The 57,671-nt window shown below is 48.2% G+C and carries 47 protein-coding genes (1 of these 47 running past the window's edge); 10 read left to right on the forward strand and 37 right to left on the reverse strand.

Annotation, left to right across the window (positions count from 1 at the left end; genetic code table 11):
* The first annotated feature begins 154 nt into the window (after positions 1-154).
* A complete protein-coding gene (locus DW826_RS06345; protein ID WP_117552323.1) occupies positions 155-991 on the forward strand; it encodes a radical SAM protein in 837 nt (278 codons plus the stop codon).
* Positions 992-1,169: 178 nt separating this feature from the next.
* On the opposite strand, the gene DW826_RS06350 is transcribed toward DW826_RS06345, so the two are convergent.
* The 34 genes from DW826_RS06350 to DW826_RS06515 all read right to left on the reverse strand — a co-directional run bounded on the left by DW826_RS06350 (position 1,170) and on the right by DW826_RS06515 (position 45,920).
* Positions 1,170-1,586: a hypothetical protein gene (locus DW826_RS06350; RefSeq protein WP_242992148.1), complete on the reverse strand. Its 417-nt coding sequence runs from the start codon at positions 1,584-1,586 to the stop codon at positions 1,170-1,172.
* A 372-nt stretch (positions 1,587-1,958) separates the two neighbouring features.
* Positions 1,959-2,783, reverse strand: coding sequence for an Abi family protein (locus DW826_RS06355; RefSeq protein ID WP_117552325.1), 825 nt, complete (start codon positions 2,781-2,783; stop codon positions 1,959-1,961).
* Positions 2,784-2,815: 32 nt separating this feature from the next.
* Positions 2,816-6,421 (reverse strand): transcription-repair coupling factor, encoded by a 3,606-nt coding sequence (gene mfd / locus DW826_RS06360; RefSeq protein ID WP_117552326.1) that lies wholly within the window; start codon positions 6,419-6,421, stop codon positions 2,816-2,818.
* 132 nt (positions 6,422-6,553) lie between these two features.
* Positions 6,554-7,129 carry an aminoacyl-tRNA hydrolase gene (gene pth, locus DW826_RS06365; protein ID WP_117515102.1) on the reverse strand — a complete coding sequence of 192 codons (576 nt, stop codon included), beginning with the start codon at positions 7,127-7,129 and terminating at the stop codon, positions 6,554-6,556.
* Positions 7,130-7,692: 563 nt separating this feature from the next.
* Positions 7,693-8,598: a phosphatidylglycerol lysyltransferase domain-containing protein gene (locus tag DW826_RS06370; protein ID WP_117552327.1), complete on the reverse strand. Its 906-nt coding sequence runs from the start codon at positions 8,596-8,598 to the stop codon at positions 7,693-7,695.
* Entirely contained in the window at positions 8,595-11,576 is a 2,982-nt protein-coding gene (locus DW826_RS06375) for an MFS transporter (RefSeq protein WP_181968005.1), read from the reverse strand. Before DW826_RS06375 ends, DW826_RS06370 begins: the two co-directional genes overlap by 4 nt.
* Before the next feature lie 2 nt (positions 11,577-11,578).
* Positions 11,579-12,484 carry a phosphatidylglycerol lysyltransferase domain-containing protein gene (locus DW826_RS06380; RefSeq protein WP_117552329.1) on the reverse strand — a complete coding sequence of 302 codons (906 nt, stop codon included), beginning with the start codon at positions 12,482-12,484 and terminating at the stop codon, positions 11,579-11,581.
* 13 nt (positions 12,485-12,497) lie between these two features.
* Entirely contained in the window at positions 12,498-14,189 is a 1,692-nt protein-coding gene (locus DW826_RS06385) for a HAMP domain-containing protein (protein WP_117552330.1), read from the reverse strand.
* A gap of 21 nt (positions 14,190-14,210) precedes the next feature.
* A complete protein-coding gene (locus DW826_RS06390; protein ID WP_015552464.1) occupies positions 14,211-14,597 on the reverse strand; it encodes a DUF4280 domain-containing protein in 387 nt (128 codons plus the stop codon).
* 3 nt (positions 14,598-14,600) lie between these two features.
* Entirely contained in the window at positions 14,601-15,134 is a 534-nt protein-coding gene (locus DW826_RS06395) for a hypothetical protein (RefSeq protein WP_117552331.1), read from the reverse strand.
* Positions 15,135-15,150: 16 nt separating this feature from the next.
* The gene (locus tag DW826_RS06400) at positions 15,151-17,004 is read right to left on the reverse strand and encodes a hypothetical protein (protein WP_117552332.1); all 1,854 of its coding nucleotides are present in this window, start codon (positions 17,002-17,004) and stop codon (positions 15,151-15,153) included.
* The gene (locus DW826_RS18595; protein WP_117552333.1) at positions 16,991-19,144 is read right to left on the reverse strand and encodes an AAA family ATPase; all 2,154 of its coding nucleotides are present in this window, start codon (positions 19,142-19,144) and stop codon (positions 16,991-16,993) included. The genes DW826_RS06400 and DW826_RS18595 overlap by 14 nt, the downstream gene beginning before the upstream one ends.
* A gap of 27 nt (positions 19,145-19,171) precedes the next feature.
* Entirely contained in the window at positions 19,172-19,930 is a 759-nt protein-coding gene (locus tag DW826_RS06410) for a hypothetical protein (protein ID WP_147327129.1), read from the reverse strand.
* Entirely contained in the window at positions 19,927-20,502 is a 576-nt protein-coding gene (locus DW826_RS06415; protein ID WP_015552459.1) for a DUF4255 domain-containing protein, read from the reverse strand. The genes DW826_RS06410 and DW826_RS06415 overlap by 4 nt, the downstream gene beginning before the upstream one ends.
* A gap of 37 nt (positions 20,503-20,539) precedes the next feature.
* Positions 20,540-22,507 carry a hypothetical protein gene (locus DW826_RS06420; RefSeq protein WP_117552335.1) on the reverse strand — a complete coding sequence of 656 codons (1,968 nt, stop codon included), beginning with the start codon at positions 22,505-22,507 and terminating at the stop codon, positions 20,540-20,542.
* A 5-nt stretch (positions 22,508-22,512) separates the two neighbouring features.
* A complete protein-coding gene (locus DW826_RS06425; RefSeq protein ID WP_117552336.1) occupies positions 22,513-23,409 on the reverse strand; it encodes a hypothetical protein in 897 nt (298 codons plus the stop codon).
* A 36-nt stretch (positions 23,410-23,445) separates the two neighbouring features.
* Positions 23,446-25,185, reverse strand: coding sequence for a hypothetical protein (locus tag DW826_RS06430; protein WP_117552337.1), 1,740 nt, complete (start codon positions 25,183-25,185; stop codon positions 23,446-23,448).
* Positions 25,186-25,203: 18 nt separating this feature from the next.
* Positions 25,204-26,322, reverse strand: coding sequence for a phage tail protein (locus DW826_RS06435; protein WP_181968006.1), 1,119 nt, complete (start codon positions 26,320-26,322; stop codon positions 25,204-25,206).
* 22 nt (positions 26,323-26,344) lie between these two features.
* Positions 26,345-28,180, reverse strand: coding sequence for a baseplate J/gp47 family protein (locus DW826_RS06440; protein WP_117552339.1), 1,836 nt, complete (start codon positions 28,178-28,180; stop codon positions 26,345-26,347).
* The gene (locus DW826_RS06445; RefSeq protein WP_117552340.1) at positions 28,177-29,832 is read right to left on the reverse strand and encodes a baseplate J/gp47 family protein; all 1,656 of its coding nucleotides are present in this window, start codon (positions 29,830-29,832) and stop codon (positions 28,177-28,179) included. The genes DW826_RS06440 and DW826_RS06445 overlap by 4 nt, the downstream gene beginning before the upstream one ends.
* Entirely contained in the window at positions 29,825-31,171 is a 1,347-nt protein-coding gene (locus DW826_RS06450) for a hypothetical protein (RefSeq protein ID WP_117552341.1), read from the reverse strand. The genes DW826_RS06445 and DW826_RS06450 overlap by 8 nt, the downstream gene beginning before the upstream one ends.
* 26 nt (positions 31,172-31,197) lie before the next feature.
* Complete coding sequence (locus DW826_RS06455) at positions 31,198-31,608, reverse strand: GPW/gp25 family protein (protein WP_117552342.1); 411 nt, start codon at positions 31,606-31,608, stop codon at positions 31,198-31,200.
* 18 nt (positions 31,609-31,626) lie between these two features.
* Positions 31,627-32,412 (reverse strand): phage baseplate assembly protein V, encoded by a 786-nt coding sequence (locus tag DW826_RS06460; protein ID WP_117552343.1) that lies wholly within the window; start codon positions 32,410-32,412, stop codon positions 31,627-31,629.
* A 21-nt stretch (positions 32,413-32,433) separates the two neighbouring features.
* A complete protein-coding gene (locus tag DW826_RS06465; RefSeq protein WP_015552451.1) occupies positions 32,434-33,522 on the reverse strand; it encodes a phage late control D family protein in 1,089 nt (362 codons plus the stop codon).
* A 46-nt stretch (positions 33,523-33,568) separates the two neighbouring features.
* Positions 33,569-34,204, reverse strand: coding sequence for a hypothetical protein (locus DW826_RS06470; RefSeq protein WP_015552450.1), 636 nt, complete (start codon positions 34,202-34,204; stop codon positions 33,569-33,571).
* A gap of 93 nt (positions 34,205-34,297) precedes the next feature.
* Positions 34,298-37,816 carry a hypothetical protein gene (locus DW826_RS06475; RefSeq protein WP_117552344.1) on the reverse strand — a complete coding sequence of 1,173 codons (3,519 nt, stop codon included), beginning with the start codon at positions 37,814-37,816 and terminating at the stop codon, positions 34,298-34,300.
* 134 nt (positions 37,817-37,950) lie between these two features.
* Positions 37,951-38,430: a phage tail protein gene (locus tag DW826_RS06480; RefSeq protein ID WP_015552449.1), complete on the reverse strand. Its 480-nt coding sequence runs from the start codon at positions 38,428-38,430 to the stop codon at positions 37,951-37,953.
* 75 nt (positions 38,431-38,505) lie between these two features.
* On the reverse strand, positions 38,506-38,742 hold the full coding sequence (locus DW826_RS18950; protein ID WP_347472299.1) for a DUF6760 family protein: 237 nt from the start codon (positions 38,740-38,742) through the stop codon (positions 38,506-38,508).
* A complete protein-coding gene (locus DW826_RS06490; RefSeq protein ID WP_117552346.1) occupies positions 38,682-39,053 on the reverse strand; it encodes a phage tail assembly protein in 372 nt (123 codons plus the stop codon). The genes DW826_RS18950 and DW826_RS06490 overlap by 61 nt, the downstream gene beginning before the upstream one ends.
* Positions 39,054-39,193: 140 nt before the next feature.
* Positions 39,194-39,619 carry a phage tail protein gene (locus DW826_RS06495; protein WP_015552447.1) on the reverse strand — a complete coding sequence of 142 codons (426 nt, stop codon included), beginning with the start codon at positions 39,617-39,619 and terminating at the stop codon, positions 39,194-39,196.
* A gap of 19 nt (positions 39,620-39,638) precedes the next feature.
* Positions 39,639-41,378, reverse strand: a complete 1,740-nt coding sequence (locus tag DW826_RS06500; RefSeq protein ID WP_117552347.1) for a phage tail sheath C-terminal domain-containing protein — start codon at positions 41,376-41,378, stop codon at positions 39,639-39,641.
* A gap of 82 nt (positions 41,379-41,460) precedes the next feature.
* A complete protein-coding gene (locus tag DW826_RS06505) occupies positions 41,461-42,261 on the reverse strand; it encodes a hypothetical protein (protein WP_117552348.1) in 801 nt (266 codons plus the stop codon).
* Between the two features lie 22 nt (positions 42,262-42,283).
* The gene (locus DW826_RS18600; protein ID WP_181968007.1) at positions 42,284-44,164 is read right to left on the reverse strand and encodes an AAA family ATPase; all 1,881 of its coding nucleotides are present in this window, start codon (positions 44,162-44,164) and stop codon (positions 42,284-42,286) included.
* Positions 44,139-45,920: a BTAD domain-containing putative transcriptional regulator gene (locus tag DW826_RS06515; protein ID WP_181968008.1), complete on the reverse strand. Its 1,782-nt coding sequence runs from the start codon at positions 45,918-45,920 to the stop codon at positions 44,139-44,141. The genes DW826_RS18600 and DW826_RS06515 overlap by 26 nt, the downstream gene beginning before the upstream one ends.
* Before the next feature lie 374 nt (positions 45,921-46,294).
* On the opposite strand from DW826_RS06515, the gene DW826_RS06520 reads away from it, so the two are divergent.
* The 4 genes from DW826_RS06520 (at position 46,295) to DW826_RS06530 (ending at position 48,625) form a co-directional block, all read left to right on the forward strand.
* The gene (locus tag DW826_RS06520; protein ID WP_181968009.1) at positions 46,295-47,095 is read left to right on the forward strand and encodes a LytTR family DNA-binding domain-containing protein; all 801 of its coding nucleotides are present in this window, start codon (positions 46,295-46,297) and stop codon (positions 47,093-47,095) included.
* A 17-nt stretch (positions 47,096-47,112) separates the two neighbouring features.
* Complete coding sequence (locus tag DW826_RS18215) at positions 47,113-47,259, forward strand: hypothetical protein (protein ID WP_166462196.1); 147 nt, start codon at positions 47,113-47,115, stop codon at positions 47,257-47,259.
* A 118-nt stretch (positions 47,260-47,377) separates the two neighbouring features.
* Entirely contained in the window at positions 47,378-47,785 is a 408-nt protein-coding gene (locus tag DW826_RS06525) for a GGDEF domain-containing protein (RefSeq protein WP_181968010.1), read from the forward strand.
* A 33-nt stretch (positions 47,786-47,818) separates the two neighbouring features.
* Positions 47,819-48,625: an EAL domain-containing protein gene (locus DW826_RS06530; RefSeq protein WP_117552353.1), complete on the forward strand. Its 807-nt coding sequence runs from the start codon at positions 47,819-47,821 to the stop codon at positions 48,623-48,625.
* Positions 48,626-48,673: 48 nt separating this feature from the next.
* On the opposite strand, the gene DW826_RS06535 is transcribed toward DW826_RS06530, so the two are convergent.
* Positions 48,674-49,951, reverse strand: a complete 1,278-nt coding sequence (locus tag DW826_RS06535) for an L-serine ammonia-lyase, iron-sulfur-dependent, subunit alpha (RefSeq protein WP_117552354.1) — start codon at positions 49,949-49,951, stop codon at positions 48,674-48,676.
* 138 nt (positions 49,952-50,089) lie between these two features.
* Between DW826_RS06535 and DW826_RS06540 the strand changes: the two genes are divergently transcribed.
* Positions 50,090-51,022 (forward strand): LysR family transcriptional regulator, encoded by a 933-nt coding sequence (locus DW826_RS06540; protein WP_117552355.1) that lies wholly within the window; start codon positions 50,090-50,092, stop codon positions 51,020-51,022.
* Here DW826_RS06540 and DW826_RS06545 read toward each other — a convergent pair.
* Positions 51,019-52,032: a uroporphyrinogen decarboxylase family protein gene (locus tag DW826_RS06545; protein WP_242990637.1), complete on the reverse strand. Its 1,014-nt coding sequence runs from the start codon at positions 52,030-52,032 to the stop codon at positions 51,019-51,021. The two genes, DW826_RS06540 and DW826_RS06545, sit on opposite strands and share 4 nt — an antisense overlap.
* A 309-nt stretch (positions 52,033-52,341) precedes the next feature.
* On the opposite strand from DW826_RS06545, the gene DW826_RS06550 reads away from it, so the two are divergent.
* From DW826_RS06550 to DW826_RS06565, 4 genes are all read left to right on the forward strand, one after another.
* Positions 52,342-53,370 (forward strand): tripartite tricarboxylate transporter substrate binding protein, encoded by a 1,029-nt coding sequence (locus tag DW826_RS06550; RefSeq protein WP_117552356.1) that lies wholly within the window; start codon positions 52,342-52,344, stop codon positions 53,368-53,370.
* Between the two features lie 36 nt (positions 53,371-53,406).
* The gene (locus DW826_RS06555) at positions 53,407-53,877 is read left to right on the forward strand and encodes a tripartite tricarboxylate transporter TctB family protein (RefSeq protein WP_117552357.1); all 471 of its coding nucleotides are present in this window, start codon (positions 53,407-53,409) and stop codon (positions 53,875-53,877) included.
* 17 nt (positions 53,878-53,894) lie between these two features.
* Positions 53,895-55,409, forward strand: a complete 1,515-nt coding sequence (locus DW826_RS06560) for a tripartite tricarboxylate transporter permease (RefSeq protein WP_117552358.1) — start codon at positions 53,895-53,897, stop codon at positions 55,407-55,409.
* A gap of 177 nt (positions 55,410-55,586) precedes the next feature.
* Entirely contained in the window at positions 55,587-56,906 is a 1,320-nt protein-coding gene (locus DW826_RS06565; protein ID WP_117552359.1) for an ATP-binding protein, read from the forward strand.
* A gap of 152 nt (positions 56,907-57,058) precedes the next feature.
* Here the strand turns inward: DW826_RS06565 and DW826_RS06570 are convergent, their stop codons facing one another.
* Positions 57,059-57,671, reverse strand: partial view of a [FeFe] hydrogenase, group A gene (locus tag DW826_RS06570; RefSeq protein WP_117552360.1) — the final stretch only. It continues 1,121 nt past the right edge of the window; only the last 613 of its 1,734 coding nucleotides appear in the window; its start codon lies off the right edge, out of view — the gene reads right to left on this strand; the stop codon is at positions 57,059-57,061.

The raw sequence follows: 57,671 nt of genomic DNA on the forward strand, positions 1-57,671 counted from the left end.
TTTAAACGTTTTATTTGAAATAGCACAATAGGTTAAATTATGAAGTTTTTTTCTGGCTTGGCATTGAGATTTTAGTGTTTGCGCTTTTGCACCCACTACTCATTTTACCTTTATTTTTATCCCCGGCAGATTCCGGGAGAAGGGAAACTTTTATATGGAAACAACAGGCTACATTCACTCCATCGACAGTTTTGGTTCCGTAGACGGACCCGGAGTCCGCTTTGTGACTTTTCTTCAGGGCTGCCATATGCGGTGCCGGTATTGTCATAATCCGGATACATGGAAATTAGCGAACGCTGCTGCCGTTTCTGAGCAACAGATCTCCGAAAACGCAGCTCATGCGAATACTGTCCAAAATACAGCTTCTGACAGCGCAGCGCCTTCTTCCGTCTGTAATTATAAAGAAATGACCCCCTCTGCCCTGATCAGACAGTCGCTCCGCTACAAGCGCTACTGGGGCAAAGAGGGCGGCATCACGGTCAGTGGAGGCGAACCGCTCTTACAGATCGATTTCATGAATGAGCTTTTCCGCCTTGCAAAAGAAAACGGCGTCGGCACAGTGCTTGACACCGCAGGACAGCCGTTTACAAGAGAAGATCCATTTTTCTCAAAGCTCACCGATCTCATGGAAAATACCGATCTTGTCATGCTGGACTTAAAACACATCGATCCGGAAAAGCACCGCGCTCTCACCGGCCATACCAACGAAAATATTCTGGCCTTCGCCAGATACCTGAATGAGATCGGCAAACCCATGTGGATCCGCCATGTCCTCGTTCCAGGCGTGACCGATGACAATGAGAATCTTCACGGAATCCGTGCGTTTTTAGATACGCTGTCCAATGTAAAAAAAGTGGAAGTTCTTCCGTACCATACACTCGGCATCTACAAATGGGAGTCCCTTGGAATCCCCTACACCTTAAAAGATGTGGATCCGCCGACTGCAGACACGGTGAAGCGGGCAGAAGAAATTCTGGGGTGTTCGAAATAAGTTTTCTGCATACAGACTCTCTGATCTATACCTGCACTTTTCTCTAAAACTTCAGAAATCACAATTTGTTTCTCAAATCACTGTGATTTTCATATTCCTTTTTCTCGCTGTTCATATAAGTAAAACACGTACTGTCTAAAATTGAGCTCTATCCAACTCCAGTCAGTACGTGTTTCTCTTATTTTTTCTGATTATAAATTTTCTTCAAATCCTCAATCGCGAGAACCGGATCCATCGTATGAAACATCATATAATTTCGTTTCATAACTTCGACCGGTGCTTGTTTGTATATCTTTTTGCTATCCTCACCGCTGTAGTAATGCCAATAACGATAAATGTAGCCAATCCAATACAGGACATCTTTTGAAAATACTTCTCCGCCAACCGACACTTTATTGCCAGCATTATCCACAACTTCCTCCAAGAGATATTCTTCCCCTGCCCATTGCATACGATTATATTTTGAGTCAAGCGCTCTTGACACATCTGAATTCATAAACACACGAATGAATTTTATACTATCATACTTCTGATTCGCTGATAGCTCAAATAATCTCCCCTGTATATCACATAATTTTAACGCTATTTCATCCAAATTTGTACCTCTTTTTACCGCAAAACACATTTTCTAAAAAGAAAAGCGGAGCAAACATCGTATCCACAATGCCGCTCCGCAAAAGTTAAACTTTTTCCATGTATCTATATTTTATGCTGTCTTGAACCAATTGTCAACCACTAATTTGAGAAAATTAAATGTACTACTAATCATTGAATTTGATAGATAATACTCCTGATGTTTATTAACTCGTCCCATTAATTTCTGAAGCTCGTCCTCTGCTACTTTCCGTATTCCATCACTCTCAACCATTGTTTTATGTAGATAGAACGTAACTATTCAGTACCTTCATAGTTACGTGCAAAAATCCATTCCAGATCAGCTTCGCTGATGGGATTTTTGCCTTCCAGCCTATGTTTTCTTACGGTCAGCGCAGCAAGTGCGCAGACCTATTGAACAGTTACGATAGAACAATATTACTATTTGCTGAATCCTTGCATTACTCATGCGATTTTTACGAAAATTCATATTCATGCCTTGAATGGTCATAAGTTTGGCGGTAATCGATGCATTGGTTACATTCGTCGAAGTTCTAGCTTTTAAATCATTAAGAATACAGTTATTGTGTGCAGATGCATTTCTAATCTTTTTACATGTTAACAAATTATAGTAATTATCCATCATGTCCCTATCCGCAAATCTTTTTGCACAAAACCCATAGAAATCAACAAATCTTCCCAACGTTATGATTTCTACAAACGCCCATACAGGATAAGCATCATCATACTTTTCAATAATACCACTACAATAAATGCTCCTTCTGCATCTCTCGATTTCACCGTCATATATCTTTTTCTGTCTTTCCGTCAAAGAATTAATATACTCCTGTACGATTTGATAGCCATCCTCATCATACTCATCCAGTTTTCTCAAAAGCTGGAGTTTTGCATGATGCTCGATATCAAGTGCCCTATGAACGATTTGATATCGAAGCCTCATGTCTATAATTGCCATATCTACCAGATACGCAAATTCAAGATTTATATATTTTCCTTTATTCTTCCCATCTGGATGTTTGTTATAGTTTTTTCTGTACGCTGTGAGCTTAAAATAATTATTATTTTGTTCTAAATATTTCTTAGCATCACTCTCATCCATAATGTTAAACAGAATACCTTTATCCTTCAAGTGTTCAATTTGCTCATCCAAAGATAACTTAGGTTTCTTTATCGTCATTCTTTAGTCTTCATCCCCCATTTTTCATATGCTCATTTCTTGCTCTCAGCCAGTTCCCCAAGCTTCCCCAGCAATTCCTTCGCCTTCTCCATCATCGGCTCGCAATCCTTATGCTTCTTTCCTTTATCCTGATAGAACAGCACCGGCTTCTCTCCCTGGGCAAAGCGTAACGCAGTCTTATACTCGGCAATAAGCGCCGGGATCCCGGTGACATCGAGCTTTGCCTTTGGGTAGAGTTCGATGCGGATCTCCTGGGTGTTGATGTCCACCTCGGTCACATACGCCCGGTGCGCCATCGCCTTTAACTCCGCAACCCGGAGCAGATTGTCCACAGATTTCGGAATATCGCCGAAGCGGTCGATCAGCTCATCCTGCATATCCATATACTCGTCGTCCGTCTCGATGGCGGAAATTCTCTTGTATACATCAAGTTTCAGATACTCATTCTTGATATATCCGTCCGGAATAAATGCGTCGATATCGCAATCCACCACGGTCTCAAAGGTCTCTTCCTCTTCCTGTCCGCCCTTTAAGGCAATAACAGCCTCGTTGAGCATCTTGCAGTAAAGGTCATATCCGACTGCCTCCATGTGTCCATGCTGTTCCGCTCCGAGGATATTTCCCGCGCCGCGAATCTCAAGGTCACGCATCGCGATCTTGATCCCGGAACCCAGCTCTGTGAATTCCCGGATCGCCTGAAGACGTTTTTCCGCGTCCTCCTTTAACATCTTATCCCGTTTATACATCAGGAACGCATAGGAGGTCCGGTTGGACCGTCCGATCCGCCCCCGGATCTGGTAGAGCTGGGAAAGCCCCAGACGATCCGCGTCCTGAATGATCATCGTGTTGGCATTCGGGATATCCAGCCCCGTCTCGATGATCGTTGTAGACACGAGCACATCAATATCTCCGTTGATGAAATCCAGCATGATCTTCTCCAGCTGATGCTCATTCATCTGACCATGGGCAAAGGCCACATTTGCGTCGGGCACGAGAGACGCCACATGGTTTGCCACCTCGTCGATGTTGTTGACACGGTTGTATACATAGTACACCTGCCCGCCGCGCCCTAATTCTCTGTGGATCGCCTCACGGATCATCTCGTCGTTGTACTCCATGACATAGGTCTGGATCGGAACACGGTCCACCGGCGGTTCCTCTAGAACACTCATGTCACGGATCCCGATAAGGCTCATATGCAGAGTCCGCGGGATCGGCGTCGCTGTCAGGGTCAGAACGTCCACGTTCTGCTTCATCTGCTTGATCTTCTCTTTGTGGGTCACACCGAACCGCTGCTCCTCATCGACGATCAGAAGTCCAAGGTTCTTAAACTGTACATCCTTTGACAGGACTCTGTGTGTGCCGACAATAATATCCACATACCCCTTTTTCAGTCCTTCTACTGTCTTCTTCATCTCTCCCGGTGTCCGGAAGCGCGACATCATGTCCACCCGCACCGGAAAATCCTTCATTCTCTGGACAAAGGTATTGTAGATCTGCTGCGCGAGGATCGTTGTCGGAACCAGATAGACCACCTGCTTTTCTTCCTGTACGGCTTTAAAGGCTGCCCGGAGCGCGATCTCCGTCTTTCCGTAGCCCACATCTCCACAGATCAGGCGGTCCATGATCTTCTTGCTCTCCATGTCCCGCTTCGTATCATCGATGGCGGTAAGCTGGTCGTCCGTCTCATCATAGGGGAACATCTCCTCGAATTCCTTCTGCCACACCGTATCCGGTCCGTACTGAAATCCCTCCGCGTCCTGACGCGCCGCATAGAGCTCCACAAGCTCCTTTGCGATCTCCCGGACTGCCGTGCGGACCTTTGTCTTCGTCTTCGTCCACTCAGTCCCGCCAAGCTTATTTAACTTCGGGACCTTTGCGTCAGCCCCGGCATACTTCTGGATTCCCTCCAGACGGGTCGCCGGAAGATAGAGGTTTCCGCCGTCACCGTACTCGACCTTGATATAGTCCTTGATGACATGATCCTGCTCGATCTTCTCGATTCCCTTGTAGATGCCGAGACCATGGCTCTCATGCACCACGTAGTCGCCGACAGAAAGTTCGGAGAAGCTGCTGATCTTCTTTCCCTCGTAATTGTACTTTTTCCGCTTCTTCTTCCGTTTTTCCACGCCAAACATATCGCCCTCGGTGATGACGACAAATTTGATCAGCGGGTATTCAAAGCCCTTATGGAGCTTTCCGTAAGTGACCAGGATCTCCCCCGGAGCCACCGGGCGCCCCGCATCCTCCGGGCAGAAGGCACGGAGATCATACTCTCTTAAATCCCCCGCAAGGCGACTCGCCCTGGTTCTTGACGCGGAAAGGAGAACAACGCGGTAACCGTCCTTTTTCCATTTTGTGAGATCCTTGATCAGGATCTCGAAGCTGTTCTGATAGGAGTTTAAGTTCTTTCCGGTCAGGCTGTATTTCGCCTTTACAGTCATTCCCGGAAGACGCTGGTCGAGACCTGTCATGAAGATCGAGTGAGGCGTATGGCACTCCGCCAGCACTGTCTTTGAAGCGAATAAGAGGTCCGCCTGCCCCGGCAGAATATAGCCCTGCTCCAGACGGTGGGACATGCTCTCGCGGAACTCCGTCTCAACGGTCTCGGCTTTTTCCTTCATGCGCTGGGGCTCGTCTAAAATCAACGCGAGACCAGATGCCGGTTTCTTTTCGGCTGTTTTTCCGGCTGCCCCAGAAGACACCAAAGTGACCTTAGCGCCCACTTCTTTCATATAGTCAAGAAATGAAACCGTATCCTGACAGAAATACCGAATATACGCGTCCAGCGTCTGGACATCAAAGCCCTCCTTTAAGGATTCCACAAGCTCCCCGACAGCCCGCCGGATCCGCTGGGCCTCCTCCGGCTTTTTCTGGTCCCGGAACGCTTTTTCCTGCTTTTTCTCGTCGGCTTCCAGACGCAAAATTCCCTCTTCGATATGTTCCTTCGTGAGGATCAGCTCCGCCGCCGGATAGATCGTAACTTCGTCCATCTGCTGGATCGACCGCTGGCTCTCGGCATCAAAGGAACGGATGGAATCCACCTCGTCGCCCCAGAGCTCGATCCGGACCGGAACCTCCTCCGTCAGTGGGAACACATCTAAAATTCCTCCACGGACAGAAAACTGTCCCATGCCATCCACCTGTCCCATGCGCTCATAGCCCATGCCGGTGAGAAGATGCTTGATCTCCTCCATATCAAGCGTCTGCCCCACCATGATATTCAGGCAGCTTTCTTTGATCATGGAAAGCGGCAGAAGATGGTCCATCAGACCATCCACCGTTGTCACAACAACTCCGCCTTCATCTTCCAACAAATGCTTAAAAACCTGCATTCTCTGTCTTGTCAGAAGATTTCCGTGGATATCCGAGCTGTAAAACAGAAGATCCCTTGCCGGATACAGCCAGGTATTCGGCTCAAAATAGCTGAAATCATCGAAGATCTCCTTCGCGCGGGTATCGTCATAGGTCACAACGAGCCGCCACGGATTGTCCTTTGAGAGTTCATGCATCACATGGACTTTCTGGGAATCCGTCACGCCGCTGATCTGGACTGGGCCTTTCCCCTGGTCCAGATCCTGCTTCATATCAGTATACTCCGCCAGATCTACGAGCGGATTTGCAAAAACTTCAGCCATGGTTCCTCCTGTTTTTTGTTAGCTCTGAATATTTCGAATTGCAGATTTTTTTGAAATAATTTTAATTATCAAGTAAATATCTTGCAGTGTCATACTCAACAATGATCCATGCAGGATTTTACCTGTAGAATACTATTTCTCTTCCTTTTTGCGGTTATGGTCATTCATCGCCTGCGCGATCCCCACGTTCACGATCTCGCACACCGCGTCCGCCGCTTCCTTCACCGCGTCATCCATCGTCGCCTGTTCTTCCTTTGAGAAATGCCCCAGCACATAATCAGCAAGATCCATCCGGGACGGCTTCTCGCCGACTCCGACCTTCACCCGCGGAAATTCCTGTGTTCCAAGATGCGCAATAATACTCTTGATTCCGTTATGTCCGCCCGCGCTTCCCTTGGCGCGGATTCTTAACTGTCCCGGTGCAAGGCTGATATCGTCGTACACGATCAGGATATCCTCCGGATCTACCTTATAATAATCTGCCGCTGCGCGGATGCTCTCCCCGCTGGAATTCATATATGTCTGCGGCTTCATGAGAATGACCTTCTCCCCGCCGATAACGCCTTTCCCACAGAGCGCCTTGTGCTTCTTCTCTGAGATATCCGCCCCGATCTTCTCCGCCAGAGCGTCCATCACCATAAAGCCCGCATTATGTCTTGTATTTTCATATTCCTTTCCCGGGTTTCCGAGACCTGCAATTATTAACATTTTTATCTCCCTTTCGAATTTCCGCTGGCCGCCATGTATTCCTTTCCGCGGTCAATGCGGAATCTGATTTTTTAAACCGCAACGCATTTAAGGGGCCTTTTTCCAAAGTCCCCTGATTTCTACATTTTATCAGTTTTGAACGTCCGATGCAAGGGGCAGTTATGACAAGAATCTGCCGCCAGCAGCTCCGTCATGACACCCATTCAGTCCATGATCACAGCCGTTAGCGGCAGATTCTTTTATATCCTATACTCGTTTTTCATACTCCGGCAGATACCCCCTGATGTACCGTCCGAAACGTGCGGAATTTGCGCTTTTGCGCTCCTTCCTTATGTATTCCGCGTCATGGAATGCATCTACCAATACCTTACTATATTTTAACCGTTAATTCAATACTTTTTTGCTGAATACATATCCAGAGTTTATTTGTTACTGTACACGGGTAGGAATTTTCTGAACTGAAAGTTCCGTACAATACAGTGGTGGTAGTGGATTTTGCCGATTCGGAATGCGAAGCATCGGCAAAATCAGTTACTGTTTGCGCAAAGCGTGAACAGTAACGTTTATTCTTTCTCCAGGATCGTATATTTCCGCTCCATCCGGACCGGGTGCATACTCTCCTTGGTCCGTCTCAGATTCTCTAGTCCCATATCGTCTTCCCGGTTCACAAAGCCGGTCTTCGGATAGGAATGAAGCAGAAACTCTTTCTCCAGATAGTTATATAATCCGCGGAGCTCCGTGTTTGCTTTTTCCACATGGGTCACCGTCATGTCCATCTTCCGGCATTCCGTTCCCATAGAAAAGGCTTCCAGAATCCCGCCTACCCGGACACCTGCGATCGTGATATCTGCCTCCCTGCAGAGCCGGATCGCTTCCCGGATTCCGGTCTCCTCACTCTCCAGACGATTTAACGCATCATCACTCTCCTTTTTCGATGACCAGCGGTCGAGGAACTCCAGAATCTCGGGTTCGTCTTCCGGGCCCAGAAGAACAAACTCCGTCTTCTCCCCGTAATCCCGCAGAAATCTTGAGATCCTGTTTTTCATTTTCGAATATTTCCGCCCGGGAAGCAGACGCATCTCATCCCCGGAATAAATATAGTCAAAACTGTCCCTGTCCTCCACGACCTCATAGCGGGATGGATCGGGATCGATTGCCGCAAGTGCTTCCTCATCCACCAGATACATATGCATCTTAACGCCGATTTCTGTAAAATGATCCTGAAGCCGGCGAAAATTCTCCCGCATATACTCGATTTTACAGACTGGAAGCATCGTCGCCTGATCATCATAGTCGATCTTCTGAAGCCAGAGGATACCCCGCTCATCCGCAAAATATTTTGTCTCATAATATGGACGCCACAGCAGATGATATGCCAGATGTGACTCTGCACAGCCGGTAGGTCTCAGGGAAAAGTATGATTTTAATTCGATCAGCCTCTCCCCTGTAAGTGTTTCAAATTTTATCATGATCCGGAAACCTCCCCAGAGCCAACCTTTTCACCAAAGATAACGAAGATCACTGCCGCCGCAAGGATCACGGCTCCGGCGATCGTAAGTCCCCATGTGACTCCATTTACATAAATAATACCAAAGATGAACGATCCGAATACCTGAGACATATTCTCGAACAGGCTGTAGACACCCATTGCCTTATCATATCCATAACGCTGTACTTCCTTCATATCCGTATAGTAAGTGGACTGCGCCGGAAGTCCATAGCTGTCCGAAACTCCCAGAAGGATCAGCAGAACGATCAATGTCGGAATTCCCGGCCATACCGCATAGAGCAGGAAGGCACCGGCATATAAGACTGCCGCAAGGGCCAGAGATCCTTTCTGACCGATTCTGTGTGTCAACTGCTTCGTCAGGAAATTGCCGAGGCAGATAATACAGATTCCATTGATCAGGTAAGAGTATCCGATATTCGTCTCTGACATGCCAAGTTCCTCTCCAAGGAGCGGATAGAGATACGCTAGGAAATATCCACCCGCAACGACCGGGATCACGATTCCGATAAAGTAGAGAAGTACATGAGGTGACAAAAGGAACTTAGCTGTGGACATACTTCCCTGAAGGTTTTCCGCTGATGCTGCCGTTTCCGTCTCCAGAATACCGGAGATTTTCTTCTCCCCGCTGCCATCAAAAATATACAGCGCACTGAATAAAAGGGACAGAATGCTCATGATTCCAACGATCATGAGAGCAGACCGGTAATTCATCCAGTTGATCAGAAACGCGCCGAATACAACGCCGCAGTTCACTCCACTCAAGGATGCCGCCGTATATCCGGTAAATCCCTCGCTCTTTTCCTCCGGATCTTTCTCCGCGATCATGACCTGAATGATCAGAAGAAGGAATCCCCATCCTGCTCCCATCACACCATTTCCGATAATAAATGAGGTGATCGTCGGAACCACCGCACGCATGCAGAGTCCGGCAACAAATAGAATACTTCCAAACAGAGCCGTTTTTCTTCTTCCGATGCTGCGAAGGACCGCGGAACCTCCGAAGGATGTCAATGCACCAAACAATACCTCAGCCGACAATGCGATCGAGACAAGAAACGCCGGCGACAATCCGAATACAGACTCCGTCTCCGCCTGTTTCATAATATAGATCGGCAGGAATGCCTTCGGAATATTGGTGACGAAAAAGATCAGAAATACCTGAATCCGCAGCATGGAGGCTGGAATACAGGTCTTATCGCCGCCTGCCGCCAGAGCCGCTCTCCTCTTTTCCTGCCCCTGTCCAAAGATCAGAAGTTCCGACACAATGAGGATCATGGTAACCGCCAGAACCGCCGCACTCGTCATGACCTCCCGGACCATTTTCCAGTTGTCCTGCTGGAAGTTATACAGATCTGTTCCGACTTCCATGATTCCCACAGCCTCACCGTTAGAGTTCAGGATCGGGGAATTTGTAAATATGAAACTTCCTTCGCTGCTGGAAAGTCCCATATATGTCATCTGTTCGTTCGTCTCAAGAATATGCTGCTCGTCCGATCCCTCAAACGGCCAGTCATACGGGTAAATTGCTCCGACGTAATCCTCAATGGAGTATGTGGATGTGATCATTCCATCCTGGATCCGGTAGATCACGCAGTAGAGATCATTGATCTGCATGTTCCCGGAGGCAAAGATCGACCGTGCGATGGAACGGATCGTCTGATAGTCCTCGCCCTCATAATCCTGAATCGAATGGATCCTTTCAAGTTTATCTCCCGGGATCAGCTGGGCAGCAAGACCGGAAACACTGGTCGTTCTTCCTGTAATTTCCTCCGTCATACGGGCCGTCCAGTCTTTCAGAACGATCATGGTAAAGAGTGCTGTGAGGATTGCTGTTCCCGCCAGCATTCCCGCCACAATATGTATAAACTGGTCTTTACTCCTGAATACACGGTAAATGCCATAGATGAACAGGACCGCACAGCCCAGAACGCAGATCGCAGCGCCAGCCCATACAGCGCAGACCTGCATCTTTAAAGCTCCTGTCAGTGGGAACTCCGTCAGATATTCTGCTTCTGCTCCCAGATCTCCGACAATCACACCGTACGTATCCGTGGTTGCCAGACGATCTCCCATATCAAAATTATAATAGATCGGACTTTCTCTTAGTTCATCCTCACTCAGTTCCTGTGGAGCTGCACTTCCTGTTGTATTCATGACAAGAACCGCATCCGTCTCATTCTCCACCCGGTAAATTCCTCTGGTACCGATGTCCGCGAAATATAATTTTCCATCCAGGGAGTAATCTATATACCATGGAATCTGGAGATTACTATCGTCCGCTGAATAAACTTTCCGGAATGAGCCGTTCTCCTGTTCCTCATAGATTTCTCCTGATTTTGTCAGATACGCACAAAAACCGGTTGCCGGGTTGATGGCAAAGTCCACAAGATACTGTTCTGCCTCTTCATATGGAAAATGGCGCAGCTCACCGTCCTGACTCATAATGGAAAATCCATCTCCGGTAAACTGGAACCAGACGATTTTTCCATCCAGTCCATCGATCCTGTTGATCATATTCTTGTAGACGCGCTCGTTTTCGTCGTACCGGATATCAGACACGACCTGAACCATCTTCCCGTTTCTGTCGTACTTTAAGATCCGTTCCTGCTCCATCTTCCGGCTTCCGGTACGCCGGACATCCAGAAGATAGATGCTGCCATCCTCTCCAGAATACATCTGCTTCGCATCATAAAATCCATTCTGGCTTCTCGTTCCATTTAAAACAAACTCGATCTGCCGGTCCTGATTGATCCGGTAGATCCTGTTTCCTGACTTGTCCGCCACCAAAAGGGATTGATCTTCACAAGCGATCACACGGTATACAGTATCCGCCATCACTGGGTGAAACGGATTGATCTCCAGCAGTTTCCGATTCCACCACACTACAGTCATCAGAACCAGCAGGAGAAGGATTCCGGCTTTCCATCTTTTTTTCATATTCATCCCATCCTTTCCACCGACACCTGATATCTCGTTTTCAGATAATATGGTGCCAGTCTCCTCTTGTAGTTTCTGAGTCCTTCCACTCCCATATCCTCAGTATAATTGATATACCTCACATGTTCCGGAAGCTCTTTCAGCAATTCTGTCTGCAGGTACTCATCTAACCCCCGGTAACCCCGGCAGTTCTTTTTAAACAGGAATACAAAGGTATCCCCCTGTATGATCCCCGCCGCGTAACCGATGTCCTCTCCGTTCGAGCTCACAATGATCCCATGCGTACCTTTCGGATCTGATGCCTCCAGAAAATTTGCTATCGTATCTTTCAGGCATCCATTTGTACAGGATGGACACTGATGATAACGGCAGAATGCCCGGTTCACGATATCCCTGCAGGACGAAACATCCAGGATCTCTGTATGCCGGACAGATGGCTGATAATTTCTGATAAAATATCGTTTATTGTAGCGCTCTCCCGGCTTTTCAAAGGCCTGTTCCAGTTCCTCCCGCCGATAGATATAATCGCTGTAGGCTTCATTCGATGAAATCCTGACCCGGTATCCGGAAAGTCCGCGATACCAGAATATCTCTTCCTCCCTGACATCCCGAAACAGGAGTTCCTCTCCGTTTTTCCGGTTCTCCCCATACAGCTTGTCTATCAGTCTCTGAAACGATTCTCCACTATACATTCCCAGAGGCATATAGAGATAGGATTTCTTCTCTATCCGGTCATAGATTCTGATACAGAGATAATCCTCTTCGATTCGGTATTCCGCTGCACAGACATCCTGCCACGCCAGAATACTTTCCACGGATATCGTGGACGGAAAAATCCCGCCCATTCTTCTGGCCCGTTTTTCATATTCTTTTTTTACGGAATTTGTAAACACACAATATCCCGACATTCTCTTTCTTCCATCAGAAATCCTCGATATACACGTTGATCTCCGATGTATCCTCCTTCATATAATACTTGTTGCAAAGATACAGGTATTCCCTCGCCGCGTAATCACCCTGGGAAACCTTTAATACCTCAACAAAACATCTTCTCGCCTCATAAAAGCGTTTTGCCATAAAATGCTTCACACCGTCCTCGAAGCTCTGTTTTGTATATTCCTTGATCTCCCGCAAAGCCTCATCGTCCCCATCATAAACATCATAGATCTTCTCCAGGGAATCCGTTGCGCTGACATGGATCATTCCGAGGATCCTCGCGTGATATCGGCTGTCAAAATTCGGGATCCAGCCGACTGCCGTTCCTGTCACAAGAATTCTTGCCTTATATTTTCCGGCAACCTTTCTCAGATAATCGACCATGGAGATCTGTTCCGACAACGTAACCTCTGAAAGTCTCCGGTCATGTCCGACGATTCCTACCATCTGGCTCCCAATGGAGATGGCAAACGCCAGCTCTATGTCCGAAAATTCAGGCATGCGTCCTGCCTTTTTTTCTTCATTTAGTTTCTGGCAGATACTGATGGCACTGTCCAGGGCATTCTTGCCGACTTTTGTATAGATTGCGCTGAGTCCTCCGTTAAAGTAGGAATCTACTACGCCGTCCTTTTCCATAATAACCGGCACACTGAGCTGATACACACGGTTCAAAAAACCAAACAGTTTCCCGGCGTCCATCTGTCTCGTTTTTTCTTCAAAATTGTTGATCTGCATCCGCAGAACCTCAAGGGGAACCGTGCGGTTATCCCCAAGATTGATCTCTTTAATGCTCTTTTTCCCCAAAATCTCAAAGATTGCTGACGGAACAAACTTATAATAACCATCATTCAGATCCATGATCTCCTGAATATGGGATCCGATGTTAAAGGACATTCTGTTGAATACTTCCGATATCTCCCCAATCTCATCCCGGCTCTTAATTGGTACCTGTACACCGAGTTCCCCGTCTGCCATCTTTTCTACACCGTTTTTCAGGATACGCACCGGTGAGATAATACTGCTGTTCACGAGTACGAGGAGTACCAGAAAACATCCCGTTATCAGCAGTGCCATCATAACCAGCAGATTCTTGAGGCTGTACTTTAAGAAGGTCTGGATCTCATCCATCGTAAAGTCCACGCCAACGACAGCTACCGGTGTTCCCGTATGATCTTTTACCGGCACATATGCCGATGCCAGATATCCTAACTGAGTCATGGTCGGCTCCAGATCGCTGTTTGGCTCTCCGGTGGCCATCGCTTCCTTTGCCAGCTTAAAGTTCTCATTCCAGTCACCCCGGTCTCCAAGCTTTGCCAGATAATTTGTCTCGTTTGCCGCCGCCGCATCAAACAGATAAACCGTTGAATCCTCGGACACCGGCTTCACTACATAGAGATACAGCACTCCGGACTGTTCCTTGATATTGTCCAGAATTGCTTCCAGCCGGTCATATTCTTCATCTCTTTCCCGTGTAATGCTGTATCGAACCAGCTCGTCTCCGTCCAGATAAGATGCCGCAAGCTTTGCGATCGTCACTGCTTCACTGGCGTACCGTTTCATCATGGAGCTGCGGTATGTACGGTATGTCACTGCGCCCACCGAAAACATGATGATCACGGCAAAAAGCAGAAACAACACTGCAAATTTTGCCCGAAGGCCAAAGATCCGTTTTTTCATAATCTGCTCACTTCCTAAGTTTTAAGGTATCTGTATGTTTGTCGTTCCCGGGTTCGTGATCTGAATCACGCCGCCATAAGCGCAGATGGCCTTCGAACTCTGGTTCAACGCCGGCGTATTTCCGACGAGAACTGTCGGTGACCCCGGTGACCACGGCGCCGGGATCACCGGAATGCATGGCATCGGAGTTAAGACTCCGAATGCCGCAGCCGTCGCCGCTGCCACAGCCGGATTCGCCATGGACTGACACATTCCGAAGGGCATCACATTTTTCATCGGCACGTGATCCATGATCGTCGCCACCGGCATGGACGATACCGTCTTTTTTTCCGGCGTCACCATAAGAGTGGACGGTGCCATTCCAAATGAGCAGGTACACATAGCACCTCCAAGTACACAAAATCCCATTTCTTACCTCCACCCGGCTTCCAGTTCATGTCCGACGGCCGCCATGATGACCTCGGTCGGCGTTCCCTCGATCCGGCTTGCCAGAAGTCCCTCTGCCATCTGCGCATATTTGACGAGATTTAACAGGATCTCACCCACGACGCCTTCATCAGGGAGAGCTTCCTTTTCCATCGCCATCACATAGCGGTAATCAACTCTTGCCTCATGCCCACCTGCCCCCGGCACATAGGAAAAGCTGCCTATCAGTGTCAGCATATTCAGTTGATTCACAAAAACGATCAGCTCACCCGCCGGGATCCTGTCTATTTTTAATGGGATCTGAAGATAGATCTGAAGATACTTTGTAAATTCGGAATCCTCATCCGGGAGATCGATATATGTAAACACCGCTCTCTCGTCGCAGTCTTCCTCCACAGGAAGGACCGCTGCCAGAGATGGATAGTCTGTTTCCTCTCCGATCAGTTCTGTCTCCCACTCCAGATCGTCCAGGAGCTCTTGCAAACTCCTCAGATCCCGCAGTTTTAAATCATGTTTCATTGATTCCCGCTCCTCTTTACTCTCCGGCTCCGAAGGCCTCTGCCATCGCTTCAATCAGTTTTTCCTTGCTCGGAGCCCCGATCAGTGCCGGCATGTCAGCTCCCATTCCTACCAGCATATTTTCTGCGTAATCATAGCTCTCCGCCGCTTTCCGGATGCTGCCCGGATCGGCTTTATTGAGGTCGATCTTTCCTTCCCCATCCAGATAATCGGAGACTTCCGCTATATTGTCGTAAATATGTTCCGCGTATTTATTCCGGAATACCTTCTTGTTCTCCTTTGATCTGGCATGTCCGAAGACGCTTTTCCCATACTCAAAGGCCTTGCTTCCCACAAACTTTCCGCCACTGACAATGCTGTTTCCAAGCTTGATCGACGCAGAAACGATATCACCGATTCCCGGGAAGAATTTTGCGATATTAGCCGCTACATCCACACCCTGCTGGGCCAGCGCGATCGTCGCATCTTTTTTCTTGTTTTTGTTCTTATAGATCACTTCCTTCAGCTCATCGTACTGTTCCACCGACTCTGCTTCTTTTGCCATGTAATAAAGATGCTTTCCGCCGTCTTTTTTTGAATCTGCCGCCTGCCTCATCGTATCTCTGGCGTCACTGCCTCCTCCGATCAGACCGCGTTTCTCTCTTTTTCCCAGTTTCTTTGCATCAAGCTTCACCGCTCCGCTTTTATCTTCTCCGACAAAGCTGTACAGCCCCTTCAGCTCCGGATCGTTCGCATACTTTTTCTTTCGTTTTAACATCCGCTCCTTCAGGAGTTTTTTCTGTTTCCTGAGTTTTGAGATTCTCCGCTGGCTCATGACAAATTTGTAGCCCTCGCTGAAAAATGTGATTCCATTTTTAATCAAACCGATGATCGCCCCGATAAACGGGAAAGTCGAGAGTAGTTCCGCAATCTTTCCCGCCGCGCTGGCCAGAATGGAAGCGCCTTTTGTCACGATTCCAACGAACTTGTCAAGGATGTTTTCGCTGCTGCTCTTATTTAAGTCCTTGATGAAGAAGATCGCATCTTTCACCAGCATCGCCGCGTCCTTCATCATGCCGAAAACTCCCTCCATAGGTTCTGACTCATCCTTGGCATCTGAGATTGCCTTCGCTACCTCCTCCACATTTTCCCTGATCTCTCCGGCCTGCTCTTTCGCCTCCATTCCTGTTTTCAGCGATTCTTTATCCTCATCGCTGAGCAGGGACTCGCTCAGACTTGTCAGCTCCTCCTTCATCTTTCCAAAGAATCCATCTGCTTTTTCCTGATAGCCCGGATTGTCCTCAAATAAGCGGACCCGCCGGATCAGCTGTAGCATTGGCTTATCTTTTCTCATTGTCCGGAAACGATCAATCAGACTGTTCTTCTTCGCAAGCTTCGGATCTTTTTCGATCTCCTCTTTTCTCTTTTCGACCGAGGTCAGCAGTTCGCTGTACAGTCGTTTTGCCGTGTCGATTCTGGACATCGCCGACTCATAATACTCCTGCGCCTCCGCCTTTTTTTCCTCATTTCCGGTATCTTCCATCATCCGTTCATGACAGTTAACCGTTCCTTCCTCTAAAAGGGACATTTCATAAAATTTCACATTTGATGCCTGTCGGATCTTATCCAGCTTTTTTATACTGTAGACAGAAGAAAGCGATTCCTCTGTAAACGCAAACCGGTTCGAGTATTCACGGGCCCGTTCACTGCGCTCCTTCATATCCGTGTACCAGTCTGTCTGATTTTTCTTTACCGGCTGTGTGGTCTCCTGTTCTATCTGGGAAGGTGCTGTATCCTTTTCCTGCAAAGCTTCCTTTGCCTTTCCGGAAAACTCTGCTTTTTTCGCTGTGCGGACAGGATCTTCTTTTTTCTTCTTTTTAAATAATGGCATGGCTCGTATCCTCCTCTCGGTTCATCAGGCTGTAATATGGTCCAAAATCTTCCCGCTGAAGGTTTTTTCCTGACTTTTTCATCTCTTCTTTCAGACAGTTCAGGATCTGCTCCATCTCAACTTCTGTTCCTGCTGCCGCGGCCCGGAATGCAGCTGAGACAGCAATGTTCTTGATGCTGCTTCCCGAAAGTTCAAACTGTCCTGCCAGAAATTCGAAATCCACGTCCTCACTGACCGGAGTCTGCCTCGGATACACCTGACTCCAGATTTTCAGACGCCTTTTTGCATCCGGAAGCGGAAATTCGATCATAAAGCGGATCCTCCTCTTAAACGCCTCGTCAAAATTCTGAATATAGTTTGTCGCAAGGATCACGATCCCCTCATATTCTTCCATCTTCTGAAGAAGATAGGCAGTCTCGGCGTTCGCGTATTTATCCTGGGCATCCTTTACCTCTGACCTTTTTCCAAACAATGCGTCTGCTTCATCAAAAAACAGAATGCTCTGGCTCTTTTTCACCTCTTCAAAGATCTCCCCAAGGTTTTTTTCTGTCTCACCGATGTACTTTGACATGACACTGGAGAGATCTGCCTTATAAAGCTCCAGATGGAGTTCCCGCGCCAGAACCTGCGCTCCCATTGTCTTTCCTGTCCCCGGCGGCCCGTAGAACAGCATGGATACGCCTTTTCCGTAGACCATTTTTGAGGCAAATCCCCACTTTCCGTATACCTGATGGCTGTATTCGATCTGATCGCAGGCATTTCTTAACATCTGCTTTCTGTCCGGCGGAAGGATCAGGTCATCCCAGCCATATGCAGGTTCGATCTGCATGGCCCGTTCCCCGAGCCGGTGGCTTACCTGATGCCTGCATGCGCGGTACAGATCCTCCTCCTCTGCCCGTTTTCCTGTCCACTGTACCGACCGTGACGTCTCAGCGGCGGCAGACATGATCTGGCCCGGGTGGGATGTGAATTTTCCGGCAAGGATCTCGAGCCGTGCATGTTCTGTTTGAAATGTTTCCGGCATTGCCTCCGGGTGCTGTCTCAGCGCCTCCTCCCACAGAGTGATCCGCTCCCCAATATCCGGAGGCGAAATCTCCAGTTCCGTGACCGGCGCCGGGAATTCTTCCCGGCTGTAAGGCCATGTCTGATCTGCCAGCAGGATCACCTGGGGAAGATGCATAAGGACCTTTTCGACAACCCAAAGAGCCTGATACATTTTTCCATTCTGAAACAGGAGCTGAAAATTTCGTATGCAGAGTACCGCCCTGCGGATCTGCGTTTCCCTTATCATCTCATCTAAAAGCTTTCCGGGGTCGTTTCCATCAAGTTTTCCGATATCTGCCTCCAGACAGAATCTCCCAAGCTTTCTGCATGCATGACGGATCATAAAACGTCTCCCGGAACCCGGGTGTCCAAAGAGATACAGGATCTTCTTTTCTTCAGGCACCGTTCCCAAAAGAGCAGCCGTCCGTTCCATCTGGTCTTCCCGGATCACCATCGGCTGTTCCTCCAGATCACTTCCGTCATAGAGCCGGCAGAATCCTTCCAGTTTTTCAGGCTCTGTTTCCGGTGATAAGAGAAATTGAAGGATTCTCGGATCCAGTCTCATCTCTGTTCTGCTCTCCCGGGAATTTCCTGTACCGAAAAAGAAATCGAAGGTTTCTTTTTCCTCAAGCATGTTCCGCATACATTCGATTCTCGCCCTGCTGTCTGCCGTATAAAGACAGAGTCCAAGTTCCAAAGTTGGATATATCTTTTTGTAATTCTCCGGAATCTCCTGAAAAAGTTCTCCTGAGTTTCGATCCAGTTCCGCGGCCAGCGCCAGACTGACACAGTGTTTCAGATATTTTCCGGCTTTTTTGATATGAAACAGATATTCCAGAGGGATGACCGTCCGTCTCCTGACTGACTGTTCTGCTTTGCGGTGCATCTCCTCAAAACTATGTTTTCCTCTTCGAAGGATCTGTGAAAGCTCCAGAATGCCTTCCCGGGACACTTCCGTATCCCGTATTCTTCCCTCCCCGGCAAACACAGATTGTTTTTTCCAATTCAGGTACTCACCGGCAAGGCTGCGGACATTTATCAACAGCTCCTGTACATATTCATCCGCGTTCATATATTGATCTGTCTCGCGCTCCATCCGGTCTCCCCCTTTCCTGGTCTTTCTCTATTCTGCCGGATTCCACTTATTCTGCTGCCCTGTGAAGATCTGCACCGACCGGACCTTCTCTCCTTCACGGATCCTGCATAAAATCTTTTTTTCATCCCTTGATCTGATCTTTAACGGAATCGTGAAGTTCCCGTCCCTGTCTGTCCGGGCCATGCTGCACTCATAAATCTTCGTTCCGGCTTTTTTGTAAGAATGCTTCAGTGCGTGTTCCAGCACGATCTTTCCACTACGGCTTTCCTGCTGTTTTACTTCAAAAAACTCACCGTTTTTTTCATCCTTGTCCAATATAAAGAATCTGCGTCCCTCCAGTTGTTTTTCGTACGGGTTAAAAAGCTCCATACTTTCAGGAAGCTTTTCTGAATGGTAGTCGGAAAAAAGCCGCCACAGGCCGCTGCTCTCCTCCGCCGCCACCTCGATCACAGTTCCCGGTTCTGCACAGCCGGTCACACAGGTCGTCCCGGCCGGAAGCGGATAGTTTTTTCCCGGCCGCAGTCTTTTTTTCAGGATCACAGCCTTTCCATCCTGCATTCCCGCGTCAAATTCCTCCGTCTCATACCGTTCTGAGCGGATCTCCACATGCACCGGCATCGGACAGTTTACAAACACATAAAACCCCTCTTCCTTCCGGAGTGGTCTGATCAGCCCGGAGGCCGTGATCATGACAGAAGGATCTGATATCGGACGATCCGTGAAATCATCCCATAGTTCCAGTACCAGAGAGACCCTGTGCCGTACATGTTCTCCTCGTCCATTCATTGCTTCTCCTCCAGTCCGAAATCCACATCCATAACTCTCGCTGCTCTCCGGCTTCTCGTAGATTCGATCTCCACCGGAGCAGCCCTGTAAAACAGGGACAGCTTATAACCGGCATTTGGTACGCTGTAGATCCTCATCTTGTCTTCCAGCGTCAGATTCTGCATACTGATCTCCACATCCAGTTGTTTTCTCACTGTTTTTGGCTCCAGAGTCTCTCTGTCCAGACACGGATGATCCGCGAGGATCTGGATGATCCTTCCGAGGATCTTATGTTCCTCACCGGACCGGAACTTGATATCACCGGTGGAAGTCACCGTGATCATGTAATAAAGGTTTACATAACTTGGAGGATACTGAAGTTCTTCCGTTCCTCTTGCGATCATCGTGTTGACCCGCAGCTCCTCGCTCTCCCGGATATCATACAGGTGGATTCCCACCATGTAATCCCCCCGGTCCGTCGGACTGCAAAGGCCCACCGCGTCCGGATTCTGCAGCGTATCCGGAACGAGCTCTCTCCTTAAAAGTTTTACGATCGACATTCCGACATCCGCGATCGATGTGGATCTTCCCATTGCGTCCGCTCCTCTCTGTCTGTGAAACTGCTGTTATTTAATCCTCATAGCCCGGACCGATGCCCGTTCTCTTTGCCCTTCCAGGTATCTGTGCAGCTGTGCTCTCTGCCGCCGTTTCATTTTCCTTTGCGGTATTTCCTGCTTCCGCCGCCGTCTCCGGGGCGCTTTCACTTTCCACTGCTGCTGTCTCTGTTTCCGGTTCTTTCGCCGCTGTCTCCGGCCCTGTCGGGTTCTTCGCGGCATCCAATTCTGCTTTTGGCGTTAAGAGCACTCCGTTCCGGAATTCTCCTTCCGCCAGCACCTTACCCGTAGCCGCGTCATACAGCACTCCAGATCCCGAATAGGAACCTAACTGGAAACGTCCCTCATACGTCTTTGCGCCATTTTTATCGTATTCCGTTCCGTCCCCATCATGGACATCTTCACGAAATCCACCCTCATAGACCAGTGCTTTCGTCTCAGGATCGTATTCCTTTCCGCTTCCCTCGCGTTTTCCTCTGAGGAATGTTCCCTCATAGATCAGGTTCTGCGTCACCGGATCATAAAGACGGCCATCGCCGTCATAGAGGTCCTTCAGAAAGCTTCCTTCGTAGACCACACTTTCCGTTTCCGGATCATAGAGAATTCCCTCTCCCTCTTTCATTCCTTCCGCAAAGGTTCCCTCATAGAGAAGCTTTTCATCCTGATAGATTTTTCCCTCTCCGTCATATTTTCCGGCTTTCCACTCACCGTCATAGATCATGTGTCCCTGTTCATACAGGCTTCCGTTTCCCTCGTACAAACCATCGTGGAATTCTCCCCCATAGAGAAGCACTCCGTCCTGATACAGTTCTCCTTTTCCCTCGTAAACACCTCCGAGAAAATTTCCTTTATATAAGACTTCCGTTCCTTCGTAGAGCGTACCACTTCCCTCATACAGGCTCTCGTGAAAATCACCTTCATAGATCAGCTCTCCGTCTGCGTACAGGCTGCCTTTTCCTTCATACTGACCGTTTGAAACCTCTCCGCGATATTGGATCTTTCCATTTTCATCGTAGAGAACCGTCTGGCCCGCGACGAACTCACCGTCCGCATAGGTACCCCAACTGTCTGCCCGGCCGGAATTTCCATACGCTTTTCCTTCGCCCTGTGGGATCCCTCCCGCAAATGCACCCACATAGACCTTTTTTCCGTTGCGGTACAGGGTTCCCTGACCTTCATAGAGTCCTTTTACAAAGCTTCCCTCGTAGAGGATCATTCCCTTCTCCCCATAAAGAGTTCCCTCTCCGCTGTATCGTCCTGCCTCAAAGCTTCCTTCATAGATCAATGTGCCGTCTTTATCGTAAAGGCTTCCACTTCCGCTGTACTTTCCAGCCGCAAATCCGCCTTCATATTCCAATGTCTCATCTTCGAAATAAAGGGATCCCTTTCCCTGATACTGATTCTGTGAAAATTCTCCCGTGTATTTTACGTTTCCATTCCCGTAAAACAGCGTCCCTCTCCCCTCATACATCTCATTTTCGAACTGCCCTTTATAAAGGATGTTCCCGGCATAATCATACAAGGTGCCTGTTCCCGTAATTCTTCCGTCTGCTAACGGTCCTCTGTATAGGATCACTCCGGTCTCAGGATCCGTCAGTTTCACTTTTCCTGTATATCCATACTGTTCCGCTGTGTTTACCGGGATCGTTTTCCATAGAAAACGGGCTGTGACTACCGGATGGACAAATTTAAAATACAGGATCGGAAGCAGGATCACCGCGATCAGGATCGCCAGCAAAAGTTTCTTGGCCGCGTAGTATCTGCCGACCGGAAGATATTCCTCTAAAGACTCCGGCTTCTTTGAAACCGCCTTTTTTACCTCCGCCTGCACATCAGTGACCACTGTATTTACCAGCGTGTTCGGATTTGACAGCCTGCGGAACTTCAGGCGGAGAGCGGCAAACGGGCGCACGAGTGCCCGAAGGATCCTGCGCCACCCGTACTGCATCGTCTTTTTCCAGTCAAAATCATTTATAAAACGCATATGTTTTACTCTCCCGTCTGTCCCCCGGCATCCTGTCCTGCGGTCTCCCCAATTGTCAGTGTGCCGATTGCTTTATAATTCATTGCCTCTTCCGCCTTCTTTGACGGATAGCGGATCGTATAGACCAGATATCCCACGAGCGCTCCGATCACAAGTGCCAGAAGAAGGTATTTTAAACCGCGGACAAGTTTCTTTATCTTCTCCCACAACCGGAAACCAAAGCTTTTCGGTCTGATCTTTCCCGCCTCCTGAAGCGTCAGCGCCGCCCGGGCGGTAATGTCATATTCTCTCAATATAGCAGCAATTCCCGGAAATTTTACCTTTTCTATTCTCTCAAAAAACTGCTCTAACGGCGGGCAGGAATGTTTTTCCAGCTCCTCCGGAAAGATTTTCTTTAAAACTCCGGTCAGACGTTCTATGACATCCCGGTCTGTAATACTGTCAAACCGGTCCAGTTCATGAAATCCGTAGGAAAAACGGATATCCCCATTCTTTCCTGCCAGAATATTTCCTTCCCCCAGCACTTCATACTGAAGATACGTTGGAAGATTCAGGATTACGATCCTTCTCAGAATATTACCGGCGATCATGACCCGTTCTTCAAAACCTGTATCCGATGAGAGCCGTTCGGAAAGTGTCATATAATCATAAGAGCGAAATACGATGTACAGCCTGCCCTCCCTCGGAAAATATCCCAGAAAATCATCGTATGGAGCATTTTCCTGCTGCGCAGCGAGAAATGGCAGGAATTTGTGGATGTCCGCATCCTGTTTCAGGACCACAAGCATGCATTTTCCCTTTTCCGGGTGCTTTTCATCTCTTGCTATCATGACATCCAGCCGTTCCCCGGATTCTGCCATCCGGAGAATCTCATAGTCGCTGTTCAATGTCTGTATCCGCATGGCTCCTCCTTTTCACCTATTTCTTAAAGTTTCGTTTTACTCTCCATCGCGCACCACCACATAGATGGAAGCCCGGAGGTTTTCATATCTGGTACTGGCTGCACTCACTTCAAAGATTCCCGGCACATTCGGAGCCGTATATTTTCCGTTTGGCTCGATGGTTCCACCATTTTCTTCTCTGATGCTCCATGTCACCGGTGTCGGGGCGATTCCTCTGAATTCCGGCTCCAGAAAGAATGTCTCTCTGGTCTTCAGATACAGAATGTCCGGGCGGATCAAAAGCGCCGTCTCTTCCACATCATGGACCTTTTCCTTCGCATCCCGGATTGCTGTCCAGTTGACCCTGACATACCGGTTCATAGTCGGCTCCACAAGCCGCAGCCCGATCCGGAAGGTTCCTGTCTTTGCGTCCGCCTTCGCAGCTAACTCTGCGCGGAACGGTACTTCATCCGCGAAAATCTCCGGGGAACCGTAGATCACGCTGTCCTCATCCCGCACACCAGTACAGGAGCCAAGGATGATCGTCACATTTCCGAGCCCCAGCTCATGGGAAATATCCCCGGAAAAAAATCTCTGTCCCGTGTTTCCGCCGAGCCCAAGATCAAAGATCACATGACCGGTAGTCACTGCCGGCTCCTCGCTCTTACTTTTTTCTATCTGTTTTCCATGGGAGCTGCCAAAATCTGCCTGATCTTTTACCATCAGGGCATCTTCTGTTCTTCCTATCTTTCCCATCACATCCGCCAGCACATTATTGTATACAAACTGTCCAAATGGCATCGGCTCCACTGCGTCAATGAGATACGACTCTCCTGCCCGGATCACATAGATCTTTGCCAGATAAATGCTCTGCTGATAGTTATTCCGAAGAATATCTTCCATCGCGCTCCGGTAATAGTTCTTTCTGACTTCATCGGAGACTTTTCCGCTGATCAGCTTCACCGCCTGCTTTCCGGCGGCTGCCGCTTCCATCTCTCTTCCGCCGAAAGCAAGGTGGAAACTGCCCTTTGCGAGTTCCAGGATTCCTTCCGCATTCTTTGTAGAACTCGCCTTCACACGGTAAATGATCTCGTATCTGTCTTCCTTCTGATGCTTTTCCTCGTCAAACATGACGGTCAGATGGTTTTCCCCGGCATATTCCAGACATGTGAGTCCAAGATCGTAGGAAAAGCGGATCGACTGGCCCTGACCCATATTTTCCACCAGGATCTTAAGTTCAAATGTATCTCCGCAGGACACATAGGACGGACATGTCTGGGTGATCTTCACGCCTTTCCCCATATAGATCACCGATGTATGTTCATAAAATACCGCATCGGAAAGCACCGTCTGGGACGGCTCCCGCTCCGTCACTGTAAGCTCGTAGCCTTCCTGATAACGGTTATACTCCACCCCGCTCTCCCCGGTCACATTGTGGACCGGTTCCCTCTCCGTCTCCTTATAGTCCATGCAGAGGTACAGATATTTCTTTTCGTCACCGCTCCTGATAAAAGAATCAAATCCATCGATCATGGACAATTTTTTTACTGCCGGTGTATCCACAACGATCTCCCGGCCGGAAAAATCCAGAGCAAGTCCGGGTTCCACAGAAATTGTCATGTCATCGATCGGGACTACATTCAGTCCACATACCACTCCGGTTCCATATAAAAACCGGTTCAGTACTCGTCTTTTATCATTCATATATCTCTGTTCTGTTTCAAAGTCATCCACAGTCAGAAGCTTGCCGTAAAAATATTTATTTCTTTCAAAGGGAAAATACTTCATGTTCTTCATTGGCTGTATTCCTTTCTCTTACAACTGTCCGATCCGTGAAAAATGCATGGCAGACAATCCGTCTAACTGCATCGGACGATATTCACCAAGCCGGCTGTTGACGCCAAGATACGTGTGCTGATCCAGAAAGATGTAGGGAGTCAGCAGAACGATTCTGCAGTCTATATGTGCCGGAACCGCATGTCTCACAATCTGCATGAAGGTCCTGTATTCCTTCTGTCCTCCATTCTGCCCCGTATGGATCAGGACTGTCACTGTATAAGGGCTGTCACCATACAGCTTCTTCCATCTGCGGATCTTTTCCGGATCGCTCTCCTGCATCTGGTAATGTTCCACCACATACACCTCACAGTCCCTGTATAAGGTCAGCATTTCCTTCAGATATTCTACAGTTCCCCGGATCCGGTAGAGCCGCAGGGCATTTTTTAAAAGATATCTCAACTGTTCTTCATTCCAGGCCGGAATGTCCTCGATGGACAGCCAGCCTGCCATCCAGGAAAGGAAGTCCGCCTGCGCGCAGTCCGGATCAAAGAGGTCCGGGCTTCGTCCGATCTTCTCCGTCAGCTCTTCATAGAAGCTCTGGAATACACCGAGATACCGCTCCAGAAAATCCCGGTTCTTTCCACTTCCCTGATAGACCTCCGGCAGCCAGGAGACCCAGTTCTGTTTCGGAAAATCGATCCGGATCTCTGTGATCCCGTCAAAATCTCCCGCCGCGCCCCCCGCTTCAAGAAGAAACCAAAGATATCTGCCTCTTACGTCAAACAGCGGCACATCCGCTTCTCCCCGGATCTCTTTCGCGAAGCAGGAACTCATCCGCTGTTTTTTCTCTTCCAGAGAGAGTTCCGGATCCGCCAGAACCTCGTCCAACGGCGCACTGTTGTCTCCCCATACAAGAAACCGGCTGTCACTGCTGTAAAGAGTCATGTTCCATCCGCCGTCTCTCTCCGCGCATACAGTTCTCAGACGGTGCCAGGTCATCTCCTCTTCCCTGCTGTCCAGAACTCTTGAGAAAAACCAGCCCGGTTCCGCCCCGGTCAGCCTCAGGATCCCGTCCGCGGCATTCATTCTATCCACCGTTCCTCTCCGGTAGTCCATCGGTTTATTAAAGATAAAGTATTTCCTGTCTTCTGCCATCTGGTACTCCCATCTTTCCTTTTTATCCTGTGTAGGATACGCTGAGCTGGATCTGTTCCAGTACCGCGAGTCCCGCGGAAGGAAGAAAAACATCCCCGTTCATATTCCTGAGAATCCCCTGTCCGGCCGCATCGATTGTAAGCGACCGGATTCTTCGGATTCCCTGCAGTCCATCGAGAAATCCGTAAAGTCCGCTGTATAACACCGGACTCCCAAAGTCCGAACAAAATTCTTCAAAATACCGGCGGATCTTTCCTTTTAACACCTGCTCGGTATCCCTGTACCACGCGACAAGTTCCAGATCCGCATAGACACGGATCTGGATATATTCCGGTTCGGCGATCTGAAGATCCGTTCCCAGAATCCTTTTCTTATCCATAAATTTCGTGATGTTCTTCCGGTATCCGGCACTCAGCTGCGGGCATTTTTTCTCTGACCAGGACTTTACCGCCGCCACGATCCGGTTATGTTCCCAGTCTGCTCTCACGACCTTTACCCGTTCGATGAGAAGTCCCGGCGCGCGCTTTATAAGCTCCTCATAATCCGCTTTCGTGACCGCAGAATACTTTTTCGCGAGTTCTGCCTCAAATCTCTCAAAACAGCTTTTCGTGGACTCCCTGTCAGCTCCGCCTGTTACATCCTCAAAATTCCACGCCTCAAACAGATGGATCTTTTCTTCCTCTGATCTCCCCGGATGGATCTGACCTTTTTTTACATTTCCGCCGACTCCCTCTGTCCTGCCAAGCCGTATCAGACGGATGATTCCTTCCGGCGGCAATCCGTGGATTCCATCTCCAAAGCAGATATCTCCACTCTCTCCGTCGACCACAAAATGTCTGTCTTCCGGCTTTGATCCGGAAAAATCACGGACACGTCTCCAGGGTTCAAATATTCCCGGATGCTCAGGAGCTTCTGCTTCCAGTTCCACTGAGGCCGGAATTGTCCCGGCGCTCTCCAGCGGGAATCTCTGATTTGGGAATCCTGTCCCCTCCCCCAGAATCCTCTCCCCGATCTGCTCCATCTGGCAGAGCTCCACAGGATTTAAGAGGATCTCTGAGAGTACCGGTACTACATCGTATTCTCCTTCCGAAAACACAAACCGGATCCTGTCCGCGCCGGATTCTCCCATCTCACCCGGGATCCGGATCTTTATGATTCCGCTGTACAGGAATGCGTGTGTATCATCCCGCACAAGTTCACATATCTTCCAGCTGTCTGAACCGGTATCTTTGCACTCCGCGCGGATCCCCGCCAGCGGCTCAAACTCTTCTGAAACCGGATTTCTTTTTGCGCTCCGTTCTTCCGAAAGGCGGAAGAAGAATCCAAAGGTCTGTCCCCCTGTCATCTTTCCGGAAAACTCCATTTCCAGAAAACCGCCGTATTCCGGTATTTCCGTAAAAACCGGAAGTTTCCATCCCGTATCGGATCCATCCCACTCCCGTTCCGAGACATATCCCTGCCTTCCTGTATTTCCTGTACGCACCCTCCAAAGCTTTCCGGAAAAAAGCCTTGTCCTTTCCACGGAACAGAACGGGATCTCTCCTGCGTGGAACTGGAAACCTTCCGGCAGCTCCGTCTCCTCTTTCACGGAACAACAGGTTACCACTGTCCTTGCCGGACAGATTTCTTTTCTTTCGATGCCCAGTAATTTTAAATATACGGATTCATGTTCCAGTCCGACCTGATTCAGATGGAATTCCTGAACTTCCTTCAGCCATGAGAACAATTCCAAAAGCGCAATTCCAGAATCATTTTCATTGAAATTTGTCCATTCCGGGTACAGGAGCGGAATCCGTTTTCTCGCCGTCTCAAAGATTTCCTGAAAATTTTCCTCATCCAGCCGAATCGTAGGAATCAATCTGCTCCACCTCCCGTTGTTATATCGATCTGATGCTCTCCCTCTACAGCCACGGCATACGGGAATTTTTCGAGCTCTTCCGCATCAAGCTCCACAAGTCTTCCATTCTGTTCCGTCTGCGGGATCAGACTCAGCGACGTTACAATCTCCACGCCCTGAACTCCCCGAAGTTCATTTAAAATCTGGATCTGGTTCGGGACCACTCCGATCTCCCATCCATTTCCCTGAAAATTCCCCTCCATGGGATTCAGAAACAGATGAAGTGCTTTTAAAATCCTCTGTCTCGTCTCTAAAATCTGGTTCATATCCCTCACGCGGACCTCGGCCTTCACCGCCATATGGATAAACTGCGGTTCCAGAATCTGGAATTTCCTGTTTTCCCGAAGGGACGCCGGAATCTTGTCCTCCATATATTGAAGGCATTCCCGTTTTACCAGATCAAAATTTTCCAATTCCCGGTTATGCTCCCGCAGCAGCAGGACAAGATTCACGCGTCCCTGTCCCGGAAAACATTTCGCTTTCAGGATGCTGCCGCTGCTTTCCATCGCCAATGCTTCATAATCTCCGGCAGTCACCGCACGTCCTCTGTGGCGGAATGCCCACCCCTGCCTCTGGATCGCTGTCTCCACATTTTCCCGATCCACACCTCCGGACATGTCCATTGGATTTATGACCTGATTGACAAAACCGGTGGTCTCCCGGAACCTGTTTACTGCTCCCGCCGGCACATTTCCGCGTTTTCCACCTCCGCACCGGTATCTGACCCGGATGGAAGCTTCACCGCAGTCATCCGGGATCCTTCCATGGATCCCATCAGAAAACTGTAAGATTCCCTCATTTTTTTCGAGCATATAATGGCAATCTGTCTCAGTCGAGGACGCGAAATTTTCCCGTTCTTCCCAGCGGATCCAGACATGTCTCACGGTTCCGTCCTCCGTCTTTTCTGTTCGGATTTCATAAGCCTGCCGAAGCTTCGCAAGCTGCTCCTCGGAATATTCCCGGTGTTCCTGCACCCATACTTCGGCTTTTGTAATATTTCCAGCTGCCAGACGGAACACAGCATTTTTTTCGTTTGCTTCTACGGAAAAGACCTCCTGATCCATGGTCTCCTCCGCCGTGATCTCCGTGGCATTCATCCATATCTCCTGGATCATCGTGCGCTGCGAAGCTTCTGTATTCCGATCATCTCCAGTCTTCCTGATCCTGATCCAGAACCTCTCTTTTTCCCACAGGATTCCCGGCATAAAGTCGGAATTTCCGAGCAATGTAACGATTCCGATCCGGCCAAAACCTTCTGTTCCGTCGATCATGTTCAGTGTTTTCCAGGTTTTTCCGTTATAATACTCGTATCTCAGGAGATTTCCATTCTGACTGCCTGACCGGAGTTTGAAAAAAATCCGGATCGGCCACTGCCGCAGCGGCTGGTCAAAGCCTATATATAACGTCTCACGTTCCTCCTCCATCGGGACAAACGGTTTCAGATCTTTTCCAGCCCGGAAAAGATCTTCCGGGTAGATCCTGTCGGATCTCATATTATTCAACCGTTCTATCAGCTCCGGCATCGGAAACGGCTCATGATATCGGTATTCAAATCCTGTATCTCTTAAAACCGGAGTGATATACTGTCCGTTCCACCGATACAGATTATTCATTTTTAAAATTCTTGCCCGTATATACCTTCCTTCTACTGCCCCCGACAAGCACCGGTGTCAGATCTCCCGGACAGTTGAATGTGATCTCCGTCTTTCTTTCCAGTTGATCGGAAGCTGCCCGGAACACCTTGGAATATCTGTCACTCTCTGGAAGTTTTCTCCAGTCATTCCCGTTATAATACTCCCAGATCACCTCGTCGATCCCGATATCATACTCCGGGTCCGGAATAAAATCCGTCCGTTTCATGATAAGCTTCCAGTCCCTCTTCCGATCCTGTCCGTATGTCTCCGACGGTATCCGGAGGAAATTCATCCGGAACGACAAGGTGATCTGAGCGTTTTTCTGGGACAGTGCCTGCTCCGACGAGAAATAAACTTCCTCATAAAGTCCCATCTGTTCGCCAAAGGGAAGATATTCCCCCCTCTGTTCGATCCCGCCTGCAAAAGTCACATCCGGGACACTGCGTTCAGTCTGGGAGGTCACCCGGATATCTGCAAATTCCAGCTCCGACAGCAGGGACACATTCCTGCAGCGGATCCTGATCCAGAAAGCGTATGTTCCGTCCAGCTCACATTTTTCTGTTGCCGGCTGATTTTCTCCCTTATGAAGGATCAGTTCTCCCGTCTCCGGTTCTGCTTCCACCTTTGCAAACGGCTCAAACCGTTCCCCTGCTGAATACTCCACTGATGCCGACTCCGGATCCGCAAGTGCTCTCAGAACAGCGGCATCCGGTTCCCGGTTCCGGCTTTTTCTGAATGTCAGACGGATACTTCCGGATCTTTTCACGTAGAAAACATGATTGTGGGCCAGATAAAGCGTATGTTCCTGAACGTTTTCTCCGTATTCCTCAAAAAGTGGAAAATTTCCTGGTACTTTCTGATCCTCTTCCCTGTGTATCCTGTATATCCCGTCTTTTTCCGGAATGACCTGAACCATGTCACAGATTCTCGATGGGGTCACATATACATCGTTTCTCGTCTCAAATATGATTTCTTCCTGATCTTCCTCCGGTCTGGCAAGAAGTCCGGTCCCTCTCCGGATCTCTGTTCCATCTGCCTCCTGATTCACAAGTCCAAATACCGCGTATCCTCCGGCCGGCCGCGCAGGGGCCAGAGCTGTACCCACACAGTTAAAGAAATCCAGCATACTTTTTCTCGGAAGCTTGGCATATTTCTTTAACGTATCCTCGTACATTCCCGCAAACAATAATGCCAACGCGGTTCCGCCATCTGGATTTTCAAGATCCATACGCCACTCAGGGGTGTAGGAGGACGCGCGTTCTCTAACTTTATCTAAAAACGCCCTGGTATTTTTTTCATTCATATCCGGTATTTTCATACAGCGTCCTCCCTGCTTCTCGTCATTTATTCAAAACCTTCCTGTAAAAAGAAAGGAAATACATAATTATACGGGTTGTTGGTTGCCCTGACCCGGAACGCGATCCGGATCATCAGCGCGTTCTGTGCTTCCCCCGGCGAAACAGAAGCTTCCACATCCTCGATCCGCGGTTCCCAGCGTTCTAACGCTGTCCTGATCTCCCGCTCCATCTGTACCATCGTTCCGTAGTCCATCGTCTCATAGGTATACTGTTTGAGACCGCAGCCGAATTCCGGACGCATGACCCGCTCTCCTTTTCCTGTCATCAGGATCAGCTTGATGGATTCTCTGATATTTTCCTCTTCACTGCTCATCCGGAACCGCCCCGTGGTCTCATCGATCTCCAACGGAAAGTGGAAGCCGGTTCCCAAAAACGCTCGCTTTTCTCTTTCTTCCATACCTGCGCCTCCATCTCCTTAGTTGATCTTTACCATCGCTCCCTTGAGCTGGGCAATTCCCGATGCTTCCGCTTTCATCGTTCCCTTCGCTTTTAACTCTACAGAAGTGCCCTCCAGCTTTAACGACTGTCCCTTGAGCTCTGCCATCTGTTTTCCGTTGATGATGATCTGCGAAGCGGTGAGCTCGATCTTATTTGCACCGCCGTCAAGGAGAAGCTTCGCACTTTTACTTGCAAGTTCGATCTTCTTATCCCCTGTGATGCTGACAGAATTCGTTTTTCCATCAATTAAGATCTTTTCCTTTCCCTGTTTATCCTGAACTTCAATCTTCTGGTTTTCATCATCAATCGTCAGGATCTGCTCCCCGGGAGTTTTCACAGAGAGCTTTTCTTTCCCTTTTTCTTCCGAGATCGTAAGCTCGTAGCCGCCCTTCGTCCTGATCTCTTTGACTGTATTCTTTTCATTCGCAGTCTTTTCCGGGAGTGGGTTTTCGCTGTTGTGCAGGCAGCCGAGAACTACCGCATTTTCCATATCTCCCATAATAAATCCCACAAGGACCTCACTGCCGATCTCCGGCAGAGCGTAGGAGCCGAATCCTTTTCCGGCATATCCGTGAAGAACCCGGATCCAGTCGGATGTCTTTGCACCGTCCGTACCAAGAATATATTCCACTTTGACACAGCCCGGATGTTCTTTGTCCCAGTTTTCCTTCACCACCGCGGTGGCAAGGTCTGCCATCTGCATCCGGAATCGCGGGGACGAGGACGATGTTTTTGTATCAAGAATTTCTTTAAACAGATCCATGCTCTATCTCCTTCCCCATAATCAGCCGCCAAGTTCAAACTGTGTTGTATATCCATTCTCATCGATCCGGTGTTCCACCGACAGGATCTCGTACGTCCCGTCGATCCATGCATCCAGTTTCCTGATCGTCAGGCTTCTTCCCGGAACGATCTGCGGGATTCCGATACAGGTTCCGGAGCAGTGGACTGCCTTCTGCCGTTCTTCATCCACCGCTTTTTTCACCTGAAGTACCGCCCGCTCCGCATCTCCTTCTGAATCGATCGATACATTCTTGATCCCGGGAGATGGAATCACCCGTTTCTGATGTTGTCCTTCAAAGGTCATCTCCTTTTCCAGAGATTTCGTCTGCCGGTTCTGATCCACCATCTGAACCCGAAGTGTTTCATATATGTAATTCCTCTCGCAGGAAAAAGAAAGGATATCCCGTCCCCATTCCAGAGACACGACGGACTGTTTTTTCCTGGATGCGTCAATAAAATACGCTTTTCCCGCCAGAACGAAAAATTCCCGGCATTCTAACCTGCAGAGCGTATCCTTTACGAACGAGTAATCGCTGCCTTTCTGCGCTATCTGCAGCGTCTGCCCCACTGCCGCCGGCGGATCTGCTTTTATGTTTTTTGAAGGGCAGATGGAGCTGTAGCGTTTCATCACCGCCTGAAAGATTTCCGTATAAGATTTTCCGGTATAGATCCGTCCGCCGCCTTCGTTGTCCTGCATAAGCCGGATCATGTCCACCGCTGTCACAGAAATCGTCGGAGTGTCATTGTACTCGTAATTTACGCTGTGGATATATCCGCTGAAGATCTCCACGAGATTTCCGGCATACCCAAACTTTGCGCTGACCGCATTCCCCGGTTTCAACATTTCTTTTACCTTATCCGAAAATTTTCTTGCTTCGAGATCATAGGCGTTCAATACATCAAATGTCAGGGATCCGGAAGCATCGGCGGAGAGCTTCAGTTGAACGGAATCAATAAAAAGCGTCCCGCTCTTTGAAGACCGGCGGATCTGTTTTCCATCTGCTTCAATGGAAAAATCCGGTATCATAAAACCGCCATTATCTCTCCGCAGGTTTTCTGTACTATAGGTTCCCGTCATCAGATCAGCCATGAAGCCGCCTCCTTTCCCTGATATCTTTCTGCTCCTGTGTCCGGTTTTACAGGGCTGGCAGTCTTAACACCTGTCCCGGTTTTACCTGCAGCGGATTGGTAATATGGTTTTCCCTTGCGATCTCCTTCCACTTTTCCGGATCGCCATATTCTTCGTAAGCAAGCCCCCACAGACTCTGGCCTTCATAAAGCGTCCGGCATTTCGTCCTGTCCGGGGATTCTAACGGAACATGGGTATTTTCTTTTCCCATCGAGCGGAATGTGACTTCCAGTTTTGCCCTGACCGGCATTCCGTTCGCCAGAAACATCGTAAATGTCTGGTTCAATTCCGTGATCACACCGCTGAATATCAGGGAACCATAGCGGAATGTTACTTTGGGCGGCCGGTGTTTTTTCGGATCCAGTTCCATCAGCTTCGCGATTTTTTCTGTCTGGAGTCTCACATCCGATCCACTCTCCTCCGCGTTTTTTTCTCCGGGAGGCATATATGTATCAAACATCAGCGTAATCTTTAATGTCTCAGCTTCCCCGGCGATATACTGGGTAAATGGGTCATCCAGACCCAGAACCTTTTTTTCGGCGTAGGTTGTACTTCTGGAAAGGTTGTACTCTGCCGGATTGAACTGGACCTTGATCTCCTTTTTCCCGTCCTCGGGAATCAGTACCGCTTTCTCATATCCCATCGTTCCGCTCCTTTCCCTGATATTCCGCAGCTGCTCCAGTGCTTCATATGCACCGGTATTTGTTCTTCTGCCTGCTTTGTCATTTTTCCTGCTTTAATAGCCCCGGCGGATCTTCTCCGTGCGGAACTGTTTCTGCAGTTCCTTCATAACACGGTCCGCCATATTCCGGACGGATGCATCCTGTTTTTGGGTGTTTATCAGGCGCTTTACTTCTTCGTTTACTGTCTGCATCTGTTCGCGAAGTTCCTGACGAAGTCCGTTGATCTTCTTTTCCTGCTCTATGAGCGTCGATCTTGTAAATCCGGAATCCCGTTTAAGGATCCTTGTCTCTTCCCTTGTCTGCGTGAGTTTTGCGGACATTGCTAAGACATCAGAATTTGAGGCTATCTGATCCTGTCTGTGCTTTCCATGATCTGCGTACTGGATTTTCACGGCTCCGGCCAGATCCGGGATATGGATCATTTCCGGATCAGATTCATTCATGTTCCGGACACTGTTTGCCGGATTGATGTCGGAAAATCTGTGAAGTACTCTTAGCGGATGAATTCCAGCAAAATCCTGAGCTGCTCTTAAATGATCGATTCCTGCCAAGTTCTGGGCGCTTCTTAAGCGATCAGTTCCAGCAAAGCTCTGGATGACTCTTAAGCGATCAGTTCCAGCAAAGCTCTGGATGACTCTCGACCGGTCATTTTCCGTCTTGAGGATCTGCAGCACAGCAGGCCGGATCCCCGATATCATGCGGATCTCCGTGATACTTCCCGGGGCACCGCGTCTCGTGCGGAATCTTGTGATGCCGGGCAGGATTTCCGAGTATCCTGAATTTGATGGATATCCACCTGATTCCGATATCCGGCTGGCTACGGCCAACATAGGATTCGCACCTGACATAGGATTCACGCCTGACTGAGATCCGGCTGTGCTTTCTGATCGACTCATAATCGTCCGAAACTTTGTTGTATTCTCAGCTTGAGCGGTAACTGTCTTAAACTTAGCCGCGTTTTCCGGGTGGCTCATAAGTGTATGAAATTTCGTTATACTTTCCGGATACTCTGTAAGACTCCGGACTTTTTCTGCATTACCCAGATCGTTCATAACCGTCCGAAGTTTCATCTGATTCTCCTGGCTACTCATGAGTACCTGAAGTTTTGTTTTATTATCCGGTCGATTTATAGAAGTCAGAAGATTTATGATCGTATCTGGTTGCCTTGCACTTGGCTGAAATTCAGACAGCAGACTTTTTAAAATAACATTTGTCCGCTCATTTATAATTTTTTGTTCCACCAGCGCTGATTTTCCGGCTGCCGTCATCGGCAAAAACTGCTCCAGACGATCTCGCTGACTGGGCGTCTGATCCTGATCTGACGATCTGTCCATTGGTAAAGAACCTGACTGATTTTCCTGATTCCTGTAGATTAGCTGTGCCTCCGGCAATTCCGGAAGTGGTGCTTGTTCCAGTTCCAGTTGCTTTTCCCATTGGCTCTCCCGGTCAATTTCAGACTGTGATTCCGAATTCTTTCCTAACTGCTGCAGGAATTCCAGTTCTGATTTTTTTCCTGTCTGCTGTATGAACTCTGATTCAAGTTTCTTTTTCTCCTGCCGCTCTTTTTCAACCTCCTGCTGAAATTTCTCTGTTTCCAACACTTTCTCAAACTGGTAAGTTTTTTTTGGTTCTGACCGGTGATCTATCTGCTGCTGTCTTTCAATCTCCAGTAGTTTTTCGACCTGCTGCCTTTTTTCAGTCTCCTGCTGCTTTTCTGTATCTTGTTTCTGCTGCAGTGTCAGTAGTTGTTCCGTCTGATGTTGCTCCAGCTGATATCGTTTTTCTAATTCGGAAATTTTTTCTTTCTGTTGAAGTCTTTCCAGTTCATGCAGTTTTTCCGGCTGCTGAAATCTTTCCAACTCACGCAGTTTTTCCGACTGCTGAAATCTTTCCAACTCACGCAGTTTTTCCGACTGTCGAAGTCTCTCGGTCTCCAGCTGTTTCTCGATCCGCTGAACATTGTCTATCTCTCTCTGTTTCTCGGTCCGCAGGATCTTTTCTGTCTTATACAGCTTTTCTTCCAGCTGCTTTTTTTCCGACTCGAACTGCCTTGTCCTATCTTCCAGCTCTCGTTTTTCTTCCCGTATCCGGCTGCTGGCCTGGAGAATGGTTTCTTCCGTTTTCAGAGCTCCCACTCCTGGTGTCTCTTCCTGTTTTTCCGTCTGTGTCAGGTACACAAGATGGCTCTCCGGCATCTCCAGCTGTTCATTTCCCGTCGGTTCCGCCTGTATATCAGTTTCTGCATACTCATCTGTATTTTCGGAAAATTGTAGAAACCGTCCTTCCCTCCGGATCAAATCTTCTCTCTGGGAATCTCTTTCCCGCTGGAGTTCTTTTTCTATCTGTTTTCGGAATTCAGTCTGCAATTCTTCTTTCTGTTCCTGCAGATGAATTTCCGACTCTATCTGCCTTTCTTTCTCTGACTGTGGTTCTCCTCCCGGCTGTTCCGAACTCTCTGACAGCACTTCTCTTTCCAACTGTTTCCGACTCTCCGACAGCACTTCTCCTTCCAGCTGTTTCCAGTTCTCCGATAGCACTTCTCTTTCCGGCTGTTTTCGCCCCTCTGACAGCACTTCTCTTTCCAACTGTTTCCGACTCTCCGACAACCGTTTCTCTTCTGTCTGCTGCCGTTTTTCTAACTGCTGTCTATCTATTTTCGGCCCCTGTTCTTCTGCCTGCTTTTCCTTCCCTGACCCCAGTTTTCTCTCGGTCTGTCTCTGATTCTCTGACTGCAGTTCCCTCTCTGCCTGTCTCTTCTTCTCTAACTGCAGTTCCCTCTCTATCTGTCTCTCTCTCTCTAAGATCCGTGCTTCTGCCTCGACGCGTTCTGTCTGAAGCTTTTTCTCCGCTTCCGCCAGTTTTTCTCTCTGTATCGCCGTCTCTTTTCGGAGCCGGTCAATATTTTTTTTGACCTCCGTGGTTTCCCTGGATTCCATTGCAGAATCTTTTTTTCTTTCTCCCGGTTCCAGATACACCATGCGGCTCTCCGGAAGTTCTGCTGTACTTCTGCCTGAAGCTGTTTCCGTACTTCTTTCTGTATTTCTTTCCGTACTTCTTTCTGTACTTCTTTCTGTACTTCTCTCCGCACTTCCCTGCAGTTCTTCCAAATGTCCTGTAAGTCCCGTGCTCCTGATCCGTGCAGTCTCCCGGCGGATCTCCAATGTCTTTTTCTGGCTGTTCGCGTATTCCCGTATTTCCCGGATCCCGCTGATCTCCTCCCAACTGAATCCATCCTGCCAACGGCAGAATACCGGACTCTCCCGCATTTCCGCTTCCGTTCTCCCTTTTCCAGCCAGAAGATCCCTGGCAATCTTCACCTCGCGCGAAAACCGTTTTTCTTCTTCCATGGAAAGATTTTTCATCGAGAGTTCCAACGCAGTCCTGACGCTCTCTTCCAGAATCCGCGCATTTCCGATAGATATCTTCACTCCGATGGAATTTTGCCAGCAAAAAATGAGATTCTGAAAAAACAACATCAGCCGGCGCTCTTCACCGCTCTTTTTTTGCTCAGATTCTTTCTCTCCCTGCAAAAATGTCAGTGTCGCTCCGGCGAACCCATATTCCTCTCTCAAAGAATATTTTTCTTTAATTTTTTCACACCAGTCAAGATAATGGAATTTCTGCGGCGTCTGCCGTATCCTCCATAGCCTGTCTCTCATCCGATCACCACGCTTTTTTATAGATCGATTCTGTTTTTGCTTCTATATTATCCACGGAAAGAAGCCCCCGTTCCGCCTGTCCTTGCGTCTCCCATCTGCACACCGGCATGCGCAATCTCAAACTTCTGGATCAGCAGTTCATTTCCAAGCCCGTCCAGTCCTGAAACCTCCCACTTTACGATCACTCCGCCATTGATCCCATAGGAACCGGCAAATGATCCGGAACGGTCATATATGAACACATCGATCAGGCTGTTGATCCGGTAACCGGCTCTCCAGTTTTTGATCTGCTTCTGACCGGAAGAAAAACATTTGCCCTTTTCCAGAATCAGACGCCCGCCCTTTTTATTCGGTGTTACCGCAATATGGGGCGCAAAATTCATTCCACCGACCTGAAATTCTTCAACCTCCTGATCCTGCTCCAGATTCATTACCCTGGAAAAACCAAATTCCTGATTATCAATAAACACGCGGAAGGAAAAATTATCACACAGATCTGCCCAGCTTCCTAATCCATGTCCCAGCATATTTACCCCCCTGTCATCTGCCGGATCTGATACCGGCAGCTTCTCATGAACTCCTCTCAGGCAAAGCCGCAGGTCTTAGATCTTAAATACATTTTCCGGCTCATCATTCAGTCGGCTGTTGATTCCCGACACCTCGCTGCACCACCGGATCCGGTCCAAATGGCTCATCTCCATAATGTCATCATGGGACCAGTGGAGGTAATAGGCCAGAAATGCCGCTTCCTTGTAGATTTTGTCTGCCGGATACGTCTCTATTGACCTGCCTCCATAAAATTTACCGGGATCCTGATCTCCTTTCCGCAGTGCGGACAGATTCCTGTGTAGGTCGGCATCTCCATTGTGTTGATCCTCTCATAAAGATCCTGAAGATACGCCAGATCCATCGTAAATAATTTCTCTACCGTCCTCGTATCCACCGCCGGAAGAGAACCAAGTTTCGTGATAACTCTCGCAAGAAGAATGATCGTAAGATATCCCGGATTCTGCTGAACCCGCGGATCTTTCAACGGAAGAATCTCGTCCGCTGCATTCGCGAGACGCATGGTCCCTTCCCTGTGGATCATTCCCGTATCATCGATATAGCCCCTTGGGAGCGTAAATGTAAACTCGGTCTGAAATGCCATATTGCTGGTTCCCCTTTCTTGCAGGTTCAGCCGGACCGCAAAATTTCCGGATTCTCTCCTTCTTCTTCTGCAGTCCAGCCGACATTTATGTTCCGCAACGTTCCGTCATACCGGATCCGTTACCATTTCCCGCTATGTATTTATGAGACTCTTGTCATTCCCTCATGGGCGATTTCAAGACTCTCGATCGCAACCTCAGAGGATGTCGCGTTGAAATCCGGTGCTGTATATTTTACCGGCCATGCGTTGATGATCTGCCAGGAAGCAGCCGGGCTTCCCGCGATATCTAAGAGCGTGATCGTAAGTGTTTTTCTCTCCACATCGCCCTCGAGTCCTGCTGTCATCCACTCATAAAGTACCATGGAGTCTACAAGCCCCTGTTTCAGAGTGATATTTCCATATTTTTTCAGTCCCGGGATCTTGAGCGGTGTCTGTGTCATATCGCCCTCCCGGTATTCGATCACATCGATGGACGCATCAAAACCGGTAACCTCTGAGAATCCCCCGGCCTCCAGGCCGTCAATCTCTACTTTATAGTTAAATTTCCCATGCGGATATCCTGCCATGTCTTATCTCTCCTCTCAATTACTCGGCAGAGCCTGAATCACTCGTTTTCTGAGAAATCCTGAAGATTACGAACTCAGCAGGTTTCACAGGTGCAACACCGATCACACATACAAGACGTCCATTGTCGATATCGTCCTGACTCATTGTGTCGCGTCCGATGTTTACGAAGAATGCCTCTGACGGAACACTTCCCGCTAAGGAACCACCGCGCCACATTCCGGTCAGGAATACGTCGATCGTACGTTTCACGCGAACCCAGAGCACCTCATCGTTCGGCTCAAATACAGCCCAGTTCGTGTTCGCCTTAATGGACTCCTCAATGAAGATAAAGAGACGGCGGACATTGATGTACTTCCAGGACGGATCGCTGGATACGGTTCTCGCACCCCATACGCGGATTCCCATTCCCGGGAACGCGCGGATCAGGTTGATTCCCTTCGGGTTCAGAATATCCTGTTCTCCCTTATTAAACTGGCAGTCCAGTCCCACGCAGGCACGGACTACTTCGTTTGCAGGCGCTTTGTGTACACCGCGGCTGTTGTCACTTCTCGCATAGATTCCCATGATGGAACCGGACGGCGGAATCGCAAAATTCTTTTTATCGAGCGGATCAAAGACCTGAAGCCACGGATGATATAAAGCGGCATAGCTGCTGTCAAAGATCTCCCTGTGTGCGATCATGTCATCGACTTTTCTCGCGTCCCTCGGCATATCGAGGACTGCGAATCTGCTGCCCAGATTTTCACAGTGGGCAACTAAGGTGAGCTGCACATTCGGATCTGTAACACCAGGAACTGCCAGAATAGACACCACGTCATTATCCAGGAATGCCTGAATTCCGCTTCTTCTGCTGGCTCCGTTGTCATATCCGATAAAGTCCGCTGCAGTGATCGAAGATACGGAACCATTGCTTCCACCGGCAAAGGAAACGCTTACGACTGCATCCCCCTCAGCAGAAAGCTTGTCAAACGGGGATTTTATCTCCGCTCCTCCTGCTGCACACGCTGCGGTGATCAGGTCAGATTTCGCGGTCTTTTTCTCAATATAGTTCGGGGCATCGATATTAAAGGATACATTCTCGTAAACCTCTGTCTGATCCTCATATCTGACTTCCAGAGTGAATTCACATGTGCTGATCACTTTCTTCGGAACCAGATTCTTATCAACAACATCTTCTTCAAACTCTTTTTCAAACTCAAGAATATTGTCCTGATTTTTTACGACACGGTTGTAGACAAGCTTTTCTCCGTCAGAAAAACTTACAACATCTCCCGGATTGAATCCTCCGCCGTTCTTTACAACATATTTTTTTCCGGACGCATTCTGAACGATCTCGAGGATCTGCGTCTTCGCCTTGCTCGCCGGAGCGATCACCGCGCGGATGTTATTTCCCCACATACCCGGGTTCTTCGCGGTAAGTGTCAGAACAGCACTATCCTCTGACGGAACAGCTGCTGCCGCACATTTCGCGTCTTCCGGCGCTACACGGGCGATAAAGCATCTTGCGCCTCCATTGATAAAGAAATGTTCTACTGCGTACGCAAGGAAACGATATTCGCCAAATTCATTCTCGGATAAATACCCACCATACTTTCTCTTAAAGTCGGAAAAGTTTGTAACGAGCTGCGGAAGACCTTCGACCGGCCCTCTCTCCGCTAATCCGATAAATCCTGCGGTACTGGTTCCAACGCCTTCCATCGGCTTTGAACCGGAATCGAACTCCTCAACATATACGCCGGGTGATAAATACTCAGCCATAACCTTCATTTCTCCTTTCTCGCACATAACGGTCATGATTCGACTTGTTTTTCATATCATAGCAGGAGTTGCCAAACATTTTCTAAACAAATTCTTCCTTCTCGCCATTATTTTCTATATCCCCATCTTTCTCCGCATCTTTCGTCAGAACATTTTTCCATACTTTCTTTAAATATTCCTCAAGACTTCCGTTATGTACCCGTTTTTCTGCCCGCAATTCCTCACTCCTATTCTTCAGGATCTTATCAACCGACTGAATAAATCTTCCCTTTTCCCTCTGTTTGTGAAGTTCATTTTCCTTTAGCTGATCCAGATACTGATTCTTCACCGTCGAGAGTTTCCCCACTGTCCTCTGTTCTTCCAGAAGCTGCGCCCGTTCCTCTTTCTCTCTTTCACTGTCTAAAAACGGCAGCATCTCCTGAACCGTCTCAAGCCTTCCCTGATTTCTCATCAAAGAAAGACTCTCTGTCAGCCTGCTTCCCGTTTTTTCCTGATCCAGTTTCAGTGCTGCTGCGCTCTTTTCTTTCACATGCGGATTCACAAACGCTCTCTTTTGCAGAAACGGAAGCGGCACAGCCCCATTTTCACGGACATATTCGTAATCCCTGAGTTCTTTTCTCCGATCTTTTCTGAGTCCCGATATGACTGCCAGTTTTTCCGGAGCTTTCTGAACATCTTCCCTGTTCTTTTTCGCTGCTGCTTTCGAAACCCCGATTTCAAACGTTCCGTAAGAATTCCCGATTTCCAGCTTTTTTTCCGGTTCCCGTCCTTCCTTTTTTCGTCCCTCGGAGGACAGAAAGTGATCCATCTTTTCTCTGCGGCTGTTCTTCTCCCTTAGCACAGCCTGTGAATCTTTCCGGTATTCCCTGTAATCGTACTCCATGGTATTTCCTCCAGATATTTTCCTAAACCATACCGTACTGTCCCATCTCCGCGCCAGTCAGCCGTTTCCCGCTCTTTTGAAATTCATTTTGAAGTGCCCGGAGAATGTGGCTCATGTCGATCTCCCTGCCGTCCGCTGCCGCAAGGAACGCGGAATTTACGGCAATGTTTTTGATATTGCTTCCCGTCAGCTCGAACTGGTCTGCCAAAAACTGCAGATCTACATCCTCTCTGACCGGACATGCCTCAGGGAATACCCGGTTCCACATTTCAAGCCGCTCCCCTGCATCCGGAATGGAAAATTCCACCACGTACTGGATTCTCCGCTTGAATGCCTCATCAAGATTCTGCTGGTAGTTTGTGGCAAGAATGCTGATTCCGTCGTAATCCTCCATCTTCTGCAGGAGAAATGCCGCCTCCATATTCTGATACTTGTCCTGAGAGTCTTTTACCTCCGTCCGTTTTCCAAACAGGGCATCTGCCTCGTCAAAAAACAGGATACAGAGACTTTTTGACGCTTCTTCAAAAATCATGTTGAGATTTTTTTCCGTCTCTCCCACATATTTACTGACCACCGCTGACAGATTGATGCGGTACAACTCCAGATCCAGTTCATTTGCCATGACCTGAGCCGCCATCGTTTTTCCGGTCCCCGGGCTGCCTGTAAATAGAATAGATGTCCCAAGACCATATGGAAATCTGCTTGAAAATTCCCAGGTACCATATACCAGCTCCTGATTTCTGCTTCGGCTGCAGATGTCCTGAAGGAGCTTCTTCGACATCTCCGGAAGAACCAGATCCTCCCAGACAAACTGTGGACGGATCAATACTGCTTTCCCATGAAAACGGTACTCTGCCTGCCTCCTGCATGCAATTCTCAGTTCTTCCCTCGATGGAATTTCCGCATTGCGCGCAAAAGCCATATCCTTCGCCTGTTCCAGCACGTTCTGGAACTGCCCCGGAGTGAAACGGAATCTCTGCCACATTTCCCCGAATCCGTCTTCAAATGGAATCTGCCATTTTTTCGCGTACCGCATTCCCATGTCTTTTCTGGCAAATGGATCCGGTTCCCGGATCTCAAACACTGCGGGAACCTGCGCTGACCCCGGAATTACCGGACGCAGCGGCGTTTCCGTGATAATTATCACTAAAACAGGAAGTCTGTCCCATTCATGCCCCATCTCTCTCAGAACCCGGAACAGTTCCCGTTCCCCCAGTGCATCTTCCCAGATTACAGCGATCACACGTTCCTTTAAAAGGGCATTCACCCCGAGCTCTCCAAACATACTCCGGAATTTTTCCCGCCCGAGTTCCAGCAAAGAGCTTCCATCGAGAAGGATCAGCCCCATTTTCTTCTCACGACAGAACGCTTTTACATTCTCCAGCCTCCCGCTCCCGTCTTTTCCAGCCAGATTCAGGAGGATCCATCCGTCTGAATGCTCTTTCTTTTTCTGTTCGACCCGGATCATATCCCTGTATACACTCCGCTCCGGATCCGGTTCCTCCGCTTTCTCAAAATTCGAAAAAATCTCCAGAAAAAACTCATCTGGATCCGGAGGAAATTCCTGCTCAATAAATCTCAGAACCTGTTCCCTGATGCGGTAAATGATTCGGCCAGACGCTTCTTCCACGTTCCTTCCGGCAATCGTGCGGATCTCCTTATCAAGCTCCGCCCGGTCTGTTTTTCCCCCAGCTTCCGCATTCGGTCTATTCTTTTCCCATGCCCGGATCAGCTCATCAGGATAGATCCCGTTGGTCCCGTTCAGATCAGGATCCCACTCAGCAAGCAATAAAAGCTCCAGCGCAAATGCTCCAAAGGCTGTCAGAGAACAGCGTTCCCGCACCAGCCCGATCCGTCTCTCCAGATCCGTCATTCCATCACCATTTCTTTCTGCAGCCCTCAAACGCCTTTCTGACTTCCGGACCAGGCTTTTCTTCAAACTCCCGCAGATAAAGGTCTTCATATTCTCTATATACACGGTTTGCGTTTTTATAATCACCAAGTCTTCCGTATGCCGTGATCAGCATCGCTGCGATATCTTCCGAATAGGGGTCCTCATTTCTGAACAATTCCAGATATTCCGCGGCCTCCGCCGTCTCCCCGATTCTCATTTTATAAGAGCCCAGAGATCTCAGACACTGCTGTACAATGCGTCCCATATAAGCCCGGATCCCATAAGTCCACTCTTCTGTACAGAATTCCAGATAAGCACCCCCATAAAGCTCTCTGATATCCGGCATTTTCCAGAGCTCCGTCCAGTTTTCATTCTCCAGTTGTCCCTTTATCGCCATGATTGACGCATAATCTGATTCCGTCTTTCCAACATCCAGATAATACATTCCTTTCCTGCATATGATCAGCTCCGGTATCCCGGTATCCTTCAGATTTTTTCGCAGATACGTCATGGTTGTATAAAAAAGTTTTCTGGCTCTATCTTCCTCAAGTTCCGGCCAAAGACTTCCTATGATCACGTCACGGCTCACCGGAACCCCCTGTTTATTAAATAGAAACGCAAACAGTTCTTTCGTCTTTTTTGTCCGCCACTTCGGTTCTTCACCATGGTACTGGACATGAAAGCTTCCAAAGCTTTTGATCCGGACTTTTCCCGCGCTGGTCTCCTGCTCATCTTCCTCCGTATTTCTGTACTCAAAAATGGTTTTATTTTCTCCCTGCACCTGCAGATAATCCCGAAACATCCCCGGAAACAGATAACATTTCTCTTTCTGATCATACAGAAGAACTCCCTCTTCCTTTAAGAACTTCAGGTATTCCCCAGCCCACGGGATCCCTAATGTATCTCTCGCTATGTCTCCGTCGATTTTTTCCCACCCGGAGAGGGCTTTTAAAATACTCATTCCTTTTTCCGTAAAACGCTTTGTCAGACAGTTTCTCCCATACTGTCCATAGACCGGATGTCCCTTCAGTCTGCAGAGATCTTCTACCGGAATCCGTTTCTCCCCGTTTGCCATGAGATCCAACGCATAGCATATTCCAGCCGGAAATCCGCCAAAATATCTTCTCAATTCAGCTGCAATATGATCTTTTTCTTCTGCAGAACGGCCCGACAGCCTGATATCGGCCAGTTGTCTGATGTCTTTTTCCGGAAGGAGCATTCTTTCCGGCCGCAGCCGGAAGATCTCTCCACAAAACATTTCCCTCAAACGGTTTTCCGATAAATTTTCCTGTCCTTTTGAGTCCAGCCAGACAACAACTTTCATCCTTTCCGTAAGCTTTTCCATCAGACGTCCCCCGAAAAACATCACCTCACGGGAATTCAGATACCGGATCCCGGAAATCGACACCAGCTTTTCCAAACCTGCCGCCTCCGTGATCCTGACAGCTATCTCCGCAGTCAGGTAACGCTTGATTTCCGGAAGAAGTTTCTCTGAAGAAGCAAGTTCATACAGATCTCTCATCTCTACGGGTATGCTTTGTCTTTTACAGTTCTCGTTGATCCACAGGATAAATTCCTCTACCGTATCGAGTTCCTGTGTGAAGTCCAGAAATAGGGCTGCGTGTTTTCCGACCTGTTCTGCCAGACAGACTCTTCCGTATTCCATCGGCATATCTACCTGTGTGATCTTTCCGACATGATTCAAAATATCAAAGCCTGCTGTCTCAAATGTTTCTGTCTGATCCAGAACCTCTGCTGTCTTCATTCCTGTATCCTCCTTCCCGCAAATATATTTCTGTCCGATTCCGAAAGTCCTGACTTTTTTCATTTTTACATGTTCGACATTCTTCGTCAACATCTCCTGCACAAGATGTCGTTTTTCTGCACGAGTTGTAAAAATACAGAACATTTATTTTATTTCGTTTCGTTTTCTTTTATTTTCGTTTTTTCTACAATTTTATCATTCAAAACCATAGTGTTCAATTCTCCGGTTTTAAATGCAGGATTTCATGTATCAAATACACCATAATTCACGATCTTTTCACTTTTCATTTTCGACACGAAATCAATTGTTTTTTTCATTCCGGCATGATAAAATGAATCGAAAATTTTTGACCCATGCCCTCATTGGAGGAATCTATGAACATTTCCGCACAGATCCAGCAATCCGTACACATTATCACCGAATACTACGAAAACCGCCTGCAGCCGTTCTTCGATGCCATCGACGACGATCTTCTCTGGATCGGTCCTGCCGAGAGACAGTGGATGCAGGGAAAAGAAAATATCTTAAACGCCTTCACTCAGGAGGAAGGGAGACACCATCTGACATTCCGGATGAGCAATATCTCCGCCACACCAATCTCCTGCGGAACTCATGCCTGCGAGATCATTCTGACCTATCTCGTGTATACATACTATCCAAACGGTGCAATGACGGTTCATGACCAGAGGCTTCATTTCACCTGGAGAGATAAAAAAGTGACCGGCCCCGATGGAAAAAAGCATCTGGTTCCAAAAGCCGCTGTCATCCATATCTCCAACGCTTTTCCATACGATGACCGTGATAAGATCTATCCGGTCCATTATGATGAAATGAAAGTCCCGACGACACTCACGCCTGCAACCGGCCCCCGCATCACGATTTCCGGATCGAACCATGTATGTCATTTTCTGGCAGCGAATTCGATTCTTTACATTGAGACAGGATCCCGCTCCCCGTACACGGTCTTTCATACCTTAAACGGCGAGTTCAATTCCACGGAATCTATCTCAAAGCTCGAGAAAAAATACAGTGACATTTTCCTGCGGGTCCACGCCAGCTTCATGGTAAACCCGCTTTTCGTCCAGTCCATCCGCCGTTTCGAAATCACCCTGACCGACGGAACCGTCCTGCCGGTTCCGGCCAGAAAATATTCGAAGATCTCAAAATTATTGTAGGAATTGGGAAAATAGATATGAGTTACAATACCGATTTCCTGATTGCAGCCATGATCATCCAGCTCATCATTCTGTGCCATTTTTCCGCCCAGAAGCGTCCGGATGACCTGAACAACCAGCTTTTTCTGATCCTTTCGGTCCTCGTGAGCCTGGATATCGCGTGAGATGCTTGCCTCCTCGATTCCTACGCTCGTTCTGGTCTGCATCATCTTCGGGAACCTGAAGACCGGACTCCTGTTTTCCTTCGATTCATCCATAAATTACATAAGAGGCCCCTGGTACATGCTCATGTACTTCTCTGCCCTCTGCCATCTTCTCGCCGCCCTCATCCTGACCTGCCTGTGGTGGAAGATCCTTGGACTGTCCAAAGTCCTGGTGCTCATTGAGATCCTCATCCTGCTCGCGTCCGGCATCATCGTCCAGGCATTCTGTCATCAGCTTCTGATGACCGGTCTCTACGATAAACCATACCTGTTAAGGAAGTTCAGCGAAATGCTGTCCAAGCGGAGGATCTTCCATGTCATCACCGTGAATCTTTATCAGATCGACCACATCAACAAGGTAACAGGCATGGATGACGGTGACCGCCTGCTCCTCTCCGTCGCGAGGCAGCTGCACAGGCTCCGCGGAGACAAAGTGTTCCGCATTTCCGGGAAACGTTTTCTCATCTTCACGTTCTCCCAGGAGTAGTTTGAACTCTATCTTGATGAGCTGGAACATTTATTGCTTCCGGATACAGCCCCATCAGAAACATCTGTCTCCTCCCCGGTCATCATCAGTGGGATCTTTCATGCGGAGCGCTTCGAGGATGGCGGTTCCATCCTTGATTATGCCCAGTATCTGGAGTCGCTCGCGCCGAACACCGGGTTCTATGAGACCGTCCGTGATACGGACAGGGCCATGGAGCGCTTCCTTTACCTGAAAAAGGTGGAGCAGTTTCTGCACACCGCGATCGCGAATGATCTGTTTGAGGTCTACTACCATCCCGTATATTCCCTGAAGGAGAAGCGCTACATCACGCTGGAGGCATTGAGCCGTCTATATCACCCGGAGCTCGGCTGGATCCCTCCGGACATTTTTATCCAGGAGTACCCGCTCCTCACAGACAGACTCTGTAATATTAAGATGAACCTCTCCCCGTTAGACCTGATCCAGCCAAACAGCAGCTCCCGCCTGATCCGGCTTATGGATGAATATGGGGTCAGACATTCTTTCATCCAGTTCGAGATCACAGAGACCGTTGCCACAGAGTACAACAGCGCACTCAATAAGGCGGTCGATGATTTCGCAGACTCCGGAATCGGTCTCTGCCTCGATGATTTTGGTTCCGGATACGCGAACCTGAATACAGTCATGCAGCTTCCATTTTCCGCGATCAAGCTGGACCGTTCCCTCTTAAACAAAATCTGTGAGGATCCGCGCTCCGCGAACTTCTATCACAGCATCGTGTCTTCCTTTCGGAATATGGGATTCCATGTGATCTCAGATTCCATTCTCCTCAGCATAGCTGAGGGATCAGACTTTTCATAAAAAAGAGGATCTACCAGAAGTCAATGTCCGCCGGCAGATCCTCTTTTTTTAATTTCCAAGCATAATATTCAAAATTTCCAAATCCGTGGAGTGCATACCATCTCGTCCCATGCGTCCGATACTTCGGATTGTTTCTTCAACATCATCCTCCACCAGACCTTCACCTGGCTGGAATGCCCTGTCATGTAATCCCATTTTCATTCCAAGAAGCGCGGTCTGAAGGGCTGTCGAAATTTTAGCTGCGCAGGATGATTTCGCACCATCACACACCATACCTCCCACAGTTGCGATGGTGTTGGTAATTGTCTCACAGACCACTTCATATGGATATCCAAGCATGTAGCAGATACCACAGGCTGCTCCACATGCGGCACTCACAACGCCACAGTATGCAGACAGACTTCCGATATATTTTTTCTGATGAACTGCGATCAGATTCGAAACTACAAGTCCCCGCAAAAGTTTTTCTTTTTCGATGTTTTTCTCCTGCGCGTAAACAATGACCGGCACGCTGACCGTGATCCCCTGATTACCACTTCCGGAATTGATGACCACCGGCATCGGACAGCCGTTCATTCTGGCATCCGAACCTGCGGCCGCAAATGCACGTGCCTTCAGACCCACCGTCGGCTTTTCGTTTCCGTCGATCAGGATTCTTCCAACCTCTGCTCCATACGGATGTTCCAGGCCTTCCCGGCAGATCGCCATATTGCACTCGATCTGGCGATTCAGGATCTCTTCAACATCCTCAATTTTTACTTTATCCGCAAACTCCAGAATATTTTTCACTGTGAGAAGCTGTTTGTCACCTGCCTTATGACCATTTTCCTCATCTGCCTCAGTCTTTTTCAGAACACTCATCCCATCTTTTTCCATCCGAGTGATATTTTTATGGGTCTTCTGAATCTCGACCAGCGCCGTATGTTCTCCGGCGCGCAGTTCCACTACAATGTAAAGAGTCGCCACGCCTTCGATCAGTTTACAGGTACAGAATTTCTGATTTAAAAGCTCTTTTGTCTTCTCCTGATCCTCTTTGGTCACACTCTCAAGCACTGCCAGATCCATATCCGGATCTCCGCCCACGATTCCCAGTACTGCTGCCACATCGATTCCTTTTAATCCGCCGGAGTTCGGTACTGTCACTCCCATGACATTCTTAACGATATTTCCGCTGCAGGACACTGCGCATTTCTCCGGCATCTGACCTAACAGTTTCCGCGCTTTTGCTGCCGCGTAGGCGATTGCGATCGGTTCCGTGCAGCCGAGCGCCATAATCAGTTCGTCTTTTAATATTTCAAGATGGTTTGTGTATAATTTCTGGTCCATTTCTTATTTTTCCTCATGATATTTTTTAACAGTTTCTTAGCGTTTTTTCTCCTTCTGTTCTTTCTTTTTCGATTATTTTTGCTATAATAATTCATATCTTTCATCAATGTTACTGCAGAAAAATTTAAGGAGCACACTATGAACTTTTTAAATCTTTACTACTTTCGCGTGGCCGCTGAAGAACTCAGTTTCACAAATGCTGCCAAGCGTTTATTTATATCCCAGCAATCCCTCAGCAACCACATTTCCCGCCTGGAAAACGAATTCGGTGTGATCCTTTTTAACCGTACCCAACCGATCACACTCACCGAAGCTGGTAAATCCCTCTATGCAAGTTCCAAGGTTCTGCTTCAACAGAAAGAACAGATTGAAAAAAGCATGCAGGATATCCGGGACTTCCGAAAAGGTGAACTGACTCTCGGAATCAGTACCTCCCGCGGAGCTGTCATGCTTCCAAAGATACTTCCAGAATTCCGCTCTGCCTTTCCCCAGATCAAACTAAATCTTGTAGAAGGTACAACAAAAGAGATCAACCAGGCATTGTTTGAAGGACGGGCAGATCTCTGCATCGGTTTTGCGATCAATGATCCAGAAAAAGTACACGAGGAACTGCTCCATACAGAATCTCTCGTCTGCGTTATTCCAAACTCATTTTTGCCGCGCTATCTGAAGATAGACTCCACTTTGATTCCGGGTTCTGTTCAAAGTTTCAACATTTTTGCCGACTGCCCGTTTATCAAAATGCCGAAACAGACATGGCTGGGCGAAATGTTTGAAAAATGTTGTGAAAGCTACAACATTGAACCGGAAATCCTCCTCGAGACCACCAGTATGTCCACCATGGTTTCCCTCTGTTCTTCCGGAATCGGTGCCATCGTGCTTCCCGAAATCTTCGTCAGCCGCCGTATGACATTCTGGAATTCCTTCGACTGGAAAGAACAGGTGTCTGTCTTTCCGTTAAACTATCCGGCGGGCTACCGGCCGATCACAATCGCTTACATGAAAGACCACTATCTCAGCCGAGCCGCCGATGAATTCATCCGGATGGCACAGGAAAAGTTTTCCTGCTAAGCGTAGATCGGATGGATCTTCGCCTCCACATCATCTTTCGCTTTGCGGATAAATTTTAAAGTTTCCTCATTTAACGGATAGCGGATCACACAACCCGGTGTTAAGATCTGACCGCAGCCACCCATCAGTTTAAAACACTCATAAATCTGATGATGGATGGCATTGCGGTCATCTTTTGTGATATCGGTGCGGTTTAGTCCGCCCATAAGGCATTTTCCAGACTCAAGCGCCGCCTCATCCACTGACGGATATGTCTCCCATGCATGCCAGTTGAAGACCTGTACCGGATAATCCTTCAATATTTCCATCATGATATTACTTCCATGGGCATGCAGGGTATTCATCCATCCATCTTTCGCCGCATTCAGGACCTCCAAGTCATAAGGAACGCCAAATTCCTTATACTGTTCTGCAGTCATAAAATTATAAGTACTGCTCTGCGCCGCAAAGAAGATTCCGTCCGCACCGGCTTCCAGCGCTGCCCGAGCCATATTGCAGGTCGTCTCCGTAATCACTTTCAGCGCATGATGAACTGCATCCCCGTCACCATTTTCCAGATACTGAAGAAGTGTATTTCCGGACAATTTATTCGCTGTTGTCAACGGGCTGAATATCGTGAAAATGACTGGCACATCCTCATTCTTTACCTTATCGAGAACAAGTTTCAATCCTTTTAATTCTCTCGCAAGACTTCCTTCCTTTACAGAACACGGTTTCAGTTCATACCAGTCCTTCGCTTCGTGGATCGGTGTTTTTGTGACTTTCGCCACTCCGCCTTTCGCAATATCTGAATAATCAATCTCACAACCGAAGTCTTCGATGGCGTACATTCCGTTATTCATAGTCTTTATAAAGTCGATATCATACTTTTTATAAAACTCATATGTCTTTTCCGCTAAAAGTTCCGGATTCAGATCGATTCCCGGAAGATGGGTCCAGAATGAATATGGAAGTTTGTCCGGTTTTTCCCCTGCAATAGCTGCCTGAATTCTCTCTTTCTTTGTCATCATATAGCGACCTCCTTTAGCCGTTCACGTTTTTGTTTTCGATGCCAGTATATGAATTCAGATTACAAATGTCTAACAAGTTTTGTTCTTTTATTCACAATCATTCAGTTGTAATTTGGTATGCTTTTTGTTCATTTTTTTCTTTTTTATCCATTTTACAGTCATTATATTGTGATATAACACGGAAAAGCTGTTTGTTTTCTGACATAAAATTCACTAGAATGAATGTAACAAAAGCAAACGCGTTTCTTGCTGGATCAGTCTATTATGACGACAAAATTTTTTAGTTCTACTATAAAAGGAGGATCTCACATGAAAAAAATATTTGCACTTATGACCGCAGGAGCTTTAGCATTATCTCTTAGCGCATGCCAAGCTTCCAGCCAGCAGACAACAGACACCACAACAAAATCTGCTGATTCCACTGATACTGCAGCCGCCAAAAACGATGGTTCTTTCCCAAGCGAAACGATCACTCTCGTCTGCCCGTTCTCAGCCGGCGGCGGAACCGACATTGGTGCCCGCAATCTTGCACAGGCTCTTTCTAAAGTAATGGGAGTCAATGTTGTCGTTGAAAACCAGACAGGATCTGGCGGATGGGTCGCATGGACCGATCTGATCCAAGGCGATTACAAAGACGGTTATACGATCGGTCTGATCAACCATAACTATGCGATGGGTGAGCTTGATCCGGATAACCCTAGAAAATATAATCTCGATGACGTCACTGTCCTTGCAAACCAGGCTCTCGACTACAATGTCATGGCGATCCGTTCTAATGACACACGGTTCTCCGATATTGACAGCTTTATCGAGTACGCCAAATCCAATCCTGTTCTCGTTTCCGCCCAGGCAGCAGGAATTACCGACGGAGACGCAACAACTGCTGAATGGTTCAACAAGACCTTCGGAACCCAGATCACCGTTGTTCCGGTAGACGGAGCTTCCGACAGCCGCGGAATGTTCTTATCCGGTGACACAGATATCTTTTTTGCATCCATCTCTGATGTCATGGCTTCCTATCAGTCTGGTGAGATGAAGGTTGCATGCATTTTTTCCGACGAACGCAGTGACTTCATACCGGATGTTCCTACGATCAAAGAGGCAACCGGTGAAGACTTTGTCGCATTCGCAGCTCGCGGATACTTCTATCCGAATGGTGTTCCACAGGATATCGTCGACACGACCACTGACGCATTATTAAAAGCAATGGAAGATCCTGACTATATCGAAAATATGGCTGCTCTTGGTCTTCAGCTCGACAATACCTCCGGTGAGGACTTCAAAGAACTTCTTGAGAGCCAGGTTGAAACCAGAAAAATGATCTGGAACGTACAGTAACTGATCATTCCCACATAAGAAAAGGAGTTTATCCATATGGCAAAAAAGTTTCATCGCGACGTATGGGTAGGAACCGTTCTTCTCATCCTCTGTATCGCAGTGTTCTTTACTGCGGTACAGATTCCTGGACAGGCTTCCTATCTTCCGATCACTCTGTCCCTGTTAATGGGATTATGTTCTGTATTTATTATTCTGAAAGGTCTCCGGCTCACCAAGGAGCAGGATGGGGATTTCCACTACTCCATGACTATAAAGAGCAGTAAATACGCATTCCTGTTCATGTTTTTTATTTTTATCTATTTCCTTGGCTTCCGCTATATCACATACTGGATCGCGACACCGATCTTTATGCTGCTTTCCATGAAATATTTAAAGCTGAAGTCCTGGAAAGTAAACATTGTGATCACCGTTCTCTACACCCTAATCTGTTATGTTGTTTTCGTTATCATTCTTCATCTCCCGATCTATAAAGTCGGCATTCTCGGACAACTGTTCCGTTATATTTAAGGAAAGGAGCTTATAAAATGGCAGAATATTTATCACTCGCATTGAGTTCGTTCCTCTCCATTGATGTCTTTCTCGGACTGCTCGTCGGTGTTGTAGGCGGAATGATCATCGGAATTATTCCCGGATTGGGACCGTCCGTCGGCATTGCCCTGCTGCTGCCGATCTCATTTTCCATGAGTCCCACAGCTGCCCTTGTCATGATGACCGCAATGTACACAACCGGTGTGTACGGCGGATCCATCACTGCTGTTTTGTGCCATACACCAGGTACCGCGGCATCTGCGGCGACCACACTGGATGGCTATGAAATGACGAAAAAAGGCCGCGGCATGGAGGCCGTGTCCGTCGTAACCATCGCATCCGTTGTCGGTGGTATCATTGGTGCCATCTGCCTGATCTTATTTGCCCCGGCACTCGGAAGAATCAGTCAGATGTTCTCCTGCCTTGAGTATTTCCTCGTTGCCTGCTTCGGTGTTCTCGTCGTTGCCGGACTCACGGGAGATAACCAGGCAAAAGGAATCTTCGCCGCCCTGTTAGGTCTTCTGATCGGCTGCATCGGCATGGACTCCATCAGCGGCGTGTCTCGATTCACGTTCGGGCAGCTCTGGCTTGAGGATGGTCTTGACTCCACACCGATACTGATCGGATTATTCTCAATCTCCCAGGTTCTCATCCTCGTTGAAAAGCTGATGACAGGAACCGGTGCAACCATTGTTGACGACCCGGCAGCTGCCTTAAAGGGAAAGCGTTGGGAAAAAGGCAATGCCGGTCTATTAACTCCTACCATGTTAAAAAGTTCTGTTATTGGTTCATTTATCGGATTTATCCCTGCTGCCGGCTGTTCCATCGCCGCATGGATCAGTTATGGTCTTTCCAAACGGACTTCTAAAAATCCGGAAGAATACGGAAAAGGTTCCATTGTCGGAATTGCTGCCTCTGAGGCCGCAAACAACGCAGCCTGCGGCGGTGCCATGATCCCACTTTTCACTTTAGGTATTCCTGGAAGCCCGGTCACAGCAATCCTTTACGGAGCGCTTCTCATGCATGGCTTACAGCCTGGCAGTGACCTGTTTACAGGTTCCAAGGCTCCAACCACTTATGCGATCTTCCTTGGTTTCCTTTTCGCGAATGTGCTGATGGGAATCATCGGAGTTTCCATGGCAAGACAGATGGCAAGAGTCTGCCTCGTTCCAAACTCTGTTCTCGTTCCGATCATCGTCGCATTATCCTGCATCGGTACTTATGCACTGAGCAACAGCATGTACGAAGTTATCATCATGCTCGTGTTCGGTCTCATCGGATACCTTATGAAAATCTACGGATTTGAACCGGCACCTCTGGTTCTCGGCGTTGTCCTTGCCGATATTTTGGAATCCAACTTCCGCAGAACCTTGATCATGGCTGCACCAAAGGGCGGACTCATCCCGTATTTCTTCTCCCGCCCGATTGCAATCATCATCCTGCTTGTAATCATTGGTTTCGCAATGGTTCCTGTTTTAAAAAATGTACTCACAAAAAAACAGAAGCAGTAATTTTCACTCATCCCCCTCTCTCCGGCAGGATATATTGTCCAGATATCCTGCCGGATCTTTTTATTATTTGATTATGTTTGCAAAAACTGTCGAAAGCAAAAAGTTTTTGCACTATAATGCAATTACTTGATTATTTCACCAGTTTATGCCATACTAATACTGCAGGAGGTGATAGACATGATAGATTCCCATGAACTCAGGCAGCGTGACAGTTACCTGAATAAGCTGATAGGTTTTCAAGATACAGAACCGGTCAAAGTGATTACTGGCATTCGCCGCTGCGGAAAGTCCAGTCTGTTAAAGCTGATGGTTCGGCATTTGAAAGATACCAGTGTTCTTCCGGAACAGATCCTTGAAATGAATTTTGAATCCTTTGATTTTCGCAGGATGAGTGCCGACGATATTTATCGCTATGTAAAAGAACGTATTGTTCCCGGAAAGCGGATGTATCTCTTCTTTGATGAGCTGCAGAGGATCGAAGCATGGGAGGACGCGGTAAACGCCTTCCGTGTAGATTTTGACTGTGACATCTATGTTACCGGGTCAAACGCTTACCTTCTTTCTTCGGAGTATTCCACCTACCTCTCCGGGCGGTGTGTAGAAATCAGAATGCTGCCGCTCTCATTCCGTGAATTTCTTGATTTTCACGGCTTTGAAGTACATGAAATACAAAGTGCGCTCGGGGGACTCCGCAAACAGGTATTCGACAAAAACGGGGAACGTTATGAATTGCGTGAGGTATTTGATGCCTATATAAGATTCGGCGGAATGCCGGGAATCGCCGATGTCGGTCTGGATCAGGAAAAAGCACTGTCTCTTCTTGACGGTATCTATTCCACGGTAGTCATCCGTGATATTTTAGAACGTGAAAAACGCAGGGGGCAAAAACAGATCACAGACCCCACGCTTCTGCGCAAGATCATCCTGTTCCTTGCCGACAATATCGGCTCCAGCGTATCCATTTCCTCCATAGGCAACACTTTGATAAACGAGGGGCTCCTTGACGATGGTAAACGCAAGGGCGCTCCTAGCGCACATACTGTGCAGGCATATGTGAATGCACTACTGGAAAGCTATTTTTTCTATGAGATCAAGCGCTTTGACATCAAGGGAAAGGCATACCTCCGCACGTTGGGAAAATACTATATTGTTGACATCGGCCTTCGCAATTATCTGCTGGGCTTCCGTAATCGCGACAGCGGTCATGCCATCGAAAATGTCGTTTACTTTGAATTGCTTCGCAGGGGTTATGATGTAGCGATCGGCAAGATCGGCAGCGCCGAAGTGGACTTTATTGCAACGACAGCCGATGATAAAAAGTATATCCAGGTGACAGAGTCTATGATGAGTGAGGATGTACGCAACCGGGAACTTACACCGCTGCAAAACATCCGTGATAACTACGAAAAAATCGTCTTGTCGCTTGAACCGGGGCTTGATGCCTCCTATGACGGCATCAGATCCGAAAATCTCATAGATTGGCTGCTCAATCAATAAACTCTGTATTTCAGAGCGCAGCCAAATAAACTCCGCATATTCATTCATGAGCCGTCAAAAGGCATAGCATCCAAGATCTTTCGATACAAGAAAAGCACGCAGACGTTTTTGCATCTGCGTGCTTTTCCTGTATCCGTAATTTAACTGACACTTTAATTATTTTTCCAATGCTCCGTATGCAGCAGCATATGCGCCTTATGGGACATCGGCTTTCCAAAGAAATCGCTGTAGATCTCCCTGATATCCGGGTTCTCATGAGAGTAGCGGATATCAGCTTTTGCGTCCAGCGCATAGAGCTTTCTGCCTCTCGTAAACGCCAGCTCCTCGCCGTCATGGATCGGCTGTCCGCCTCCGCCGACACAGCCGCCCGGGCAGGCCATGACTTCCACGAAATCGTAGTGGACCTCGCCGCGCTCGATCTGCTGTAAAAGTCTTCTCGTGTTTCCGAGTCCGCTGACCGCTGCTGTGCGGAGTTTGATGTCACCGATGGCAAATTCCGCTTCCTGAACTCCGGCATTCTCCTGAAAACCTCCGCTGCGGACCGCTTTAAAAGCGTCTGCTGGAGGATTCTCGCCTTTTAAGGTAAAATACGCGGTGCGGAGAGCCGCCTCCATAACGCCGCCGGTCACTCCGAAGATCACGCCCGCTCCGGTTCCCGCGTGCATCGGGCTGTCGCCAGGAATCTCCACTAAGGTATCCGGGCGGATATGGGCGGAGCGGATCATCTTCACAAGTTCTCTTGTTGTGAGAACCGCATCCACGTCA

It is taken from the genome of Clostridium sp. AM34-11AC (assembly GCF_003435375.1).
Lineage (GTDB): Bacteria > Bacillota > Clostridia > Lachnospirales > Lachnospiraceae > Pilosibacter > Pilosibacter fragilis.

What these genes read in the sequence shown, in the direction of transcription:
- DW826_RS06345 (WP_117552323.1), top strand. Translation starts at nt 155, where the DNA reads ATGGAAACAACAGGCTACATTCACTCCATCGACAGTTTTGGTTCCGTA.
- DW826_RS06355 (WP_117552325.1), bottom strand. Translation starts at nt 2,783, where the DNA reads ATGACGATAAAGAAACCTAAGTTATCTTTGGATGAGCAAATTGAACAC.
- mfd (WP_117552326.1), bottom strand. Translation starts at nt 6,421, where the DNA reads ATGGCTGAAGTTTTTGCAAATCCGCTCGTAGATCTGGCGGAGTATACT.
- pth (WP_117515102.1), bottom strand. Translation starts at nt 7,129, where the DNA reads ATGTTAATAATTGCAGGTCTCGGAAACCCGGGAAAGGAATATGAAAAT.
- DW826_RS06370 (WP_117552327.1), bottom strand. Translation starts at nt 8,598, where the DNA reads ATGATAAAATTTGAAACACTTACAGGGGAGAGGCTGATCGAATTAAAA.
- DW826_RS06375 (WP_181968005.1), bottom strand. Translation starts at nt 11,576, where the DNA reads ATGAAAAAAAGATGGAAAGCCGGAATCCTTCTCCTGCTGGTTCTGATG.
- DW826_RS06380 (WP_117552329.1), bottom strand. Translation starts at nt 12,484, where the DNA reads ATGTCGGGATATTGTGTGTTTACAAATTCCGTAAAAAAAGAATATGAA.
- DW826_RS06385 (WP_117552330.1), bottom strand. Translation starts at nt 14,189, where the DNA reads ATGAAAAAACGGATCTTTGGCCTTCGGGCAAAATTTGCAGTGTTGTTT.
- DW826_RS06390 (WP_015552464.1), bottom strand. Translation starts at nt 14,597, where the DNA reads ATGGGATTTTGTGTACTTGGAGGTGCTATGTGTACCTGCTCATTTGGA.
- DW826_RS06395 (WP_117552331.1), bottom strand. Translation starts at nt 15,134, where the DNA reads ATGAAACATGATTTAAAACTGCGGGATCTGAGGAGTTTGCAAGAGCTC.
- DW826_RS06400 (WP_117552332.1), bottom strand. Translation starts at nt 17,004, where the DNA reads ATGCCATTATTTAAAAAGAAGAAAAAAGAAGATCCTGTCCGCACAGCG.
- DW826_RS18595 (WP_117552333.1), bottom strand. Translation starts at nt 19,144, where the DNA reads ATGGAGCGCGAGACAGATCAATATATGAACGCGGATGAATATGTACAG.
- DW826_RS06410 (WP_147327129.1), bottom strand. Translation starts at nt 19,930, where the DNA reads ATGAATGGACGAGGAGAACATGTACGGCACAGGGTCTCTCTGGTACTG.
- DW826_RS06415 (WP_015552459.1), bottom strand. Translation starts at nt 20,502, where the DNA reads ATGGGAAGATCCACATCGATCGCGGATGTCGGAATGTCGATCGTAAAA.
- DW826_RS06420 (WP_117552335.1), bottom strand. Translation starts at nt 22,507, where the DNA reads ATGCGTTTTATAAATGATTTTGACTGGAAAAAGACGATGCAGTACGGG.
- DW826_RS06425 (WP_117552336.1), bottom strand. Translation starts at nt 23,409, where the DNA reads ATGCGGATACAGACATTGAACAGCGACTATGAGATTCTCCGGATGGCA.
- DW826_RS06430 (WP_117552337.1), bottom strand. Translation starts at nt 25,185, where the DNA reads ATGAAGAACATGAAGTATTTTCCCTTTGAAAGAAATAAATATTTTTAC.
- DW826_RS06435 (WP_181968006.1), bottom strand. Translation starts at nt 26,322, where the DNA reads ATGGCAGAAGACAGGAAATACTTTATCTTTAATAAACCGATGGACTAC.
- DW826_RS06445 (WP_117552340.1), bottom strand. Translation starts at nt 29,832, where the DNA reads ATGAATAATCTGTATCGGTGGAACGGACAGTATATCACTCCGGTTTTA.
- DW826_RS06450 (WP_117552341.1), bottom strand. Translation starts at nt 31,171, where the DNA reads ATGAAAATACCGGATATGAATGAAAAAAATACCAGGGCGTTTTTAGAT.
- DW826_RS06455 (WP_117552342.1), bottom strand. Translation starts at nt 31,608, where the DNA reads ATGGAAGAAAGAGAAAAGCGAGCGTTTTTGGGAACCGGCTTCCACTTT.
- DW826_RS06460 (WP_117552343.1), bottom strand. Translation starts at nt 32,412, where the DNA reads ATGGATCTGTTTAAAGAAATTCTTGATACAAAAACATCGTCCTCGTCC.
- DW826_RS06465 (WP_015552451.1), bottom strand. Translation starts at nt 33,522, where the DNA reads ATGGCTGATCTGATGACGGGAACCTATAGTACAGAAAACCTGCGGAGA.
- DW826_RS06470 (WP_015552450.1), bottom strand. Translation starts at nt 34,204, where the DNA reads ATGGGATATGAGAAAGCGGTACTGATTCCCGAGGACGGGAAAAAGGAG.
- DW826_RS06480 (WP_015552449.1), bottom strand. Translation starts at nt 38,430, where the DNA reads ATGCTGGGACATGGATTAGGAAGCTGGGCAGATCTGTGTGATAATTTT.
- DW826_RS06490 (WP_117552346.1), bottom strand. Translation starts at nt 39,053, where the DNA reads ATGGCATTTCAGACCGAGTTTACATTTACGCTCCCAAGGGGCTATATC.
- DW826_RS06495 (WP_015552447.1), bottom strand. Translation starts at nt 39,619, where the DNA reads ATGGCAGGATATCCGCATGGGAAATTTAACTATAAAGTAGAGATTGAC.
- DW826_RS06500 (WP_117552347.1), bottom strand. Translation starts at nt 41,378, where the DNA reads ATGGCTGAGTATTTATCACCCGGCGTATATGTTGAGGAGTTCGATTCC.
- DW826_RS06505 (WP_117552348.1), bottom strand. Translation starts at nt 42,261, where the DNA reads ATGGAGTACGATTACAGGGAATACCGGAAAGATTCACAGGCTGTGCTA.
- DW826_RS06515 (WP_181968008.1), bottom strand. Translation starts at nt 45,920, where the DNA reads ATGAAGACAGCAGAGGTTCTGGATCAGACAGAAACATTTGAGACAGCA.
- DW826_RS06520 (WP_181968009.1), top strand. Translation starts at nt 46,295, where the DNA reads ATGAACATTTCCGCACAGATCCAGCAATCCGTACACATTATCACCGAA.
- DW826_RS18215 (WP_166462196.1), top strand. Translation starts at nt 47,113, where the DNA reads ATGAGTTACAATACCGATTTCCTGATTGCAGCCATGATCATCCAGCTC.
- DW826_RS06525 (WP_181968010.1), top strand. Translation starts at nt 47,378, where the DNA reads ATGCTCATGTACTTCTCTGCCCTCTGCCATCTTCTCGCCGCCCTCATC.
- DW826_RS06535 (WP_117552354.1), bottom strand. Translation starts at nt 49,951, where the DNA reads ATGGACCAGAAATTATACACAAACCATCTTGAAATATTAAAAGACGAA.
- DW826_RS06540 (WP_117552355.1), top strand. Translation starts at nt 50,090, where the DNA reads ATGAACTTTTTAAATCTTTACTACTTTCGCGTGGCCGCTGAAGAACTC.
- DW826_RS06545 (WP_242990637.1), bottom strand. Translation starts at nt 52,032, where the DNA reads ATGATGACAAAGAAAGAGAGAATTCAGGCAGCTATTGCAGGGGAAAAA.
- DW826_RS06550 (WP_117552356.1), top strand. Translation starts at nt 52,342, where the DNA reads ATGAAAAAAATATTTGCACTTATGACCGCAGGAGCTTTAGCATTATCT.
- DW826_RS06555 (WP_117552357.1), top strand. Translation starts at nt 53,407, where the DNA reads ATGGCAAAAAAGTTTCATCGCGACGTATGGGTAGGAACCGTTCTTCTC.
- DW826_RS06560 (WP_117552358.1), top strand. Translation starts at nt 53,895, where the DNA reads ATGGCAGAATATTTATCACTCGCATTGAGTTCGTTCCTCTCCATTGAT.
- DW826_RS06565 (WP_117552359.1), top strand. Translation starts at nt 55,587, where the DNA reads ATGATAGATTCCCATGAACTCAGGCAGCGTGACAGTTACCTGAATAAG.